General features: G+C 71.7%; 62 protein-coding genes (1 of these 62 running past the window's edge). 18 read left to right on the forward strand and 44 right to left on the reverse strand.

Translation table 11 applies throughout. From position 1 onward, the window contains the following. Positions 1-796, forward strand: a 796-nt coding sequence (locus ABZ193_RS24290; protein WP_354711561.1) for an MFS transporter, incomplete at its 5' end; no start/stop codon positions are given. A gap of 73 nt (positions 797-869) precedes the next feature. On the opposite strand, the gene ABZ193_RS24295 is transcribed toward ABZ193_RS24290, so the two are convergent. Then, positions 870-1,472 (reverse strand): HD domain-containing protein, encoded by a 603-nt coding sequence (locus ABZ193_RS24295; protein ID WP_354711563.1) that lies wholly within the window; start codon positions 1,470-1,472, stop codon positions 870-872. Positions 1,473-1,549: 77 nt separating this feature from the next. On the opposite strand from ABZ193_RS24295, the gene ABZ193_RS24300 reads away from it, so the two are divergent. Then, entirely contained in the window at positions 1,550-2,440 is an 891-nt protein-coding gene (locus ABZ193_RS24300; RefSeq protein ID WP_354711565.1) for an MBL fold metallo-hydrolase, read from the forward strand. Positions 2,441-2,922: 482 nt separating this feature from the next. On the opposite strand, the gene ABZ193_RS24305 is transcribed toward ABZ193_RS24300, so the two are convergent. Together ABZ193_RS24305 and ABZ193_RS24310 are read right to left on the reverse strand one after the other, a co-directional pair. Continuing rightward, positions 2,923-3,804 carry an NmrA family NAD(P)-binding protein gene (locus ABZ193_RS24305; protein WP_354711567.1) on the reverse strand — a complete coding sequence of 294 codons (882 nt, stop codon included), beginning with the start codon at positions 3,802-3,804 and terminating at the stop codon, positions 2,923-2,925. Between the two features lie 26 nt (positions 3,805-3,830). Further along, positions 3,831-4,700, reverse strand: coding sequence for a helix-turn-helix transcriptional regulator (locus ABZ193_RS24310; protein ID WP_354711569.1), 870 nt, complete (start codon positions 4,698-4,700; stop codon positions 3,831-3,833). Between the two features lie 117 nt (positions 4,701-4,817). On the opposite strand from ABZ193_RS24310, the gene ABZ193_RS24315 reads away from it, so the two are divergent. Further along, entirely contained in the window at positions 4,818-5,324 is a 507-nt protein-coding gene (locus ABZ193_RS24315; protein ID WP_354711571.1) for a hypothetical protein, read from the forward strand. Between the two features lie 17 nt (positions 5,325-5,341). Here the strand turns inward: ABZ193_RS24315 and ABZ193_RS24320 are convergent, their stop codons facing one another. The 3 genes from ABZ193_RS24320 to ABZ193_RS24330 all read right to left on the reverse strand — a co-directional run bounded on the left by ABZ193_RS24320 (position 5,342) and on the right by ABZ193_RS24330 (position 7,818). After that, positions 5,342-6,739, reverse strand: coding sequence for a hypothetical protein (locus ABZ193_RS24320; RefSeq protein ID WP_354711573.1), 1,398 nt, complete (start codon positions 6,737-6,739; stop codon positions 5,342-5,344). A gap of 107 nt (positions 6,740-6,846) precedes the next feature. Next, positions 6,847-7,173, reverse strand: coding sequence for a hypothetical protein (locus ABZ193_RS24325; protein WP_157358367.1), 327 nt, complete (start codon positions 7,171-7,173; stop codon positions 6,847-6,849). A gap of 18 nt (positions 7,174-7,191) precedes the next feature. Continuing rightward, on the reverse strand, positions 7,192-7,818 hold the full coding sequence (locus ABZ193_RS24330) for a LysE family translocator (protein WP_020416082.1): 627 nt from the start codon (positions 7,816-7,818) through the stop codon (positions 7,192-7,194). Between the two features lie 124 nt (positions 7,819-7,942). Here ABZ193_RS24330 and ABZ193_RS24335 point away from each other — a divergent pair, with 124 nt between their 5' ends. Together ABZ193_RS24335 and ABZ193_RS24340 are read left to right on the forward strand one after the other, a co-directional pair. Then, a complete protein-coding gene (locus tag ABZ193_RS24335; RefSeq protein WP_063710125.1) occupies positions 7,943-8,635 on the forward strand; it encodes a CAP domain-containing protein in 693 nt (230 codons plus the stop codon). Between the two features lie 92 nt (positions 8,636-8,727). Beyond that, positions 8,728-9,573: a helix-turn-helix transcriptional regulator gene (locus ABZ193_RS24340; protein WP_354711576.1), complete on the forward strand. Its 846-nt coding sequence runs from the start codon at positions 8,728-8,730 to the stop codon at positions 9,571-9,573. A 76-nt stretch (positions 9,574-9,649) separates the two neighbouring features. On the opposite strand, the gene ABZ193_RS24345 is transcribed toward ABZ193_RS24340, so the two are convergent. From ABZ193_RS24345 to ABZ193_RS24355, 3 genes are all read right to left on the reverse strand, one after another. Beyond that, the gene (locus ABZ193_RS24345; protein WP_354711578.1) at positions 9,650-10,486 is read right to left on the reverse strand and encodes an oxidoreductase; all 837 of its coding nucleotides are present in this window, start codon (positions 10,484-10,486) and stop codon (positions 9,650-9,652) included. Between the two features lie 132 nt (positions 10,487-10,618). Then, positions 10,619-11,239 carry a TetR/AcrR family transcriptional regulator gene (locus ABZ193_RS24350; protein WP_237337979.1) on the reverse strand — a complete coding sequence of 207 codons (621 nt, stop codon included), beginning with the start codon at positions 11,237-11,239 and terminating at the stop codon, positions 10,619-10,621. Between the two features lie 82 nt (positions 11,240-11,321). Beyond that, positions 11,322-12,179: an oxidoreductase gene (locus ABZ193_RS24355; RefSeq protein ID WP_354711580.1), complete on the reverse strand. Its 858-nt coding sequence runs from the start codon at positions 12,177-12,179 to the stop codon at positions 11,322-11,324. Between the two features lie 120 nt (positions 12,180-12,299). Between ABZ193_RS24355 and ABZ193_RS24360 the strand changes: the two genes are divergently transcribed. Further along, entirely contained in the window at positions 12,300-12,815 is a 516-nt protein-coding gene (locus tag ABZ193_RS24360) for a DUF305 domain-containing protein (protein WP_354711582.1), read from the forward strand. Here ABZ193_RS24360 and ABZ193_RS24365 read toward each other — a convergent pair. From ABZ193_RS24365 to ABZ193_RS24385, 5 genes are all read right to left on the reverse strand, one after another. Further along, a complete protein-coding gene (locus ABZ193_RS24365) occupies positions 12,793-13,758 on the reverse strand; it encodes a nucleoside hydrolase (protein WP_354711584.1) in 966 nt (321 codons plus the stop codon). The genes ABZ193_RS24360 and ABZ193_RS24365 overlap by 23 nt on opposite strands. A gap of 31 nt (positions 13,759-13,789) precedes the next feature. After that, positions 13,790-14,212, reverse strand: a complete 423-nt coding sequence (locus ABZ193_RS24370; RefSeq protein WP_354711586.1) for an SRPBCC family protein — start codon at positions 14,210-14,212, stop codon at positions 13,790-13,792. A 92-nt stretch (positions 14,213-14,304) separates the two neighbouring features. Beyond that, on the reverse strand, positions 14,305-15,330 hold the full coding sequence (locus ABZ193_RS24375; protein WP_237337984.1) for an ester cyclase: 1,026 nt from the start codon (positions 15,328-15,330) through the stop codon (positions 14,305-14,307). 89 nt (positions 15,331-15,419) lie between these two features. Further along, on the reverse strand, positions 15,420-16,046 hold the full coding sequence (locus ABZ193_RS24380) for a TIGR03085 family metal-binding protein (protein WP_354711588.1): 627 nt from the start codon (positions 16,044-16,046) through the stop codon (positions 15,420-15,422). 26 nt (positions 16,047-16,072) lie between these two features. Continuing rightward, the gene (locus ABZ193_RS24385; protein WP_354711590.1) at positions 16,073-17,020 is read right to left on the reverse strand and encodes a nitroreductase; all 948 of its coding nucleotides are present in this window, start codon (positions 17,018-17,020) and stop codon (positions 16,073-16,075) included. 175 nt (positions 17,021-17,195) lie between these two features. Between ABZ193_RS24385 and ABZ193_RS24390 the strand changes: the two genes are divergently transcribed. After that, positions 17,196-17,936 carry an SDR family oxidoreductase gene (locus tag ABZ193_RS24390; RefSeq protein ID WP_354711592.1) on the forward strand — a complete coding sequence of 247 codons (741 nt, stop codon included), beginning with the start codon at positions 17,196-17,198 and terminating at the stop codon, positions 17,934-17,936. A 390-nt stretch (positions 17,937-18,326) separates the two neighbouring features. Here ABZ193_RS24390 and ABZ193_RS24395 read toward each other — a convergent pair whose 3' ends face one another. From ABZ193_RS24395 to ABZ193_RS24445, 11 genes are all read right to left on the reverse strand, one after another. Next, the gene (locus tag ABZ193_RS24395) at positions 18,327-18,923 is read right to left on the reverse strand and encodes an ATP-dependent Clp protease proteolytic subunit (RefSeq protein ID WP_354711593.1); all 597 of its coding nucleotides are present in this window, start codon (positions 18,921-18,923) and stop codon (positions 18,327-18,329) included. A 70-nt stretch (positions 18,924-18,993) separates the two neighbouring features. Beyond that, the gene (locus ABZ193_RS24400; RefSeq protein WP_020416097.1) at positions 18,994-19,659 is read right to left on the reverse strand and encodes a response regulator transcription factor; all 666 of its coding nucleotides are present in this window, start codon (positions 19,657-19,659) and stop codon (positions 18,994-18,996) included. Next, the gene (locus ABZ193_RS24405) at positions 19,647-20,822 is read right to left on the reverse strand and encodes a GAF domain-containing sensor histidine kinase (RefSeq protein WP_020416098.1); all 1,176 of its coding nucleotides are present in this window, start codon (positions 20,820-20,822) and stop codon (positions 19,647-19,649) included. Before ABZ193_RS24405 ends, ABZ193_RS24400 begins: the two co-directional genes overlap by 13 nt. Positions 20,823-20,837: 15 nt before the next feature. After that, the gene (locus ABZ193_RS24410; RefSeq protein ID WP_354711596.1) at positions 20,838-21,908 is read right to left on the reverse strand and encodes an amidohydrolase family protein; all 1,071 of its coding nucleotides are present in this window, start codon (positions 21,906-21,908) and stop codon (positions 20,838-20,840) included. Positions 21,909-21,916: 8 nt separating this feature from the next. Continuing rightward, positions 21,917-23,017: an alcohol dehydrogenase catalytic domain-containing protein gene (locus ABZ193_RS24415; protein ID WP_354711598.1), complete on the reverse strand. Its 1,101-nt coding sequence runs from the start codon at positions 23,015-23,017 to the stop codon at positions 21,917-21,919. An 18-nt stretch (positions 23,018-23,035) separates the two neighbouring features. Further along, on the reverse strand, positions 23,036-24,325 hold the full coding sequence (locus tag ABZ193_RS24420; protein WP_354711600.1) for an AMP-binding protein: 1,290 nt from the start codon (positions 24,323-24,325) through the stop codon (positions 23,036-23,038). A 254-nt stretch (positions 24,326-24,579) separates the two neighbouring features. Further along, positions 24,580-25,566, reverse strand: coding sequence for an LLM class F420-dependent oxidoreductase (locus tag ABZ193_RS24425; RefSeq protein WP_354711602.1), 987 nt, complete (start codon positions 25,564-25,566; stop codon positions 24,580-24,582). Beyond that, complete coding sequence (locus ABZ193_RS24430; protein ID WP_354711604.1) at positions 25,553-27,010, reverse strand: aldehyde dehydrogenase family protein; 1,458 nt, start codon at positions 27,008-27,010, stop codon at positions 25,553-25,555. The genes ABZ193_RS24425 and ABZ193_RS24430 overlap by 14 nt, the downstream gene beginning before the upstream one ends. A gap of 131 nt (positions 27,011-27,141) precedes the next feature. Beyond that, on the reverse strand, positions 27,142-27,486 hold the full coding sequence (locus ABZ193_RS24435; protein WP_354711606.1) for a DUF1801 domain-containing protein: 345 nt from the start codon (positions 27,484-27,486) through the stop codon (positions 27,142-27,144). 26 nt (positions 27,487-27,512) lie between these two features. Then, positions 27,513-28,067, reverse strand: coding sequence for a dihydrofolate reductase family protein (locus ABZ193_RS24440; protein ID WP_237337995.1), 555 nt, complete (start codon positions 28,065-28,067; stop codon positions 27,513-27,515). Between the two features lie 12 nt (positions 28,068-28,079). Next, on the reverse strand, positions 28,080-28,589 hold the full coding sequence (locus ABZ193_RS24445) for a cupin domain-containing protein (protein ID WP_354711608.1): 510 nt from the start codon (positions 28,587-28,589) through the stop codon (positions 28,080-28,082). Positions 28,590-28,653: 64 nt separating this feature from the next. On the opposite strand from ABZ193_RS24445, the gene ABZ193_RS24450 reads away from it, so the two are divergent. From ABZ193_RS24450 to ABZ193_RS24460, 3 genes are all read left to right on the forward strand, one after another. Next, positions 28,654-29,163 carry a MarR family transcriptional regulator gene (locus ABZ193_RS24450; protein ID WP_237337997.1) on the forward strand — a complete coding sequence of 170 codons (510 nt, stop codon included), beginning with the start codon at positions 28,654-28,656 and terminating at the stop codon, positions 29,161-29,163. A gap of 331 nt (positions 29,164-29,494) precedes the next feature. Then, positions 29,495-30,790 carry an MFS transporter gene (locus ABZ193_RS24455; RefSeq protein WP_237337998.1) on the forward strand — a complete coding sequence of 432 codons (1,296 nt, stop codon included), beginning with the start codon at positions 29,495-29,497 and terminating at the stop codon, positions 30,788-30,790. Beyond that, positions 30,787-31,560: an IclR family transcriptional regulator gene (locus ABZ193_RS24460; protein WP_354711611.1), complete on the forward strand. Its 774-nt coding sequence runs from the start codon at positions 30,787-30,789 to the stop codon at positions 31,558-31,560. The genes ABZ193_RS24455 and ABZ193_RS24460 overlap by 4 nt, the downstream gene beginning before the upstream one ends. Positions 31,561-31,660: 100 nt before the next feature. On the opposite strand, the gene ABZ193_RS24465 is transcribed toward ABZ193_RS24460, so the two are convergent. The 8 genes from ABZ193_RS24465 to ABZ193_RS24500 form a co-directional block, all read right to left on the reverse strand. Then, a complete protein-coding gene (locus ABZ193_RS24465; protein ID WP_354711613.1) occupies positions 31,661-31,909 on the reverse strand; it encodes a lipopolysaccharide assembly protein LapA domain-containing protein in 249 nt (82 codons plus the stop codon). A 292-nt stretch (positions 31,910-32,201) separates the two neighbouring features. Then, on the reverse strand, positions 32,202-33,653 hold the full coding sequence (locus ABZ193_RS24470) for a radical SAM protein (RefSeq protein WP_202961385.1): 1,452 nt from the start codon (positions 33,651-33,653) through the stop codon (positions 32,202-32,204). 114 nt (positions 33,654-33,767) lie between these two features. After that, positions 33,768-34,340 carry an alkaline shock response membrane anchor protein AmaP gene (locus ABZ193_RS24475; protein ID WP_020416112.1) on the reverse strand — a complete coding sequence of 191 codons (573 nt, stop codon included), beginning with the start codon at positions 34,338-34,340 and terminating at the stop codon, positions 33,768-33,770. Continuing rightward, positions 34,337-34,873 (reverse strand): DUF6286 domain-containing protein, encoded by a 537-nt coding sequence (locus ABZ193_RS24480; protein ID WP_027935556.1) that lies wholly within the window; start codon positions 34,871-34,873, stop codon positions 34,337-34,339. Before ABZ193_RS24480 ends, ABZ193_RS24475 begins: the two co-directional genes overlap by 4 nt. After that, entirely contained in the window at positions 34,870-35,223 is a 354-nt protein-coding gene (locus tag ABZ193_RS24485; RefSeq protein WP_039791145.1) for an Asp23/Gls24 family envelope stress response protein, read from the reverse strand. Before ABZ193_RS24485 ends, ABZ193_RS24480 begins: the two co-directional genes overlap by 4 nt. 50 nt (positions 35,224-35,273) lie before the next feature. Beyond that, on the reverse strand, positions 35,274-35,450 hold the full coding sequence (locus tag ABZ193_RS24490) for a hypothetical protein (RefSeq protein WP_020416115.1): 177 nt from the start codon (positions 35,448-35,450) through the stop codon (positions 35,274-35,276). Next, complete coding sequence (locus ABZ193_RS24495) at positions 35,447-35,770, reverse strand: hypothetical protein (protein WP_020416116.1); 324 nt, start codon at positions 35,768-35,770, stop codon at positions 35,447-35,449. Before ABZ193_RS24495 ends, ABZ193_RS24490 begins: the two co-directional genes overlap by 4 nt. Then, a complete protein-coding gene (locus ABZ193_RS24500) occupies positions 35,767-36,225 on the reverse strand; it encodes an Asp23/Gls24 family envelope stress response protein (RefSeq protein ID WP_020416117.1) in 459 nt (152 codons plus the stop codon). Before ABZ193_RS24500 ends, ABZ193_RS24495 begins: the two co-directional genes overlap by 4 nt. 79 nt (positions 36,226-36,304) lie before the next feature. Here ABZ193_RS24500 and ABZ193_RS24505 point away from each other — a divergent pair, with 79 nt between their 5' ends. The 4 genes from ABZ193_RS24505 to ABZ193_RS24520 all read left to right on the forward strand — a co-directional run bounded on the left by ABZ193_RS24505 (position 36,305) and on the right by ABZ193_RS24520 (position 40,006). After that, a complete protein-coding gene (locus tag ABZ193_RS24505; RefSeq protein ID WP_235716035.1) occupies positions 36,305-36,967 on the forward strand; it encodes a DUF5994 family protein in 663 nt (220 codons plus the stop codon). Beyond that, positions 36,964-37,566 carry a GNAT family N-acetyltransferase gene (locus ABZ193_RS24510; protein ID WP_020416119.1) on the forward strand — a complete coding sequence of 201 codons (603 nt, stop codon included), beginning with the start codon at positions 36,964-36,966 and terminating at the stop codon, positions 37,564-37,566. The genes ABZ193_RS24505 and ABZ193_RS24510 overlap by 4 nt, the downstream gene beginning before the upstream one ends. A gap of 303 nt (positions 37,567-37,869) precedes the next feature. Continuing rightward, entirely contained in the window at positions 37,870-39,372 is a 1,503-nt protein-coding gene (locus ABZ193_RS24515) for a NucA/NucB deoxyribonuclease domain-containing protein (RefSeq protein ID WP_354711618.1), read from the forward strand. Position 39,373: 1 nt separating this feature from the next. Further along, entirely contained in the window at positions 39,374-40,006 is a 633-nt protein-coding gene (locus ABZ193_RS24520) for an SMI1/KNR4 family protein (protein WP_354711620.1), read from the forward strand. A gap of 41 nt (positions 40,007-40,047) precedes the next feature. Here the strand turns inward: ABZ193_RS24520 and ABZ193_RS24525 are convergent, their stop codons facing one another. From ABZ193_RS24525 to ABZ193_RS24535, 3 genes are read right to left on the reverse strand one after another with little or no spacing between them, the layout of a single operon-like run. Next, complete coding sequence (locus ABZ193_RS24525) at positions 40,048-40,803, reverse strand: glucose 1-dehydrogenase (RefSeq protein WP_020416122.1); 756 nt, start codon at positions 40,801-40,803, stop codon at positions 40,048-40,050. A gap of 52 nt (positions 40,804-40,855) precedes the next feature. After that, positions 40,856-41,848, reverse strand: coding sequence for an LLM class flavin-dependent oxidoreductase (locus tag ABZ193_RS24530; RefSeq protein WP_020416123.1), 993 nt, complete (start codon positions 41,846-41,848; stop codon positions 40,856-40,858). Between the two features lie 38 nt (positions 41,849-41,886). Continuing rightward, positions 41,887-43,419 (reverse strand): long-chain fatty acid--CoA ligase, encoded by a 1,533-nt coding sequence (locus ABZ193_RS24535; RefSeq protein WP_354711622.1) that lies wholly within the window; start codon positions 43,417-43,419, stop codon positions 41,887-41,889. 157 nt (positions 43,420-43,576) lie between these two features. On the opposite strand from ABZ193_RS24535, the gene ABZ193_RS24540 reads away from it, so the two are divergent. The 3 genes from ABZ193_RS24540 (at position 43,577) to ABZ193_RS24550 (ending at position 45,645) form a co-directional block, all read left to right on the forward strand. After that, positions 43,577-44,194, forward strand: a complete 618-nt coding sequence (locus ABZ193_RS24540) for a TetR/AcrR family transcriptional regulator (protein ID WP_354711624.1) — start codon at positions 43,577-43,579, stop codon at positions 44,192-44,194. A gap of 801 nt (positions 44,195-44,995) precedes the next feature. Continuing rightward, positions 44,996-45,205 (forward strand): type II toxin-antitoxin system HicA family toxin, encoded by a 210-nt coding sequence (locus ABZ193_RS24545; RefSeq protein WP_237338006.1) that lies wholly within the window; start codon positions 44,996-44,998, stop codon positions 45,203-45,205. Next, a complete protein-coding gene (locus ABZ193_RS24550) occupies positions 45,202-45,645 on the forward strand; it encodes a hypothetical protein (RefSeq protein WP_020416127.1) in 444 nt (147 codons plus the stop codon). The genes ABZ193_RS24545 and ABZ193_RS24550 overlap by 4 nt, the downstream gene beginning before the upstream one ends. Before the next feature lie 6 nt (positions 45,646-45,651). Here the strand turns inward: ABZ193_RS24550 and ABZ193_RS24555 are convergent, their stop codons facing one another. The 8 genes from ABZ193_RS24555 to ABZ193_RS24590 form a co-directional block, all read right to left on the reverse strand. Continuing rightward, positions 45,652-45,885: a hypothetical protein gene (locus ABZ193_RS24555; RefSeq protein WP_237338008.1), complete on the reverse strand. Its 234-nt coding sequence runs from the start codon at positions 45,883-45,885 to the stop codon at positions 45,652-45,654. A gap of 515 nt (positions 45,886-46,400) precedes the next feature. Continuing rightward, a complete protein-coding gene (locus tag ABZ193_RS24560) occupies positions 46,401-47,648 on the reverse strand; it encodes an alpha/beta hydrolase (protein WP_354711626.1) in 1,248 nt (415 codons plus the stop codon). Then, positions 47,645-47,893, reverse strand: coding sequence for a hypothetical protein (locus ABZ193_RS24565; RefSeq protein ID WP_020416130.1), 249 nt, complete (start codon positions 47,891-47,893; stop codon positions 47,645-47,647). The genes ABZ193_RS24560 and ABZ193_RS24565 overlap by 4 nt, the downstream gene beginning before the upstream one ends. Beyond that, positions 47,890-48,531, reverse strand: a complete 642-nt coding sequence (locus ABZ193_RS24570; protein ID WP_020416131.1) for a VOC family protein — start codon at positions 48,529-48,531, stop codon at positions 47,890-47,892. The genes ABZ193_RS24565 and ABZ193_RS24570 overlap by 4 nt, the downstream gene beginning before the upstream one ends. Before the next feature lie 200 nt (positions 48,532-48,731). After that, complete coding sequence (locus ABZ193_RS24575; protein ID WP_157358369.1) at positions 48,732-49,511, reverse strand: TetR/AcrR family transcriptional regulator; 780 nt, start codon at positions 49,509-49,511, stop codon at positions 48,732-48,734. 37 nt (positions 49,512-49,548) lie between these two features. Further along, a complete protein-coding gene (locus ABZ193_RS24580; RefSeq protein ID WP_237338012.1) occupies positions 49,549-50,301 on the reverse strand; it encodes a maleate cis-trans isomerase in 753 nt (250 codons plus the stop codon). After that, positions 50,298-52,016, reverse strand: coding sequence for an AMP-binding protein (locus ABZ193_RS24585; RefSeq protein WP_237338013.1), 1,719 nt, complete (start codon positions 52,014-52,016; stop codon positions 50,298-50,300). The genes ABZ193_RS24580 and ABZ193_RS24585 overlap by 4 nt, the downstream gene beginning before the upstream one ends. Beyond that, positions 52,013-53,551 carry an FAD-dependent monooxygenase gene (locus ABZ193_RS24590; RefSeq protein WP_237338014.1) on the reverse strand — a complete coding sequence of 513 codons (1,539 nt, stop codon included), beginning with the start codon at positions 53,549-53,551 and terminating at the stop codon, positions 52,013-52,015. The genes ABZ193_RS24585 and ABZ193_RS24590 overlap by 4 nt, the downstream gene beginning before the upstream one ends. A gap of 206 nt (positions 53,552-53,757) precedes the next feature. Between ABZ193_RS24590 and ABZ193_RS24595 the strand changes: the two genes are divergently transcribed. Further along, positions 53,758-54,404, forward strand: partial view of a hydantoinase/oxoprolinase family protein gene (locus tag ABZ193_RS24595; RefSeq protein ID WP_020416136.1) — the 5' end (the start) only. The gene runs 1,474 nt beyond the window's last position; only the first 647 of its 2,121 coding nucleotides appear in the window; the start codon lies at positions 53,758-53,760; its stop codon lies off the right edge, out of view.

A 54,404-nucleotide genomic window follows, 5' to 3' on the forward strand; every position in this document is an offset into this window, starting at 1 on the left:
CGCGCTCACCGTGTTCGCCATCGTGCGCGCTCCCGAGCAGGGCTGGGGATCGGCGGCGACGCTCGGCGCGCTGGCCGGCGGGGTCGTGCTGCTGGGAATCTTCCTGGTGATCCAGCGGTCCCGCCGGGTTCCGCTGGTGCGCCTGGGCATCTTCCGCACGCCGAACCTGGGCGCGGCGAACCTGGCGCAGCTCCTGCTGGGCGCCGCGTGGATCCCGATGTGGTACTTCCTCAACCTGTACCTGCAGCAGGTCCTGGGTTACGGCGCGTTCGCCGGCGGCGCGGCGCTGCTCCCGATGACCCTGCTGATCGTGATCCTGATGGTCGGCGTGGCGCCGCGCCTGATCGCCCGCTTCGGGTCGAAGGCCCTGATCGTGGCGGGACTGTGGGCGCTGGCGGCGGGCCTGGTGTGGTTGTCGTTCGTCCGGCCGACCGGCTCGTTCGTGGTCGACGTGCTGCCGGCGTCGCTCGTCGCCGCGCTCGGTCAGGCGCTGGCGTTCATCCCGTCGCTGGGCATGGCGATCTCCAGCGCGAAACCGGAGGAGGGCGGGCTCGCGTCCGGGATCGTCAACACCGCCTACCAGATCGGCTCGGCGCTCGGCCTGGCCGCGATGACCGCCGTCGGTCTCTCGTTCGGGGCCGGTGAACTCGGCGACGCGGCCGCCCTCACCGACGGCTTCTCCGCCGCCTTCCTGGGCGCGGCCGCGATCGCCGTGGCCGGCGGGTTCCTCGGGCTGGCCACGATCCGCACCGCCCGGGCCGAGTCCGCGCCGAAGCAGGAGGTGACGAGCCTCTGAACCCCGGCGACTGTTCCTCGGGAAGCGGCCGATGAGCGGCGAAAACGCTCGTCGGCCGTTCTCGCGTCGTGGGCTACCGGGCTTGTTCCAGGGGGTTCCGGACGATGCGGGTGGCGAGGTCGTTGCCGATCGCGGCCGCCGCGGAGCTGTCCGGCTTGCGCTTGGCCTGGTCCTGGAAGCACCGCACGAACTCCTCGGCCAGGGTCAACCGGGGATACCGGTCCATCACCTCGGCCTGGAACCCGGCGGGGAAATCGTCGAGGTGGCGGCCCGTGATGTCGACCCCGGTGGAGCGGGCCAGGAGGAAGCCCTCCGGGTCCTCGTCCTGGTCCACCTCGCGCCACATGTGCCGGACGATCACCTCCGACAGGCGCTCCCGCCGCTGCCGCGGCCACCCGGCTCCCGCGGCGAACACCCACGCGACGTGACCGCCGGCGACCTCGAAGGGCACCGTGTGGCTGTCGAACTCCGCGACCAGCCCGACGTCGTGCAGCAACGCCGCGACGAACAGCAACTCGGCGTCGAAGGCCACGTCGTGCGCGTCCCCGTAGGCCGCGGCCCACACGTACGCGCGGAACGAGTGGTTCAGCAGCGCGGGCGAGGTGTAGGTCTTCGCCACGTCGATCGCATTGAGACAGACGGGACTGTCCGGAAGGGAGACATCGGTGAGCCGCATGCGCTCATTGTCGCGGAAAAACGGGTACCCATGACAGGGACAGGCACGCGGACGCCGGGGCGACGGACACTGCGACCATGAGTTCATCGGGATCAGCCACCACCCAGGCGCCGGGCTTCGCGCGCACCCGCGTCGGAGCTCTCACCGTGACCACCGTGTACGACGGGGCGCTGCCGATCCACGCGGCCGACATGCACGGCGAGTCCCCGCAGCGGATCACCGAGCTGCTGGCCGACGGTTTCCTCCCACCGGAGGGCGACCCGCTGACGGCCGTGAACACCTTCCTGTTCACGTTTGCCGGGCGCACCGTGCTGGTCGACGCGGGGGCCGGCACGTCCCTCGGCCCGGGCACCGGTCATCTGACGGCGAACCTGCGCGCCGCGGGAACCCCGCCCGAGCAGGTCGACGACATCCTCATCACGCACCTGCACCCCGATCACGTCTTCGGCCTGCTCACGCCGGACGGGGACGCCGCGTTCCCCGGCGCGACCGTGCACGTGGCGGCCGCGGACGCCGAGCACTGGCTGGACGAGGAGGCCGCCACGCGGGCCGAGGGCGTGCAGGCGCAGATCCACCAGTGGGCCGGGCAGGCGCTGGCGCCCTACCGCGCGCGAGGCCGGTTGTCCACTTTCGACTACGGCGACTCCCCCGTGCCCGGCGTGACGGCCATCGACCTGCACGGCCACACGCCTGGCCACAGCGGCTACCTCGTCGGCGACGCGGAGCTGCTGTTGTGGGGCGACACGATGCACTGCCACACGGTGCAGCTGCCCGCCCCGCACGTGGTGATGGCGATCGACAGCGATCACGAGGCCGCCCGCGCCGCGCGCCTGCGGTTGCTGGACGAGATCCGCACGCATGGCTGGACAATCGGCGGCGCACACCTGCCCTTCCCCGGCATCGGACACATCCACTTCCGCGACGGCGAGGCACGGTGGGTGCCTGTGCCGTTCCGCCCGCTGGCCTGAACACGCCCGCCGCCCGTCGGGTGCTGGACCAGATCCGCACCCGCGGGCGGGCGGTCGCGGCCCCTCCCCAAGCAACGAGCAAACCCGCTTCCGCCACGGCCAAACCCACTGGACGCCGGTGCCGTTCCGCCCGCTGGCCCGAACACCCCCGCCGTCCGCCTGCGGGTGCTGGACCAAATCCGCACCCGCAACCCGGCGATCGCAGCCCTTCCCACGCAACGGACCAAACCCGCTGCCGCGACAGCCAACCCCACTGGACGCCTGTGCCCTGCCGCCCCGCTGGCCCGAACACCCCCGCCGCCTGCGGGTGCTGGACCAATTCCGCACCGCAGCCGGGCGATCGCGGCCCGCGCCCGGCGTTGGACGCGCCCCGGTTCCGTGACGGCGAGCCCCACTGGCTCCCCACGCCGTTCGACCTCTCGCCCTCGACCGGAAACACGCCGGTGGCCGCCCCGTCATGAGGCGGCCACCGGCTCGGCTTCTCAGCCCAGTACGCGGGCGAGGAACTCCTCGAAGGTCGTGGGCGTGGCGGTTTCGGCGGTCCGCGGCTGGGTCATCGCGATGCGGCGTTCGGCGACGTCACTGGTCATGGCCGTGGTGCCGTCGGCCATGTGGGCGGAGAAACCACCGGCGAGGAGGGAATCGCGCAGGGTGGCGGCGTCGATCTGTTCGTAGCGGGCGCCGGGGCGTCCGAGTGCCTTGCCGATGGCCGCGGTGATCTCGGCGAGGGTGATGTCGCGCGGCCCCTGCAGCTCGACGGTTCGGGTGCCCGCGGCGCGCCGTCCGGTGAGGAGGTCGGCGGCGACCTGCCCGATGTCGGCCGTGTCGATGGCCGGGAGGGGAAGATCGGCTGGGATGAGCCCGCGGGCGACGCCGGTGGCGCGGATCTCCTCGATCATCGGCAGGGTGTTCTCCATGAACCACCCCGGCCGCAGGTGGGTCGGTTCCACGCCGGGCAGGGTGTCGAGCGCCTCCTCCAGCGGGCGCAGACCCCACACCGGTCCGCGGGCGCCGTCGTAGTTGGCGGCCCAGCCGCTGAGGCTCACGATCCGGGTGAGACCGGGCACGGCGGCGAGCGCCTCGCGGTGGGCGCTGATCACGCGTCGCTGGTAGGCGGGGTAGTCGGTGCTGCCGGGGATGAGGCCGGGCGCGATCATGACGAACGCCGCCTCGGCGCCGTCGAACGCGCCGCGGAGGCTGCCGGGGTCGTCGTTGCGGGCTTCGACGGCTTCGGCTCCGCGGTCGGCGAACCGCTGGAGGCGGGCCCGGTCGCGGCCGAGCACGCGGACCTTCTCGCCGGCGGCCAGGAGCGCCTCGGCGACGGCGGAACCGGTGTTGCTGGTGGCGGACGAGACGACGATCATCTGTGTTCCTCTGGTTCGGACGGTGATCAACTGGCGGTGAGTGAGCCGAGCAGGGCGAGTCGCTCCGCCGACGGGGTGCCGGCCTCGGCCGCGCTGATGATCAGCCGCTGCCCCGGGTCGTCGGGCAGGCGGAGGATCTCCTCGTTCAGCTCGAGCTCGCCGACCACGGGGTGCCGGTAGCGGCGGACAGTGTGCAGGCAATCCCGCACCGGGTGGTCCCGCCACAGGCGGGCGAAGTCGTCGCTGCCAGTGGCGAGGTCGGACACGAGCTGGTGGAGCGCGAGGTCGTCGGGCCGTTCGGCCGTGGCCATCCGCAGGTAGGCGACGAGGTCTTCGGCCTGGCGTTCCCAGTCGGCGAACAACGCGCGGGCCGCCGGGTCGAGGAAGACCCGGCGGGCCTGGTTGGGCGCCTGGGCCGTGCCGATGGTGGCGATCTCCTCGGGGGTGAGCCCCCACAGGGCGTATCCGAGCGGGTTGCCGGCGAGGATGTCGGTGCGCCGGCCGACGAGCACGGCGGCACCGCGGCTGCCCGCGACGAGGTCGCGCACGGGGGCGCGGACCTGGTCCTCGTGGCCGGCGCCGCGCACCGGCGGGAGGGCGCGCGCCAGCCGGTGCAGGTGGGCGCGCTCGTCGGGCGACAGCTTCAGCACCCGGGCGATGGCGTCGAGGACGGCGTCGGAAACCTGGTGGTTCTCGCCCTGTTCGAGGCGGGTGTAGTAGGTCGTGCTGACCCCCGCCAGCTCGGCGAGTTCCTCGCGCCGCAGCCCCGGCACGCGCCGCCGGTCGCCGTAGGAGGGGGCGATCCCGAGCTGCTCGGGGGTGACCGCCGCGCGGCGGGACCGCAGGAACTCGCCCAGCTCGCCGGCGGAGGACTTGCCGGCCCTCGACTGACTCATGAAGCCAGTTTCCCTCGCGATCGCCTCCCGTTGCCTGTCCACGCGGTGGGTAGGAACGCATCGGTAACATCGGGCTCGCGACCAGGTTTCGCAGTGCCGGCAGGGGGAGCACCGGGGATGCACACCGTCACCGACGCCTTTTACGGTGACCTGAAAGCCGACGTCGACCAGGACGCGGGCGTTGTCGAACTGTCCGGACCCGGCGTGCCCGCGGTCGAGATCCGCCGTCTCGTGCCCGCGCGGGCCGACGCGCACGTACCCATCGGAACCCGGCAGGCTCAGCAGCTCGGCGTCCGCATCGATGGCCGTCGTGCCGTCATCACGCCGGGGCCCGGCGAACTGCGCCGCCGCACCTACCGGGTCGATCTCGCCTGGGATCAGCATCACTACCAGTTGAAGCCCAACAGCAGCGCGACGAGCCGGCTCGTCCGGAACGGTCGTCAGGTCGCCGACTTCTCCGTGGACGGCGATGGCGATTTCATCGTGTACTGGCTGGCCACCCGCGACGAGACGATCGCCGCGGACGCCGCCGTCGGCTACGCCCTGTCACTGGCGTTCGGCACTGGCGCCCACACCGTGATCGGGATGATCCTCAGCGGGATCGGAGCTCTGTTGCCCGGCTGAGGGCTGCGCCCGGAAGGCTAAGCGGGGAGCAGCGCGTAGTAGCCGTCGGGTGGCGCGCCGGGCCCGTGCCACGGCGACGTGGCGGGCCACGCTGGCGCACCGGAGGGTGGGGTCGCGACGTCCCGCAGGACGTAGCGCGGCGTGAGCGGCGCGGGGGTCCGGTCGAGGAAGTGGTAGTTCAGGCGGAGCAGCCACCGCTTGACCGGCCCCGCCTGCGCGGTCACGGTGTCGATCGCGGAGATCAGCTGGGTGCGGTCGGAGAACTGGTCGAGGACGGTGCACTCGCAGAAGTAGGCGATGGCCCCGATCTCGCCTTCGAGGCGGACGGGCTGGTCGCCGACGAGGGCCTTCAGCTCCCGGCCTGCGGTCGCGTACTGCGCGGGGCTGGCCCAGTTCGTGGTCACCGCCGCCCGCTGCCAGGGCACACCGTGCTGCAGGACGAACCCCAGCTGGCACACGACGAGGAGACCCACGGGGAGAGCGAGCCCGCGGGCGACCGCGCTGACGGCGAGGGCGGCGAACAGGGAGAGGCAGATCAGCGACGGCGCGTAGTACCAGTGGTAGGGCGGCACGCCGAGGACGGTGTAGGCGAGGTAGTGCAGGATTCCCGCGAGCCCCAGCGCGGCCGGGAGGGTCAGCTGTGCCCGCCGCCGCGCCCAGACGGCGAGGGCGAGCACGCCGAGCACCGCCGGGAGGAAGGCCAGCACGATCGCCGCCGGGTAGAAGCGCAGCAGGAGGAGCGGTCCTTCGCCGAACTGGTAGCCGCCCCAGGATCGCTGCTGGGTCTTGATGAGCAGCGTGTCCGGCACGAAGGACCCCAGGGCGAGCCAGCTGAACAGGAACCAGGGCCCGGCGACCACCCCCGCCGCCGCGGCCGCCTTCCACCAGGAACGCCACAACGCCCGGGAGGCGACGAACAGGACGACGACGATGATCGCCAGATCGAGCCGGGTCAGCACCGCCAGCCCCGCGCACACGCCGAAGGCTGCGGCCCGAGCCTCCACGGCGGCCATCAGCATGAGCGCCAGCACCGCGGCGGTGAGGGTGACCTCCAGCCCCACCGCGGACAGCAACAGGGGGTTGAGCAGAACGACCAGCCAGGCGGCGACCGCACCCCAGGCGGGCAGGGACAGCGCCCGCGTGACGCGCCGGAGAGCGGTCCCGAGCACGACGTTGGCGAGCACGAACAGGACCCCGAGGGCCCACACCAGGTGCCTGAGCACCGCGGTGAGCGCGCCCAGGATGAGCACGTTCAGCGGGGAGGTCGCGGTGTTCGAGGTCTGCTCGGCGATCAGCCCCCAGTGCCCGTGCAGGCCGAGGTTCCGCGCGTAGCTGAGCGTGATGTAGGAGTCGTCGATGATGCTCGAGTGGACGAGCCAGAAGACGGCGCCCCCCGCGACCGCGAACAGCGCCACATAGCGCGAGGCACCACGCCGCGGCAGCGAAGGACGCGGTGGCGCCGCTTGTGCGGTGAGCATGCAGTTGACCCCCGGAGAAGACCGAACCGGCAGAGTCTAGGCGACTACCGGCCCCCAGCTTGACGAGGATCGCCGATGAGCTCGGTGGAGCAGGATTCCCGGGGATCATTCGTCCGGCAATCGCGTTCAAATGTGCATTTGCCTGAGCTCGGCATTCGCCCCGTAGAGGAGTTCCAAGGCGCGATCGAGAAAACCTTCGACAAGTCGCTCGCACCGAAGTCAATGGCAGGAATCCCCTTCTTCGCGAGGCCGAAGTCGACCTGTCCGATCTCGAGCGCGATGTCCACCTGAAAGCACTCGAACGTGAAGGCTGATTCCGGCAACTCCGGAAAACCGACAGGCTGCCTCGTCACCGGATCGAGCGGCTGCACCCCGGATCCCAAGCGGGGTCAGCGGTCCACCGCGAGCCGTACGCCGAGGCCGATGAAGAGGCCTCCGGTGGCCACGTCGATGCGGCGGCGGGCGGCCCGGCGGTGTCGCAGCCACTCGCCGATGCGGCCGGCCAGCACGCCGACCGTGCCGTCGACCAGGAACTCCATCGCGATGAGGATCGCGCCCAGGATGGCGAACTGCAGCCACACCCGGCCGAGCGACGGGTCCACGAACTGCGGCAGAAGCGCGATCGTGTAGGTGACCATCTTCGGGTTGAGCAGGTTGGTCAGCAGGCCCGTCGCGAAGGCTCGGCGGCCCGTCACGCCGCCCGCGGGCACCTCGCCGGGCACGCCCTTTCGGTGCCGAATCATCTGGACGCCCAGGTACACCAGGTAGATCGCCCCGGCGATGCGCACCACCGTGAACGCCACCGGCACCGCGAGGAACAGCGCCGCCAGCCCGGCCGCCGCGACCGCCACGTGCACCGCCTCGCTGACGGCCACCCCGGCGGTCGCCAGGAGGCCGGCCCGCGGGCCGCCGCGCATGCCGCAGCCGAGGACGAACAGCATGTCCGGTCCGGGGGTGATCATCGCGACGGCTGTGGTCAGCACGAACAGCGCCAGCAGGTTCGGGTCGATCGGCATGGCGGAATCTTCACACGACCCGCCAGGAAGATCACAGCGAGTTTCCGGCTACTCCGGACGGGTGAGCCAGGTGACGCCATTGGGAGGACGGCACCGTTACCGTTCCGTGATACTTTCTCCGCTCGTGTCCCCCCGAATCCCCCGGCGCCGGAACGTGCTCGTGGCCGTCGCGGTGCTGCTCGGCGTCGCGATCGCGGCGGGCGGGCTGCTGACCGTCCGCGGCTTGCGGGACGAGCCGGTGCGCGTCGCAGCCGTGCAGTCCGTCCCGACCACGCCGCCGGTCACCACACCGTCCACCCCGGCGACCACCCCGCCGGCCACGACGACCACCACTCCTCCCCCAGCACCCCCGAGCAGCACCACGACCACCCCGCCCCCGCCGCTGAAGCCGACCACCACGACGACCAAACGCACCACGACCACCGCGAAGAGCACCCCGCGCGCCGACACGTCCCTCACCGGCCAGGTCCTGGCGCTGGTCAACGCCGAACGCGCCACTGCGGGGTGCGGCCCCCTCGGCGCCGACTCCCGCCTCGCCACCGCCGCCCAGAAGCACAGCGACGACATGTCCGCGCGCGGCTACTTCTCCCACACCACACCGGAAGGCCTCACCTTCGCCGACCGCATCAAAGCCGCCGGCTACCCCAGCCCCGGCGCGGAGAACATCGCGAAGGGCTCGACGACCGCCGAGCAGACCGTGAAGATGTGGATGAACTCCGACGGCCACCGCCGCAACATCCTCAACTGCTCCTACACCAAACTCGGCGTGGGCGTGGCGAAGTCCGGCTGGTACTGGACCCAGAACTTCGGCTTCTGAGCGTCCAGGCGCCGCGACGGCAAGCCTCCGTGCACATGGAGGGTGCGTCACCCCCACCCGCCGCTCCCCCGGCGGGGCTTACGGTGAATGTCGTGCAACGCGACAACGAGCTGGGTGACTACCTGCGGGCCCGCCGTCACCTGACGACACCGCGCCAGGCCGGTGTTCCCGACGACCGGGATCGGCGGGTGCCGGGCCTGCGCCGGGAAGAGGTCGCCTTGCTGGCCGGCGTCAGCACCGACTACTACACCCGGCTCGAGCAGGGCCGGGAACGGCACCCGTCCGGCCAGGTGCTGCAGGCCATCGCCCGGGCGCTCCGGCTGGACGACGCTGCTTCTGGTCACCTGTTCCGCCTCGGCCTGCCCGCGGCCGCGTCGCGAGCAGCCACCACCAGGGTCAGCGACGACCTCCTGCGCCTGCTCGGGGGCCTGCACGAATCCCCGGCGTTCATCGTCGGCGCCGCCCAGGACATCCTCGCCGCCAACGCGCTGGCAGCCGCCCTCTACGCCGGGTTCACGCGCTTCGACAACCTGTTGCGGATGATCTTCCTCTACCCGTTCGCCCGCGAGTTCTACCTCGACTGGGACACTGCCGCGGAGACCGCGGCGGCCAATCTGCGCGCGGCATCGGCCGAGTTCCCCGACGACGAGCGCATCGAACGCGTCGTGGGCGAACTGTCCGGGCACAGCCCCGCGTTCACCGCGTTGTGGGAACGCTACGAGATCCGCCCGCGCACGCGCGAGGACAAACACTTCCGCCACCCGCGGGTGGGAGAACTGCACCTGCACTTCGAATCGCTGGCCGTCACCAGCGCACCCGGCCAGCACCTGTCGGTCTACAGCGCGAAACCCGGCAGCGCCACCGCGGACGCGCTCGTCCTGCTGCGCGAGCTGGCCGCGCGACAGGACGAGCAGCGCACACCGACGAGCTCTCGGTGAGCCTGACGGGCAGTGTGGTGCATCCGGCCAGGAGGCGACGATCCGCAATCGGTTGGCATCGAACGCCGGATGCCGCTCAGGCGTCGCCGAACGCGGTCTTCAGCGCGAGGGGCTCCCACTCGTCCATCGACTCGAGGAACGCAGCGAACTTCGTCCGCGCCAGCGCGTAGGCCCTCTCGCCGAGAGGGAGGTGCAGCGGGGGACGTTCGGCGTCGACCGCGCGGAGGATGACGTCGACCGCTTTGCGCGGGTCCCCGGCTTGCAGTCCGTCGTTGTCGGCGCGGTACCTGCGGCGGGCCCCGGCGGTCTCGGCGTACTCCGGCATCTCCGCGGCGGCCACCCGCATCGAGCGGCCGAGGAACTCGGTGCGGAACGGGCCGGGCTCCACGATGATCGTCGCGATCCCGAACGGCGCGACCTCCTGGGCAAGCGCCTCGGACAGGCCCTCCAGGGCGAACTTCGTGGCGTTGTAGTAGCCATCGCCCGCGATGCCCGCGATCCCGGCTCCGGAGGACATCATCACGATCCGCCCGCCACCGGCCTTCCGCAGGAGTGGCAGGACGGCCCGGGTCGTCTCGATCACGCCGAAGACGTTCGTCTCGAACAGTGGCCGGTACTCGTCCGGGGTCCCCTCCTCGATCGCGCCGAGCATGCCGTACCCGGCGTTGTTCACCAGGACGTCGACACCACCGAACTCCCGCTCGGCCAGGGCGGCCGCCGCGGCGGCGTCCCCCGCCTTGGTGACGTCGAGCGCCGTCACCCGGCAGGTCTCCGGGTGACGCGCGAGGAGATCCTCCAGCGACCGTGGATCGCGAGCCGTGGCGACAACCTGGTCACCGCGGCTCAGGGCCGCCTCGGCGAGGACCCGCCCGAGCCCGCCCGAACATCCGGTGATGAGCCACCTGTACGACATGACGCTTCCAATCCCTCGACCGTCTCCGGCGGGCGGAGGAGCCCGCACGTCCTGACCGGATCGACGCTAATGACGTCCCCCGTCCCGCCCCAGGGTGTGTCACACCCACCCGCGCCGGACGCGGCGGATCGGTCAGGGCTCGATCCCCGCGGCCCGCAGCCACACCACCTGACAGGTCTCGGCTGCCTGGTCGAGCGCCTCGCGGGACACCGCTGACGCGTGGTAGAAACTCCGCTCGATCATCCAGCACAACGCGCGCGCGACGGCCCGTGCGCCGTCCGGCCCGTCGTGGTCCGCGGCACCGGCGCGGATCAGGATCGCGGTGATGGCGTCGATGAAGATCTCCGCGGTCTCCGTCCACAAAGCCCCGATCTCGGGGATGGTCGAGGCCTGGTCGATCGCGACGCGCATGATCAGGCCGTGCTCACGCCAGCGGTCGCGGGTGCGCCTCATGGCCGTCTCGATCGCCTCCCGCGGAGGTGCGGGATCGTCGGCCGCGGCGCGGGACTTCTCCCGGAGCGCCTCGACGTTCCTGGCGAAGAGGGCGACCAGCGCCTCCTGCTTGGAGCTGAAGTAGAAGTACATCGACGCACGGGAAAGGCCCGCGCGTTCGGCGATGTCGTTGATCGTCAGCGCATCGAAGCTCTTCACCGCCAGCAGGTCCTCGAGGACTTCGAGGATCTTCAGCTCACGCAGGTCTCCTTTGGACGGCGCGCCGGCCCGCCGCCGCCCCGCTTTGACCGGATCAGGCATGGCCCGCCCCTCCTCTTTCCGTCGGCACCGCTTACGGTGGCACAGCCCGGCCGTCGGGTCTCCGGCGGCCGGGCCGTCACGATCAGTTCGCCGCGATCTGGTGGCCGTCGGGGAAGTCCGTGGACCGCGACAGCTCTTCCCACGCTTCGATGTCCGCGGCCACCGCGGCCCGCCCGCTCGCCACCAGACGCAACGCGTCCGAACCGAGCAGCAGGTGCACCGGCGGCTTCTCCGCCTCGACCACCTTGAGCACGGCCTCGGCGGCCTTGGCGGGATCGCCGAGCTGGTTGCCGCTGGCCGCCTGCCGGGCCGCGCGGATCGGATCGAACAGCTCGTCGTAGTCCGCGATCGACCGCTCGCTCCGCACCATCGAGCGGCCCGCCCAGTCGGTGCGGAACGAACCGGGCTCGAGGATGGTCACCCGCACCCCGAGTCCCGCGACCTCCTTGGCCAGGGTCTCCAGCATGCCCACCACCGCGTACTTGCTGCTGCAGTAGTACGCCAGCCCGGGGACGGTCATCAGCCCGCCCATCGAGCTGACGGCGAGGATGTGCCCGGAGCGCCGCTTGCGCATGCCCGGCAGGACCGCGTGGACAGTGGCCGCCAGACCGAAGACGTTGGTGTCGAACTGCGCGCGCAGTTCGGCCATCGAGGACTCCTCGAACACGCCCTCGTGGCCGTAGCCGGCGTTCGCGATCAGCACGTCGATCGGTCCGACACTGCGCTCGACCTCGCCGACCACGTCGAACACCGCTTGGTCGTCGGTCACGTCGAGCTGGCGCGCGTGGGCGAGTCCGGGCGCGAGGGCCTCGAACTTCTCCAGGTCTTCGGCTTTGCGCACGGTGCCGACCACGGTGTGACCGGCCGCGAGCGCGCCCTGCGCGAAGGCGCGGCCCAGGCCACTGCTCGCGCCGGTGATCAGGAAGGTTCGCTTCGTCATACCCGAAACTCTACACGACGTTGAAAGAAACCGACACGGTGTTGACGAACCGCGCGTTGAACCGCCCGGACGCGCCGGACGTATCCCCCGTCACCGGACGAACCCGACGACGGAGGACAGATGCGTCTACTGATCGTGCTGCTCGGACTCGTGCTCGCCGCGTGCGGGACCGCTCCCGCGAGCCCCGGCGGCAACGACGCGGACATCCGGTTCGCGCAGGAGATGGTGCCCCACCACGAGCAGTCGGTGCGGCTGGCGGGGCTCGCCGAGCAGCGGGCGGAGTCGGAGTTCGTGCGCGCCACCGCGCACGAGATCGCCGAGGAGGAGACCGCGGAGATCGCGCGCATGAACGGCTGGCTGCGCGACTGGAACGCAGGCCACGGCGGCGGCCACGCCGGGCACACGATGCCGGGCATGCTGCCGGAAACCACGTTCACCGCGCTGGAGGACAGCTACGGCGCCGAGTTCGACCGCGCCTGGCTCACCACGATGGCGCAGCACCTCGGCGCCGGCGTGGCGATGGCGCAGGCCGTGCTCTCCACCGGCCAGCACGCGGAAACCCATGCGCTGGCCGAGGAAATCGTGCGTGAACAGCAGGCCCTGATCGGCGAGATCAACGCGCGGCTGGCCCGCTGAACGTCTCCAGCAGCAACTCGGTCAGCACCTCCGCCCGCGCCCCGAACGCCACCTGCGCGTTCGGCTCGCCGGTCGCGTTAGGACGGACGTCCATCACGGTGCGGCCGACGGTCAGGGCGCCGGTCGTCTCGACCTCCACGCGCACCGGGCGGGTCGTGATCACCTCGGGCCGCACCAGGTAGGCCACGCACACCGCGTCGTGCACGGGCGCGGAATCGGGGGCGTTGACACCGTGGCCCGCGGAGTAGGCGTCGATGCGGCGGGTGATCAGGTCGGCGGCCGCGCGGCCGGCCGCGGTGCCCAGCCCGGCGAGCTTCGCGCAGTCGGCGCGGGTGACGAGCGCCTGGTGCGTGGCGTCGAGCGGGACGAGCGTCAGGCGCGGGAACCCGGCCGAGAGGACCATCGCGGCGGCCTCCGGGTCGGCCCAGATGTTGAACTCGGCCGACGGGGTCACGTTGCCGTAGGCGTGCGCGCCACCCATGATCACGATCTCGTCGACGGCGTCCCGGACGCCCGGGTCGGCGGCGAGCACCGTGGCGATGTTGCTCAGCGGCCCGACCGGCACCAGCGTGACCGGCTCGGTCGCGTCGCGCAGGGTGTGCAGCAGGAACTCCACGGCGGACTCGTCCCGCGCGGCGGTCACCGGCGCGGGCAACGGGAGCGCGGAGCCGTGCATGTCCCGGTCCGAGTCGCGTTCGAAGTGCGTCTGCCCCGGGAAGCCGCGCCGCGCGATCGGGTGCGCGAGGCCCGGGTGCACGGGGATGTCCGGCCGCCCGATGGCGTCCAGCACGCGCAGCGTGTTGCCGGTGGTGGCGGACAGCGGCACGTTGCCGTTGACCGTGGTCACCGCGGCCAGGTCGAGTTCGGGGTGCAGGGCGGCCAGCATGATCGCGACCGCGTCGTCGGTGCCGGTGTCGACGTCGAGGATCACCTTGCGTGTCACACGGGCAGCGTCCCACAACGGGAGGCCGTGATCATCCCGATTCCGCGGCGCGCCGGAGCCCGTCGGCCTCCATGGTCACGAACCGGCGGATCCGCGCGCCGAACAGGAGCCCGGCGAGCGGGGCGAGCGGACCGCGCTGCTCGACGCCGAGGACCGCCGTCACCGCGCCGTCACCGCCGGCGGTCAGCCGGTGCCGGCCGACCGACGTGACGCCGCGGGCCTGGGCCTGCCAGGTGAAGCTCCGCCGGTCGGTCAGCTCGGTGACCCGCCACACGAGCGGCGCCAGCCCCGGCTGCTTCACCACCGCTTCGCTGCCCACTCGCAGCGGGCCTGTGGTCCGCAGCCGGACCGAGGACATCGACGCCGTCCAGGTCGGCCACTTCGCCACGTCGGTCAACACGGCCCAGACGGTGTCCAGCCCGGCGTCGATCCGCCTGGTGACCTCGAACTGCATGGCCGGACCGTAGCGGACGCGGCGACGACCGGGTACCGCCGGACGCGGTTTTTCCCGCAGTGGCGGGAAACCCCGCGTCCGGCGGCCGGTGATCAGGTGTCGATCTTCCCGAGTTGCGTCAGCAGTTCCAGCTGGTCGAAGTAGAGGTGGCTGTCGGTCATCTTGCCCGCCCCCACCCGGTGCACCTCGCAGAACGGGATGTCCACCGTCCGCTCGGTCGGGGCGATCTCGCCGGCCGGGGTGACCAGCGGGCCGGTGTGGGTGCCCTGGAAGCGGCCTTCGAGCACGCCTCCGTTGTCGTCGCCGTAGATGGCCACCACGGTGACCCGGTTGTCCGGGAACGCGTCGTGCCACGTCGACCACTCCGCGTCCAGCGCCTCCCGGCCGGCGAGCCGGAAGCCGCCGGGGGCGCGCATTTCGAAGGCGGACTGGTCGGTCATCGCCTGCCAGCCCTCGCGGTCGCCGGCGTTCCACAGGTCGGTCCAGCGCTGGGTGAGGCTGTTGGTGCCGCCCTCGCGGACGGTGGTGAACAGCAGCCGGTACTCGCCGACCGACCGCACCTGCGCGTGGATCCGCGCGAGCGTGTCGGCACGCAGCCGGGCCACGCCGGCGCGGCTGGCGGCCAGGTGCTCGGCCGTCTCGTAGGCCGCGATCACCTGGCAGCGGCCCTGTTCGCGGTCGACCAGCATCTGCGCGCTGCACAGCCCGTCCATCTTCATCAGGCCGGGCAGCGCGGTCTCGCGGAACGCCTGGACCGCCGCGCCGATCTCGCCGGGCGGGCAGTCGATGGTGGTCATCCGGATCCCCGCGCCGGGACCCGGCCTGCTGCGGCGCGCGAACACCGCGACCTCGAAGTGGTCCACGGTGATCATGCCGTCGGCCAGTTCGGCGGCCTCCTTGCGGGAAGCCTCCACGGCGTGCTCGGACAGCGTCATCGATTCCGCGGAGTCCCAGTAGGACCCGACGACGGTGATGCCGAGCGTGCTGTCGGTCAGGACGGCCAGCCCGCGGTTGCCGGCCTGCGCCTCCACGAAGGGGCGCACGGTGGTTTCCAGGTAGTGCGTGACCTCGTCGATCCGGGCGGGGTCGCCGATGAGCGTGTTCATTCGTGCGTACACGGAACCCTCCCTGGGAAGTGCTGGTGGTGCCCGGAACCCTCCAGCGTCGTCCCCGGCGGTGGCGGTGGCTAGGGCCGAAAGACCGGGGCTCAGATCCCCCGCCCGCTCGACTTGAGCTTGTCGACGGCGGTGGAGTCGCCCTCGAACTCGACGCGCACGGCGTCCCTGCCGAAGACGAACAGCAGGAGTTCCACCGGGTCGCCGGTGACGGTGACCTGCTCGGCGCCGCCGCGGACGGTGGCTTCGCGGCCGTCCGTGGTGCGCAGGGTGACGCCGACGGGCACGCGTCGCAGGTTGAGCTTCGCCGCGCCGCGGGCGGCCCGCCAGCCGGCGGCGTCACGGGCGGGGTCGGCGGGGCGCGGTTCCCAGCCCGGCCGTCCGCGGCGCACGTCCTCGTGGTGGACGAGGAACTCGGCGGTGTTGGTGAGCTCGTCGAGCTTGCCGATCGAGGTGGGCCAGTACCAGGCGGGACCGCGCCGCACCCGTTCGACCAGGCGGGACCACGGCTGCGCGGCGATGCCGTCCTGCACGCGCCGGGTGTGCCCGGCCAGCGGCGGCAGGAGGATGCCCAGCGCGGCGTCGGGACGGCTCTCCCGCACGACGAGGTGCGCGGCGAGGTCGCGGGTCAGCCACCCGTCGCACAGGGTGGGCGCGTCCGGCCCGGTCTCGTCCAGCAGGCGGCTCAACTGACGACGTTCCTCGGCGGCGACACCCATGACGCCACCCTACCGGGCGGTAGGGCTCAGGACGGGGCCTCCGCGAGGTGGTGCGTCACCTGGTCCACCGAGCGGCGGCGGGTGGCCGGCGCGCTGAAGCCGTAGCCGAAGCGCAGCACCGCCTGCGGGTGGGTGGGCCGTCCGAGCAGGCGGCGCAGGCTGGACCGCATCGCCGGGACCTCGACCGCCTGCGACAGGAACGACACGCTCACCCCGGCGGTGGTGGCGGTGAGCAGGACGCGTTGCAGCGCCTGGCCGGTGCGGACCTGCGCCAGCGGCACGTCGGTGTAGGAGGACAGCACGGCGAGCAGCGGGGTGCGCTCGTAGGGCCGCTCGCCGCCGCCTCCGCCGAAGCGGCGCAGCGCGAGCTGGGTGCCGGGTTCGGCGCGGGGACCGCCGGCCACCAGCGGCACGCCGTCGTCGCGGGCGCCCTCGGTGACGGTCCAGCGGGCCAGTTCGTCCTGGAACCGCGGGTCGGCGCGCTGGGTCCGCTCCGCGCGGCGCAACAGCATGGCGAGCTCACCGGTGAGGCCCGGCTCCCGCACCAGGGTGAGCTCGGCGCCCTCGGCGAGCGCGGCCCGCACCAGCGCCTCCCGCACGTGCGGGGGCACGGTGCGTTCGGTGAAGGGGCGGCGGTTGCTGCGGCGGTAGGCGATCGCCCTGGCGAGCGCGTGGTCTTCGGGACTCGCGGCTCGCGGGCCGCCGGCGCGGACCGTGGCCAGCCGCACCGGATCGGTGTGGAGTTCCACGACGGGCGTGCGCCCCGCGGCCCGGATCGCGACACGCAGGTTGAGGATCGCGGCGCCACAGGACAACCGTGCCTCGCGCCCGTCTGGGTCGGCTGCCTGCAGGACGCGGTCGCCGTCGAGGAGGACGTCGATCCGGTCGCCGGCGACCTCGAACCGCCAGGGCTGGGAGTTGTGCGGCGACGGCGCGCGCACCGCCGCTTCGAGGGCGGAGCGGATCACGGACATGTGGTTCTCCCGGGGCGGGCTGGAGTGCTTGCCCGGTCCACTGTTCCCGCGCGCGGCCGCGCCGCGGCAGAGCACAAGGTGCCCGACAGCAGGGACTTCGGTCCCTTCGGTGTGCCCGAACGACAGGTCCGAATCCCGCCGGATCAGCCGCCGGAAGGCGGACATCGTGGAGGACATGAACGTTTTCGACAACAAGGTCGCCCTGGTGACCGGCGGTAGCCGTGGCATCGGCGCGGCTGTCGCGCTGCGGCTGGCCGAGGACGGCGCCGATGTGGCGCTGACCTACCAGCGCGGGGCGGAAGCCGCCGCGACGGTGGTCGCGAAGATCGAGGCCACGGGACGGCACGCGCTGGCCATCCAAGCCGACAGCGCGGACCCGGACGCGGTCACCGCCGCCGTGGACCGGGTGGCCGCCCGGCTCGGGCGGCTCGACATCCTGGTCAACAACGCGGGCGTCTACCACACCGGGCCGGTCGCGGAACTCGAGCCGGCGGCGTTCGAGGAGACGGTCGCGGTCAACGTGCGGGCGCCGTTCGTCGCGGCGAAGACGGCCGCCGGGCACATGACCGGGGGCGGCCGCATCATCAACATCGGCAGCAACGTGGCCGAGCGGGTGGTCTTCCCCGGGTTCTCGCTGTACGCCATGAGCAAGTCCGCACTGGCCGGCCTGACCAGGGGGCTCGCCAGGGAACTCGGGCCCCGTGGCATCACCGTCAACCAGATCAACCCGGGACCGATCGGAACCGACATGAACCCGGCGGACAGTCCGTTCGCGGCGACGGCCGCCGGTTTCACCGCCCTCGGGCGGTACGGAACCCCGGCCGAGGTCGCGGCGACCGTGGCGCACCTCGCCGGGGACGGCGGCGCGTATCTGACCGGCGCGATGATCGCCGTGGACGGCGGGTTCAACATCTGAGCCGCACCGCGGGCACCGGCCGGCGGCCGCCGCGGGTTCCCGGCCAGTTCCGGCGCGTTCGGGCGGGTTCCGCGCGGCCCGACCGGGACCGTCCGCGCCTTCCGGCTCAGGCCGCGCATTCCCGGCCGGTCCCGGTGCGTTCCCGGCCAGATCCGCGCTGTCCCGGCCGGGGCCGGTGCGTTCCCGATCAGGCTCGCGCATTCCCGGGCCGCCCTGGTGCGTTCCCCATCAGGTCCGCGCGTACGCGGTCAGGCTCGCGCGGTCCCGGCCACCGCCCACCCGCGCATCCCGCGCCGTCGTCCGCGCGGTCCCGGTCGAGCACACATGTTCCCGGTTACGCCCGGGCGCCACCCGCGCGGCGCCGGGCGCTGCCGCAGCGGCTCGCGATCCCTACGCGCTGACCGCCTCCTCGTCGGCGCCCACGATGTGGTCCACGAAGCCGTAGGCGAGCGCCTCTTTGGCGTCGAACCAGCGGTCGCGGTCGGCGTCGGCCACGATGCGGTCCAGCGGCTGGCCCGTTTGGCGCGCCGTGATCTCCGCGAGGCGGCGCTTCATGCGGCCGAACACCTCCGCCTGGATCGCGATGTCGGTGGCCTCCCCGCCGATGCCCGCCGACGGCTGGTGCATCACCACCCGCGTGTTCGGCAGCAGATAGCGCTTTCCGGGCGTGCCGGAGGACAGCAGGAACTGGCCCATCGACGCCACGAAACCCAGGCCCCACGTGGAGACGTCGGGCTGGATCAAGCGCATCGTGTCGTAGATCGCCATGCCAGCGGTCACCGAACCGCCCGGCGAGTTGATGTAGAAGGTGATGTCCTTGCGCGGATCCTCGGCCGCCAGCAGCAACAGCTGCGCGGTGATGCGGTTGGCGACCGCGTCGGTCACCTCCGAGCCGAGGAACACGATGCGGTCGCGCAACAGCTGCTCGAAGACCGAATCGTCCAAAGAGGCCGACGCGCTCGCCGACGGAAGAATTCGCAGAGTCATGCCCCGAACCTAGGCGGCGCAACCATTTCCGGACAGGCGTGTTCGCCCTGAGCGTGTTCGCCACAAGCGATCAACCCGCGTCGATCAGCCCCTCGCGAATCGCGAACAACGCCGCTTGCGTCCGCGACGGCAGCTGCAGCTTCGTCAGCACGTGGCTCACATGAGTGCGCGCCGTCCGCTCACTGATCGACAGCTTCGTCGCGATCTGCCGGTTGGACAGCCCCTTCGCGACCAGCGCCAGGATCGTCCGCTCGCGCGCGGTGAGCGCCGCGAGCCCCATCGGCGGCGACACCAGCTGCCGCGTCAGCCGGGCCGCCACCGCCGGGTCCAGGTGCACCTCGCCCCGCGCGGCGGACCGGATCGCGGCCGCGACCTCGTCCGGATCGGCATCCTTGAGCAGGTACCCGGCCGCCCCGGCCTGCAGCGCCACGTGCACGCGCTCGGTCTCGCCGAAGCTGGTCAGCACCACCACCCGCACGCCCGGGTACTTCGCGGTGATCGCCTTGAGGGCGGTGATGCCGTCCACCTTGGGCATCAGCACGTCCATCAGCACGACCTGCGGCAGCTCGCCCTGCGCGGCCAGCCGCGCCAGCTCCGCCAGGGCCCGCTCGCCGTCGGCGGCCTCGGCGACCACCTCGATGCCCTCGGCGCTTTCCAGGTAGGCCGCGATGCCGCGCCGCACCACGGCGTGGTCGTCGACCACCAGCACCCCGATCACGCCGGTCACCGCGGGCACGGCATCCGCACCCTGACCCGGCACCCGGCGGCGGTGTTGCCGATCTCCATCGTTCCCCTCCAGCGCTGGGCTCGTTCCCGCATGGACACCACGCCGAGCCCGCCCGCGGGCGGCCCGGTCAGCCCGATCCCGTCGTCGCAGATCTCGACCACCAGTTCCCCGCCCGCCCTGGACACGCTGACCACCGCGGTGGTCGCCTGGGCGTGCTTGACGACGTTGTGCAGGCCCTCCTGCACGATCCGGAACACGTCCTCGGCCTGCTCGGCGGGCAGTTCCGGCTGCTCGCCCGACCAGAACCGGATCTTCACCCCGGAGGACGCCTGCACCGACTCAGCCAGCGTCCGCACCGCCTCGCCGAGCCCGCGCCCCGCCAGCTCCAGCGGGTGCAGCTGCAGCACCAGGCCGCGCAGGTCGGCCAGCGCCTGCTGGGCCAGGTCGAGCAGTTCGTCGGCGATGTCGCGCACCTTGCCGTCGCCGGCGTGCGCGCGCAGCGCCTTGGCCTGCATCCGCATCGAAAACACCTGCTGCACCACCGAGTCGTGCAGCTCGCGCGCCAGCCGGGCCCGCTCCTCCAGCCGCGCCTCCTGCCGGGAGCGGGCCAGCAGGTCGGCCGAGTCGACGGCCATCGCGGCCTGGTCGGCCATCGCCTCCAGGAACTCCAGCATCTCCCCCGCCGGGTCCTCGCCCGGCGAGTAGAACGCGTTGAGCACGCCGACCGCGCGGCCGCGCACCACGAGCGGGACCGCGGCGAAGGTGTCCCAGTCGGGGGCGCCCATGATCGCGTGCAGCGGGCCCCACGCGGGATCGGCCAGCACCGCGGCCTTGCGGTGCGGCACGACGATCCGCTTCTGGGCCTGGAACGCTTCGACGAACATCAGCCGGGCGCCCAGCCGGCGGCACTCCTCCAGGCGTTCGGTGAAGTCGTCGGCGTCGGTGAACCCGGCCTTGCCGACGACCCGCATGGTGCCGCCCTCGACACGCAGGATCTGCACGGCCGCGATGTGCGTGGCCTGCACGACCTCCCGCGCCACGACGTCGAGCGTCACGCTCAGCGAGGCCGCGTCGGCGACGCTGGACGCGGCGCGCGCGATCGCGGCGAGCCGGCGTTGCCCGTCACCGGCCGTCCGCGCACCGCGGTGGCAGGCGCTCGTCAGTTCGGTCAAGCTGGACCCCTTCGTTCAGCGGCCCCCAGTCTCACCAGCGCGAGCGCCCGCACGCAAGGGATCCGCGACAGATGTCCTACTCCGGACGGGCGGGTCGATACCGAGCCAGCGGAACGCGTTGTGCCACAACAGGTCCGCCTCCTGCTCCGGCGGCAGCCCCAGCAGGCGTGCGGTGCGGCCGGCCGGTTCCTCGCGCGGCATGGCCGGGAAATCCGAGCCGATCAGCAGCCGGTCGGCGCCGAGCAGGTCCACCAGGTAGCGCAGGGCGCGGACGTCGAACACCATCGAGTCGTAGAAGAACCGGCGGGCGTACTCCAGCGGCGACGGGCCGTCGTCGGGAATGATCGCCCTCTCCCGCACCGGGGGCTCCTCGTTCCAGGTGCCGCTCCAGAAGTACTGGGCGCGGGTCACCATCAGCGGGAAGCCGCCCGCGGCGTGGCTGAAGGAGATCCGCAGGCCGGGGCACTTGGCCGCGGTCCCGCCGCTGATCAGCGAGGCCGCCGCGAGCGCGCCCTCGATGCCGACCACGTAGGTGCCCATGGCCGACGCCGGCAGGCGGTCCATCGGGGCGGGCATGGCGTGCACGAACACCGGCAGGTCCAGCCGCTCGGCCTCGGCGAAGAACGGCAGGAAGCGTTCGTCGCCGATCGAGGCGCCGAGCACGTTGGACGCGATCTCCACGCCCCGCAGCCCGGCCTCGGCGATCGCGGTCAGTTCGGCGGCCGCGGTGTCCGGGTCCTGCATCGGCACCATGCCGAACCCGGCGAACCGCGTGGGGTCGGTGGCACACAGCTGCGCGGTGAACTCGTTGACGTGCCGGGCGAGCGCCAGCCCGTCCGCCAGCGGCAGGTCGTAGCGCAGCAGCGGCGGCATCGGGCTGAGGACCTCGAAGTCCACCCCGGACGCGGCCATCTCCTCGATCCGCCGCTCGGCGTCGAAGAAGGCGTCCCGGGCGCGGAACCGCAGCGACCCGAACAGCAGCTCACGGGCGGTGTCGCCGTCGACCGGCGTCATGCGCGGGAAGCACTCGGGGGCGTCGGCCGGGTAGTCGCGGGGCAGCAGGTGGGCGTGGGCGTCGGCGAGCATCGGGCTCCTCACGGGTGGACGGAGACGTGGACGGCGGACTCGCCGGGCACCTCGCCGGCGAGGGTCTCCATGGCCAGTGCCGCCTGTTCGAGGCCGAAGGTGTGGGTGTGCAGCTTCGCCAGCGGGTAGCGGCCGGATTCGATGATCGCGATGGCCTGCTTGTTGGCGGTCGCGTCCACCCCGAACGCGCCGACGACGGTGAGCGCGCGGTTGATGATCAGATCGGTGGGCACCGGGATCTCGCGGCCGCCCTTGAGCCCGGCCAGCACGACCCGCCCGCCCTGCCGCGCGGCTTTGAACGCGTCGGTCACGGGCGCCGCGGCCATCGGGGTCAGTTCCAGGACGACGTCGGCCATCGCGCCGCCGGTGACGTCGCCGACGAACTCGACGGTGTCCACGGCGTCGTCGCCGTCCACCACGATGGCGTGGTCGGCGCCCAGGTCGAGGGCGAGGTCGAGCTTGTGCCGGTCGGACTCCAGCCCGGTGACGATGATCGTGCCGGCCCCGGCGTGCCGCGCGGCGATCACGCAGGACAGGCCGCGCTGCCCGGCGCCGAGCACCAGCACGGTGTCGCCGAGACCGACCTGGCCGAGCCCGCAGGCCCACCGCACCCCGGCGCCCAGCGGGTTGAACATGGCCGCGACCTCGGCCGGCACCGACTTGTCGATTTTGTGCAGCACCGCGCCGGGCGAGAGGTAGAGGTGCTCGGCGAGCCCGCCCCACAGCGACGGCGCGACGTCGATGCCGGTGACGCCGTGGCCGCGGGTGCGGTTGGGGCAGAACTGGTAGCGGCCGGTCAGGCAGTGGTGGCAGGACCGGCACGGGATGATGACCTCCAGCGCGACCCGGTCTCCCGGCTGCACGCCCCACCGCTTCGCGGCTTCGTCGCCGATCTCCTCGACGATGCCGAGCGGTTCGTGGCCGGGGATCACCGGGCCGCCGGAACCCATGCGCAGGTGTCCCTTGTAGGCCTCGACGTCGCTGCCGCAGATGCCGTTGGCCTCCACGCGCAGCAGTCCGGTGTCCGGTCCGATCTCCGGGCGCGGGAACTCCCGCAGCTCGATGGCGCGCGGGCCGGTCTGCACGGCGGCGCGGACGGTTTCTCCCATGGCGAGGCGCCTTTCTGGTCAGCCGGCGAGCCGGGTCAGGCGGGACTTCATCTCGGAGCGCTCCAGCGATCCGGGCGGGACGAGGGTGACCGCGGCCCGCACCGACAGCCGGGAGCGGATCAGGTGCTCCAGTTCGCCGCGCAGCTGGTCGCGGTCGCCGGGGTGCTCGCCCCATTCGGCCTCGACGCACAGCGGCGGTTCGACGCGCGGGCCCGGTCCGGGCAGCACGATCTGCACCGCGCCGGTGGTGCGCGGGTGCAGGGTCTGCACGAGGTCGCGCACGGCGGAGGGGAACACATTGACGCCGAGCACGATCAGCATGTCGTCGGTGCGCCCGACGCAGCGGATCAGCGGGGCGCCGTCGGCGGCGAGGCCGGTGACGACGACCCGGTCGCGGGTGCGGAACCGGACCAGCGGGCAGCATTCGCGGTCGACGGAGGTGTAGACCAGCTCGCCGGTCGCGCCGGGCTCGGGGACGACGGGCTGGCCAGTGTCCGGTTCGATCAGCTCGACGACGACGTGCCGCCCGCCGGTGAACCGCATCCCGCCGGTGCCGGGTTCCTCGCCGAACAGGACCGGCGCCATGTCGGCGTTGCCCAGGCCTTCGGTGACGGTCGCGCCCCATTCGGCTTCCACGTGCGCGCGGAACGCGGGCTCTCCCCCGCCGGGCTCGCCGCCGACGAACACCTTCCGCACCCCGAACTCGCGCGGGTCGCGGCCGTGCGAGCGCAGGTACTCGGCGAGGTAGCGGGCGTAGGACGGGGTCGAGTGCAGTGCGGTGACGCCGAGGGTTTCCAGTGCCAGCAACGCTTTTTCCGACGCGCCGGTGCCGATGGGGATGACGGTGGAGCCGATGGATTCGAGCGCGTCGCGGATGGGCAGGCCGCCGACGAACAGGGTGAGCCCGGCGCCGTGCAGGACGACGTCGTCGGGGCGGGCGCCCATGGTGAGGAAGGCGCGGGCGACCATTTCGGTCCAGGACTGGGCGTCGCGGCGGGTGACGCCGACCCAGCTGGGTTTGCCGGTGGTGCCGGTGGAGGCGTGCACGCGGATCACGTCGGCCAAGCCGGTGCCGGCGTGGCGGCCCAGCGGCGGCGCGGCGGCCTGCGACTCGCGCAGCATGGCCTTGGTGGTGAAGGGCAGTTTCGGCAGGTCGGCGAGCGTGTCGACGGCGGCGGGCTCGACGCCGTGCCCGGTCCAGAGGTCCGCGTAGAACGGCGACCGCGCGGGCAGCTCCCGCAGCTGTTCGCGCAGCGCGGCGGTGACGGCCTCGCGGTCCGCGGGCGCGACGAAATCGGGTGTGACCACAGGAGGACCTTTCTTGTGAAGCGGCGGAGCCGCTTGCGGTGGGCCGTCAGCCGGCACCGCCGCGGGTTCTGAGCGGCCCAGCCGCGCGGAGCGCGTCCGTTGAGGGTGGTGGTGGGCTGGCGGGCGGGCGGTTCCTCGCGAGGACAGCGCCGACGTGGTGATGGCGCTGTCGCGCGGAGCGCGTCCATCAGGGGTGGTGGCCGGGCCGGCGGGTGGGAATTCATGAGGAGGCGATCCCACAGCGAGGGGCCGTCTCAGGTTCCGCGACCCGCACCGCCACGCAGGCCGCGTCCTACTGGCATCGCCGTGAGCGCGGGCGCGACGTGGGGAAGGACCTCGGCGCCGAGCAGGGCGATGTGCTCGAGGTCGTGGATGTCGTAGATGTGCAGGTACACGGTGTCCGCGCCGGCGTCGGCCAGTTCGCCGATCCGGTCGACGACCTGGGCGGGGGTGCCGACGGCGGCGTGCTCGCGGATGAAGTCGGAGCCGATGATCTCGCCGCGGCGGGCGGCTTCGGCGGGGGTGGCGCCGCAGGCGACGGGCAGCACCGCGGACAGCCGCGGTTCGGCGGGGTCGCGGCCGATCGCCTCGCAGGCCCGGTGGAAGGTCGCGTAGCGTTCGCGCAGGTCGCCGCCGAGGGCGCCGTTGAACTCACTGGCATAGCGCGCCGCGATCGCCGGTGTGCGCCTCGGGCCGCTGCCGCCGACGATGATCGGCGGGTGCGGGTCCTGGACGGTGCGGGGCGGGGTCCGGTTGTCGTCGATGCGGTAGTGCTTGCCGTCGAAGGAAAACGGGCTCGTGCGCCACAGGCCGGTGATGATCGCCAGCTGTTCCTCCAGCCGGTCGAACCGCTCGCCGGTGCCGGGGAACGGGATGCCGAACGCGGCGTGCTCGCGTTCGTACCAGCCGGTGCCCAGTCCGAGTTCGGCGCGGCCGCCGCTCATCTCGTCGAGGCTGGCGACGATGGTGGCGAGGATGCCGGGCTGGCGGAAGGTGGCGGCCCCGACCAGCGCGCCGAGCCGCACCCGGCTGGTGTCGCGCGCGAGGCCGCCGAGGGTGGTCCAGCAGTCGGTGGGCCGGTAGGTGGTGTCGGCGGGGTCGACGCCGAGCAGGTGGTCGGAGCGGAAGAACGCGTCGAAGCCGGCGTCCTCGGTGGCGCGGGCCAGGGCGAGGATGTCGTCGTAGCGGGCACCGTGGCGGGGCTCCATGAGCACCCGCAGCCGCAGGTCAGAGCGTGCCACGCAGCGACACCGCCTTCACCTGGGTGTAGTCGAGCACGGCGTCGGCGCCCATGGTGCGGCCGAAGCCGCTGCGCTTGTAGCCGCCGAACGGCGCGCCGGTGACCCCGGCGCCGAGCGCGGCGTTGACCGCGACCTGCCCGGCCTGCAGTCCCTTCGACATCCGCACCGCGCGGCCGAGGTCCCGCGTCCACACCGAGGCGACGAGGCCGTATTCGGTGCCGTTGGCCACTTCCAGAGCGTCCTCTTCGGACTCCACCGGGATGACCGACAGCACCGGGCCGAAGATCTCCTCCTGCGCGATGCGCATGTCCGGGGCGACGTGGTCGAACAGCGTCGGCTGGACGAAGAACCCGCGGTCGAACCCGTCCGGCACGCCGCCGCCGAGGACCAGTTCGGCGCCCTCCTCGCGGCCGAGGCGCACGTAGTCCAGCACACGGGCGCGTTGCTTGGCGTTGATGAGCGGGCCCATCTGGACCGGCTCGTGCCACGGCCCGACCCGCACTTTCGCCAGGTGCTCGGCCAGCCGCCGCACCACTTCGGCGTGCACGGACCGCTCGACGACGACGCGGGACCCGGCGGCGCAGATCTGCCCGGTGTTGAGCGTGATGCCCATGGCGATCGCGGGGATCGCGGCGTCCAGGTCGGCGTCGGCGAAGATCACCTGCGGGGACTTGCCGCCCAGTTCCAGGTGCAGCGGCACGAGGTTGCGCGCGCAGGCGGCCATCACGAGCGAGCCGGTTTCCGGGGAGCCGGTGAAGCTCATCCGCCGGATGCCCGGGTGCAGCGGCAGTGCCGCGCCCGCTTCGCCGCCGTAGCCGGTGACGACGTTGACGACGCCGGGCGGGATGCCGGCGTCGAGCGCGAGCCGGGCCAGTGCGAGCGGGGTGAGCGGCGCGTCCTCGGCGGGTTTGACGACGATCGTGTTGCCCGCGGCGATGGCGGCGCCGACGTCGTTGACGAACATCGGGCCGGGCGCGTTCCACGGGATGATGCTGCCGACCACGCCGTAGGGCTCGCGCAGGGTCAGCCCGAGCACGCCGGGGCCGGCGGGCAGCGACACGCCCTGCACCTTGTCGGCCTGCCCGGCGATGAAGGTGAGGATCCGCGCCAGCGGCGGCGGTCCCCAGTGCGGGCGGCCGACCTCGCGCGATTCGAGCTGGTCGATCTCGGTTTCGTGCTGCTCGATCAGCTGCACCCACCGCAGGATCAGCTTGGCGCGCTCGGTGGCGGGGGTGTCGCGCCAGGCCGGGAAGGCGGCCTGCGCGGCGGTGACCGCGGCGTCGACGTCGGCGGCGCCGCCGCGGGGAACCCGGGCGAGGACTTCGCCGGTGGCCGGGTCGAGCACGTCGATGCTGTCCCCGCCGGCCGCGGGGACCCAGTCGCCGCCGACGAGGTGGGTGTTCTCCGTGACCAGGGCCCCTGGGCCCGGCAGAACAGTCGTCATAACCGCTCTCCTCGCTGTTGGTGAACCCGACTCTGCCGGGCCCGCGGCGAGCGGAGCGAGGCGTCTTTCGCGACGCGGAAAGGGTTCGCCGGGTGCTCCCGCCGACGCGGACGGGAGCACCCGGCGGAGGGTCAGAGCTTGCTGCTGGTCTTGGCGAGGACATCGGCGAGCAGGTCGTAGTCGACGTCCTGCCCCTCGGCGATGTCGGCGGCCTTGCGGTCGCCGTTGCCCAGGGCTCTCAGGACTCCCTTGACGGGCTCGATGTCCCCCGCCTCGAACACCATGAACGACACCTTGTCGCGGGCCACGTGGATCACCGCGGCGTGCTTGCCGTTCTTCAGGAAGTGCGGTTTGCCGTACTGCAGCGCCTCTTCGGCGTCCGGGATGGTGGCGTGGACCATCGAGCGCAGCTTGGTGCAGACCTCCGCCTGCCAGGGCAGCGTCTTGGCGATGTAGTCGGTGACTTCGTTGTGCACGACGTTCTCCTCCGTGGTGGTCGTTGTCAGGACTTTGCCGTGGCCGGCCGGTAGGTGTGGACGACGGCGCCGGTGCCGAACACCGTCGTGTCGAGCAGGTCGAGGGTCATGGCGCTCTCCTCGCGGAACAGCGGCTCGCCTTTGCCCTTGACGACCGGGCACACCCAGATCCGGTACTCGTCGAGCAGGCCTGCCGCCGCGAGGGTATCGGTCAGGCGGCCGGTGCCCCAGATCAGAATGTCGGCGCCGTCCTGCTCCTTCAGCTCCGCGACCCGGGCGACGAGATCGGCCCCGGGGATGACGACGGTGGGGTTCCAGGCGGACGTGTCGACCGGCTGGGACGCCACCACGTACTTGGTGATGCTGTTGACGTGGTCGGCGTAAGGGTTGCCGCCCATCTGGGGCCACGCCTGCGCCATGCCTTCGTAGGTGACGCGTCCGAGCAGCAGCGCGTCGGCGGCCGTGGTCATCGCGAACGCGTAGGCCTGCGCTTCCTCGTTCGAGTACTGCAGCGACCACTCGTGCGGGTTGTCGATGAAGCCGTCGAGGGTGGCGTAGGTGGAGGTGATGATCTTGCGCATGGGTTTGTCTCCTTATCGGCCGGGCTGGCGGGCGTTCCGCCAGGTGGTGCTGTCGACGAAGTGGTTGTCGTAGCGCTCTTGCGCGCCGAGGACGGTTTCCGGTCCGGCGGCGCCGGTGCGGATCTGATCGAGGAGCCGGAAGTACCCGAACCGCTCCACGCCGGGGGTGAACACGATCAGCAGGTCCGCGCCGGACCCCGGCGCCGCGCCGAAGGCGTGGACGGTGCCCGGCGGCACGAACAACAGGTCGCCTTCGCGCGCCGTGACGATCTCGTCGCCGACCAGCACCTGCAGGACCCCGCCGAGGACGAAGAACGTCTCCGCGGAGGTGCGGTGGTAGTGCGGCGGGGCGCCGTCCTGGCCCTCCCCCAGCGTCGTGCGGGTGGCGCTCAGGAAGCCACCGGTCGACGACACGTCGGCGAGCAGGGCGACCGTGTCCGGCCCCGTTCCCAGGACCTCCGCCTCGTTGCGCGGCACCAGGAGGGGCGGGACCTCTCCGGTGGCGAGTGGTGGTGTGCTCATGTCCGTATAGTCACACAGCTGATAGTAAGCCGTCAAACTATCTTTCGTCGAATAGACTGGAGGCGTGAGTGACACGAAGGCACAGCAACCCGACGCAGTCGACGCCGTGATCGAGGCGTGGCAGCGGGAACGACCGGACCTGGACCTCGACGCGATCGCCGTCGCGGGCCGGCTGGGGCGGGTGGGGCTCCTCCTCGCGCCGGCGCAGGAGAAGGTGTTCACGACGTTCGGGCTGCAGCGGGGCGAGTTCGACGTCCTCGCGACGCTGCGCCGGTCGGGCGATCCGTACACGCTCACGCCGTCCCAGCTCTCCGCGACGCTGATGCTGACCCGGGCCGGCATGACCAGCCGGCTGGACCGGCTGGAGGCGGCGGGGCTCGTCGAGCGCACGCTCGATCCCGCGGACCGGCGCAGCTTCCGCGTCCGGCTGACCGACAAGGGCTTCGCCACGGTGGACGAGGCGATGACAGCGCACACCGCCAACGTGACCCGGCTGCTGTCCGCGCTCGACGGGACGCAACTCGGCGCGCTCGACGACCTGCTGCGGATCCTGCTGCGCGCTCTGGACGGTTAGAGCATGTGCCGGCGGTGCCTGCGGGCCGGTGCAGGCCACGGAACCTGAGGCGGCCCACCACCACACCACGGTCGCGCCGCGTCCGGCGGCGCCCTCGGCACGGCGGCGCGGTCCTGGCCAAGAGCCGCCCGCGCTGTCGGATCGGACGCACGTCTGCGGCGGCGCACGCTGACGGCCCGCCGCGCGGCTGCGCCGCTCTGGACGCCTAGAGCCGGGTCGATGCGACATCCGTCGCGGGCGGCGCACGGCAAGGGGCCGACGACGTGCGGCTGCCGCGCTCCTTTACTGGAGGCACCCGTTTCCTCCAGAGTCGAAGGTGGGTGGCTGCCGCATGGCCGGTTCGACACCCAGCAGGGCCTCGATCCTGCTGGCCAGCTGCGTCGGGACGTCGATCGAGTGGTACGACTACTACGTCTTCGGCAGCGCGTCGGCGCTGGTGTTCGGATCGCTGTTCTTCCCGTCGTTCTCCCCGGTGGCCGGCACGCTCGCGGCGTTCGGCACGTTCGCGGTCGGCTTCATCGCCCGCCCGCTCGGCGGCGCGGTGATCGGGCACTTCGGCGACCGCATCGGCCGCAAGTCGATGCTCGTGCTGACGCTGATGCTCGCCGGGCTGGCCACGTTCCTGATCGGCCTGCTGCCGACCTACGCCGCGATCGGGGTGGCCGCGCCGATCCTGCTGGTGTTCCTGCGGCTGGTGCAGGGGTTCGGCGTCGGCGGCGAGTGGGGCGGCGCGGTGCTGGTCGCCACCGAGCACGCCACGCCGCGGCAGCGCGCGGTGTACGGCAGCTTCGCGCAGTTCGGCGTGCCGATCGGGGTGCTGACCTCGAACCTGGTGTTCCTGCTGGTCGTGGAGACCACCGGCGACGGGTTCGCCACCTGGGGCTGGCGGATCCCGTTCCTGGTGAGCGTCGCGCTGCTGGTGGTCGGGATGCTGGTGCGGCGCACGCTGACCGAGAGCCCGGAGTTCCAGCGGGTGCGCGAGAAGCGGCAGGTCAGCCGGGTGCCCGCGGCGACGCTGCTGCGGGAACGTCCCGGCACGCTGCTGCTGGCGAGCCTGGCCGCGATCGCGCCGCCCGCGGTGGGCTACACGGTGATGGTCTACATGCTCAGCTACGGCACGCAGGCCGCCGGGTTCGGGCGCAGCACGCTGCTCACGTTGATCCTGGCGTCGACGGTGCTGTGGATCGCGGGGATCTACGTGGCGGCGCGGTGCGCGGACCGCTGGGGCAGCAAGCCGGTGTACGCGGTCGGCGCCGCTTTCGCGGTGGTGTGGGCGTGGCCGCTGTTCCTGCTCGTGGACACCGGAAGTGTCGGCGCGGCGCTGCTGGCGTTCATGGTCGCCGGGATCGTGCAGGCGATCATGGCCGGGGCGCAGGGCGCGTTGTTCACCGAGATCTTCCCGGTGCGGATGCGGTTCAGCGGGGCCTCGATCGCCTACCAGATGGGCGGCCTGGTGGGTGGCGCGGTGACGCCGCTGGCCGCGACGGGGCTGTACGGCGCCTACCACTCGTCGACGCCGATCGCCGTCTACTTGGGACTGTTGTGCGCGGTGAGCCTGGTGGCGGTGCTGGTGCTGCCCGCGCCGTCGCGCGCGACGGCGCCCGAGGCCGTCGGGAGCGTGCGATGACCACCGCGGCGGGCCGGGTGCTGGCCGTGCTGTCGGCGTTCGGGCCGCGGCACCGGTCGCTGTCGCTGAGCGACATCGCGCGCCGGGCCGGGCTGACGTTGCCGACGGCGCACCGGCTGGCGGGCGAGCTGGTGTCGTGGGGTGGCCTGGAGCGGGACCCGGCGGGCCGGTACTCGGTGGGGTTGCGGTTGCTGGAGCTGGCCGCGCTGGCGCCACGCGGGCTGCAGTTGCGGGAGGCGGCGTTCCCGTTCCTGGACGATCTGCACTCGCTGACGCGCGGGAACGTGCACCTGGCGGTGCGGGACGGCCGCGAGGTCGTGTACGTGGAAACGCTGCGCGCCAGGGCCGCCGCGACGAACAGCCGGGTGGGCGACCGCTGGCCGATGCACGCGACGGGCACCGGGCTGGTGCTGCTGGCGCACGCGGAGCCGGCGTTCCAGGCCGAGGTGCTGCGCTCACCGCTGGAGCGGTTCACCCGCTACACGATCACGGACCCCGCCGAGCTGCGGCGGCAGCTGGCGTTCATCCGCCAGTCCGGAGTGGCGGTCGCGCGGGGCACGATCACACCGGACGACCTCGTGGTGGCCGCCCCCGTGCGAGACCCATCAGGCCGGGTCGCCGCGGCGATCAGCGTGGTGGTGCAGGTGGCGGGCGCCCGGCCGAGGGAGCTGGCGCGCCTGCTGACGGCCACGTCGAGGTCGCTGTCGCAGCGACTGGCCGGCGCACCCGCCCGGGTGGTGGAACCCTCGGGTGCGCGGCAGGCCGGGTGAGCTACAACGGCATCCGATTCCTGACCGGGTCGGCGGCCGCGGGCGCTGCACCGAGGCGCGACGGCTGCTGACTCACGCCCCGCCTTCCCGGCGGTTGCGGTCAGTGGTGGCGTCGGCGTGCCGTGTGCCGGAGCTGGAGGATGCGCGCGGAGCCGATCAGGGCGATCAGCAGGGCTCCGCCGACGGCGGCGAGAAGCATGGCCACGCCGGCCGGCAGGGTCCCGGTAGCACCGAGGAACGTCAGCTCGGTCCGGGTGGGGTTCTGCAGGATGAAGATCAGCAGGAAGACCAGGACGAGCACGGCGATGATCACCGCGACCCAGGTGCCGCTGATCCTGGTCCGCGCCACGCGGGTCTTCCGGGGCCGGGACGCGGGCGTCGGTGCGGGTTCACCGGCGGCGGCCTGCGGTGCCGCCGGGCCGGCGACAACCGGGGCGGGTGGTGCCGCGTCGTGCTGCTTCTCCGGCTGAGAAACCGATGTGTCGTCGGTACCGTAGCGAGCGCGGGCGCGCCGAGCGCGGTCCAAGAGGTTCGACATGACGTGCCTCATCTGTAGTCCCGGTGCGGGCTGGCACTACAGAATGCGGTGTCGTCGTGGCCGGATGTGTTCATCCTACGCGCCCAGTGGCGGCCTGGCTGTGTCACCCGTTGCCGGGCACGAGCGTCTGCGTGAGGTCGGGTACCCGATCGGCGGGCGACAGCAGTTCGGCGTACCGGCCGAGCATGCGGTCGCCCAAGTGACGGTAGTAGTCCGGCAGTCTCGTGGTGCGTCCTTCGTGGAAGGCCAGGAACCGCGGATCGTCGCGCAGCATGCCCAGGATCCGGCGGAAGCTGGCGATGTCGCCGCGGAAGGCCGCGGTACGCGCACGGTGGACGTAGCGGATGAGGCGGTGGGACGTCGAGCGCAGTCGGCGGCGCAGCATGGCGGGCGATGCGGCGTGGGCGTACAGCTCGGTGAGCTTGGTGTAGTAGGTGATCGGATCGTAGTGACGCAGGGTGGTGACCAGGTACGGCGCGTAGTAGAAGCTGAACGGCATCGTGGTGAGGATGCGTCCATCGGCGGTGAGCTGGTCGTGCAACGGGGTGCCGCCGAAAGGCATCGGGATGTTGATCGTGGGCCAGACGAACGGGGTGCGGTCCATGAATCGTTCGGTCAGCTCGACCGGTTCGTCGCCCTGGTCGGTGTCGAGCCCGAACATGAAGTTCGCCTGCAGGTAGGGCACGTTCTCCGCGAGCCGGGTGAAGTGGTCCGCCACGTGGTCGACCTTGGCCACGCCACCCTCGCGGCCCACACCGGCTTTGTTCGAATAGTCGGTCCAGGACTCCACGCCCGGCGCGACCATGACGCAGTTGGTGTCCTTGAGCCGCCTGGGCCGGTTCCCGCGCAGCACGGTCAGCGAGCTCTCGATGATGTAGGGCGGCCGCTCGCCCGGCGGCTGAGCCTGCAGCACGTCCAGGACCCTGTCGAAGGTCACCGCGAAGTTCGGGTCGTGGAACACGATCAGGGTGCCAGGCAGGTGCCGGGCCAGATACCGCAGGTCTTCGGCCATCCGCTCGGGCGGCAGCAGCCGGTAGCGGGTGTTCCAGTCGATGCAGAAATCGCAGTGATAGGGACAGCCCATGCTGGCCAGCATGGGCACGGCGGACAGCAGCAACGGTTTGCGGCCCCAGAAGAACGCCGACGCACGGATCTCCGGCATCCGCTCGGCCACGGTCGGCACGTCGTCGAACGGGCGGGCCGCCGAGATCACACTGCCCGGATCGTACTGGCCGGCGAGGATGCCGGAGATCAGTTCGGCGTCGCATTCACCGACGACCAGGTCGAAGAAGCGCAGGCAGTCGACCGGGAACGCCTTGGCGTGCGGGCCGCCGATCACCGTGCGCACACCGGCCCGCCGATACAGCTTGGCCAGCGCGTAGGCGAGGTGGCTGACCTGCGTGTAGCAGGCGATGAACACCACGTCCAGGTCCCTGGGCAGCAGCCGGTGCGGGTCGCCCAGACCGTAGTAGGTGGCGTAGAACGTCTCGTGCCCCTGCCGACGGCACCACACCGAGATCGCCTGCGGGGTGATGCCGGCGAACTGCTTGGTCATCAACAGCCGATAGCCCACCTCCGCCGGCCCCCGAGCCGGCGGAGCCAGGATGTCCAGGATTCCCACTCTCATCACTCGGTTCTCCTCGCGCACATCGCCCGCTCCCCTGGCTGATCACTGGACCGTCGACGTCGGTTTGCCGGTGAAGCGGAATTCGACCGCGGTGGGCAGGGCCTGCAGGTCCAGCGCCTGACGCAGCCTGGGCAGCGCCTCGGTGCGCACCCGGTGCCGGATGGCGGTGAGGGACGCCTGTTGTTCGGTGTGGATCACCACCGTGAGGGTGGCGTTGTGCTGCGCCCCGGTGAGGGAGGCGTCGGCGGCCCGCACCCCGGGGTACGTTTCGATCTCGTCGGCGAAGGGCTCGACCGCGGTGGTCGTGGCCAGTTCGGTGCGGCCCCGGTCCGGGTCGCTTTCCAGGCGCCAGATGTCGCGGCGTGGCTTGCGGACCAGTTGCGCCGCGAGCCACCGGAGGCACAGGAGCCCGAGGATGACGGCGACCGCGGCGACGAGGTAGAGCGCCCAGGTAGGGGGCCGCCCCGTGCCGGGGACCAGCGTACTCGCCGGGTCGAACAAGCCCGGCCATCCGAAATGGGTGGCCAGGGTGAGTCCGCCGGCCGCGAACAAGACCAGCCCGAGCAGTGCGAGCACGCCACGGTTGAGCCGCCCCGGCGGGTTGTGGGCGCTCATTTCTGGCTCCGCGTGCTGCGTACCCGCACCCGCAGTGCCGGCGGCGCCGCCAGTGAGATCTCCGCGATCCGTCGTTCGAGCGCCGTGTACACCGCGTCGGCAAGGCCCTCGGCGCTCGCGCGGTCGGTGCGCACGTTCGCCGTCACGCGGCGGCGGCGAACGGCGAGCCTGGCCCGGCTCACGCCGTCGACCCCGGCGGCCGCCGCACTCAGTGTGGTGCGCAACCCCCGGCGCGAGGCGCCGGCGTCGAGCCCGTTGCCGTCGTCGTCGAGCGGAATGACGGTCGCCGAGCCCGGCAGGACCGCCGCCAACAGCAACACCAGCCCGAGGGCCGCGGCCACCGCGCCGGCGAGCAGGGCCCCCCAGCTGTCCCACCGCGTCGTGTGCAACGTTTCCGCTACCGCGTCGTAGCTGATGAGCGGCTGCCGCCCGGCGAGCATCTGAATCGCCGACGTCGCGACCAGCGCCGATGCCGCGAGAAGTGCCACGGCGCTCAGACTTGCCGGCAGGCTGCGGCGGGGACGGCGGATCACCGGATCCTCCCTGTGGCGGACGGTCCGTGCAGGGCGGTCACGGTGATGTCGACCCGCGACACGGCCAGCCCGGTCAGCTCGCCGACCCGCCGCACCAGATGGGCCCGGACCCGCTCGCAGGTCGCCGCGACCGGCTTCGGGTAGGCGATCGACAGACGGACGTCCAGTTCGGCGGTAGCGCCGTCCACCCGGGCCTGCACGCCGGCGGCACGGTCCTGGTCCTCGGCGCCGACGGTCACCCCGAGCACCTGGCGAGCCGAACCGCCGACGCTTTCGACCTCGGTCACCGCGTACGCGGCCAACCGCTCGACCACGCGATCGGCGATGACGGTGCGGCCACGTTCGCTCATCTCCTGCTCGTCGCGGTCGGTCGCCCCCCGCGAATCCAGCGCCGACATGGTCAACGACGGCCGCGGCCGGTGAGCTGGGACAGATCGAGCTTGCCGTCGGCGACCCGGCCGACCAGCAGGCCCAGCGCGCCGAGGACGAGCACGATGAGGAACGCGCTGAGACCGCCGAACGCGCCCGCGAGGCCCAGCACGATGCCGGACAACAGCCCGAGAACCGTGAAGTTCATGAGAGTTCTTCCTTCACTGCCAATCGGCCGAACGCTGCCGGTGCGGTCACCGGCAGCACGATGTCCATGACCGCCACCCGCACCGGGCGGTCGACCTTTCCGACCGCCGCACGAACAGCGGCGGCGACCTCGCCGACGATGGCCGGATACCGGATGACCACGCCGATGGTGATCTCCTCCGGACGGACTCGCACCCCCGTTACCCGGCGTCCGGGCAGGTAGGTCGCGATGTCACCGAAGCGTCCACTGTCCAGGTCGGCCACGGCCGGCACCGCCCGGACCGCCGCAGCGATCAGGTCGGCGTCGAGCTCGGAGGTCATTGCAACCTGGTGGACTGTCCGCCCTCGGTCTCGGTCTCCTCATCGGGGAGATGCACATCGTTCACGGCGATGTTGACCTCGACGACCTCGAGCCCGGTCATGCGCTCGATCGCGACGATCACGTTGCGCCGGGCCGCGCGGGCGAGATCGACGATCGAGACGCCGTACTCCACCACCAGCTCGAGATCCACGGCCGTCTGCCGCTCCCCGACCTCGACCGAAACGCCTTGCGCGGCACTGGCCGAAGCTCCGGGAATTCGCTCGCGGAGGGCGCCGAAAGCCCGCGCGGCGCCACCCCCGAGGGCGTACACACCCGAAATCTCACTCGCCGCCAGCCCCGCGATCTTCTGCACGACCGTGTCGGCGATGGTGGTCGTCCCTTGCTCGGTGACCAGCTGGCTCGCGCCGGCCTGGCCTCCGCTCGGGGACGCGTTCTGAGTAGCTGGAGTTGTCATCTCAGGAGCTCCTTCAAGTCACCGGCGAATTCCGGCCCGCCCGGCGAGCTCGGCTTCTGCGGATGCATAGCCTGTGGCGGTGGGCGCAAACGTGTTCGCCTGCGGTATTCCGAATCGGTGTAAAATAGAAATTGCCGAGAGCATCTCGTACACGGGTGGCCAAGCCCGCGTCGTCCTCGGCGGAATTCCCGGTCGTGTCACGATCGGAGACGGGAGCATCGGCGTCATGTCGAGCTCGACCACACTCGTCCCACCCCCGGCGGCCGCCGAGCCGTCGCACCACACGCTGCGTCTGCGCCTGAAGCCGAAGGGGTCCGTCGCCGGCTACGTCGACGGCGCCTGGTGGCCACGGTCCCGCGACCTCGCCGCCGAACTGCCGGCGCTACTGGCGGTCCTCGCGATCCGGCCGGGAACCATTGAGCGCGTCACCTACAACCTGACCACGTGGACGTCCGTTCCCCGTCGTCTCCTGATCGAGGGCAGTGCCGTCCGGATGGAGGGGTTCCGTTCGCAACCTCCCTGCACCGTCACGGTGGCCGGTCAGGGCCGGCAGCGCCTGACCCTGCTCATCCTGCCGCCCGACGCGCCTGAGGCAACCGCACACGAGACTCTCATGCGGGCCGCGCGGCGAGACAACGCCGACAGCCCCGACACGCTTCTCGCTCCACGTCGTGCCGCCGGCGGGGAATTCTCCGATGGCGCCACCGAACGGTGGGAAGTCGACGGCGGCCGGGTCCGATGACCACCCGCGACAAGCTCCAGCCTCCTCAGGTCGAACTCCGGCCGCCGCTCATCACCCCGCGGCTGATCCTGCGGGGCTGGCACGTCTCGGACGCACCCGCGGCAGTGGCCGTGTTCGGCAGCCCAGCGGTTGCGCGCTGGCTCAGCCCGGCGATGGACCAGGTGCCCGATCTGGCGGCCATGCGCCTGCTGCTGCAGCAGTGGATCGCCGAGAGCACCCGGGCGGCCCTGCCGGCCGGGCGCTGGGCCATCCAGCGTCGCAGCGACAACCAGATCATCGGCGGGGCGATCCTGCTGCCTCTGCCTCCCGGCAACGAGGACCTCGAGATCGGCTGGCAGCTCCACCCCGACGCGTGGGGGCACGGGTACGCCACCGAAGCCACCCACGCACTGGCCGGCTGGGCCTTCCGCCACGACGTCGACGAACTGTTCGCCGTGGTCCGCCCTGGCAACACCCGGGCCGCCGCCACCGTCCGCCGCAACGGCATGCACTGGGTCGGCGAAACCGGCAAGTACTTCGGGCTGACCCTGCAAGTCTTCCGCCTCCGTTCCGCCGACCTCGACCAGGCCGCCCCCCACGCGCAACTACCACCTGCCTGACGAGCACAGCGCGCCGACGGTCGCGCGCGCCGCGGTACGACAGGACAGGACGGGGGCGCTCACCGGCCAAGGACCGTTGCGCCTCGGTCCGGCCGGTTCAGCGCGCCGCCCCAGGGCCAGAGCCTCCGTGACGTGGGTTCGTGATCACGGTGCGCTCTCAAGGCGCTTACCTCACCCGGCCGAACTGAGGGGCGGCAGGGCCGGGCGTGTCGGAGTGGCCGGAACAGGTCAGCGACCACCCCGGAATCACGATTCCCGCCGAGACTGCTTGCCACGAACAGGCGGCAGCGAGGGGGGTCGGGGATGGCCGAAGCACCAGGGAGCACCAGCACTCCCCCGGCGAGCTCCGGCGGCGCCGCCCCGCAACCGTCGTCGGAGCCGGCGCCGTCCACACAAGACACGCCGGGCGGTGAGAAACCCGCCGAAGGGAAGTCCGGCGGGGAACAGCCTTCCGGTCAGGCGCAACCGGAAGCGCCGGCCACCAGCGACACCTCGAACGAGTCCCGCGAGGACAACCGGCAGCCCGCGGATCGGGAAGGCACCCAGCGCGACACGAACACAGAGTCAGCGCAGAGCGACTTCACCCGCGAAGTCGAGTCACAAGCGCCGACCCCGGCCCCGCCGGACGGGGTCTACGAGGCCGGCGAGGCGTGGGACCGCGCAGGCAAGGACACGCAGGCGGCGCGGGACGAAGCGCACCGGTTCGCCCGCCAGACCGAACAGGCCTGGCGTGACGAGCCGGCCGGGGCGGCGCGCGAACGGGCCGAGGCATCGGCCGCGGACGCGCAGGCCGCTGGCGAGGAAGCGCAGTCTCTCGCCCGCTTCGCCGCGGCCAGCGGCGACGAGATCGCCGGCGCCCGGCGGGACACGGCGGCCAACACCGCCCGCGCCGACCTCGACGACCAGCTCGGCAAAACCCTGCTGTCGCCGGAGGAAAGCGAACTCGTCACCCGCAACCTCGTCGCCACGACCGCCGAGCAGAACCGGGACCGGTACGCCGCGGCGGCGGCGAACATCACGGCGATGGGCGACGAACTCACGGTCACCGGCGCCGCGAATCCGGGCAAGACACCGAAGACGCCCGGCGGGTCAGGTCCGACCGGCAACAAGGGCGAGGTGCCGGAGGCAGAAACGTATCGCGCGATCGGCAACGCCGTCAGCCTGGCCGGGCGGACGCTGGACGATGTCGCCGAAGACGGTGTCGAGACCGCGGCCCGCGCGGTCGACGCCGCCACCGAGTGGCTCGCCGACCTGACCGGCAACGACCAACTGGAAGCAGCCGGCAAGGCGCTCACCCCGGAAGCGGTGGACTTCCTGGGCAACCACGCGGGCGACGCCGTGCTGAACGCGAGCTCGCAAGTGCGCAACGAGCTGCACCACACCGCCTCCGCACTGGACGGCAAGAACCCGCCGGTCGAGGTGTACCTGGACCGGGACCGGCACAAGGAAAGCCTGCAGCACATCCGGGAATCCCAGCGAGGCCAGATCTGGTCCGGCAACACCTACGAGATGGGCCGCCCCACCCCGGAAGTGCTCACGGTCGACAAGAACGCCGCCGAAAAGGAGGCGCGCCGGAACGAGGCGATGCGCGGTATCCCCTACGGCCGCGACGTCGGGCTCCCCGGCTACGACCGGGACGAGTTCCCGCCCGCGATGAGCGTCGAGGGCGGCAGGCGGCACGAGGACTGGGACCCGAGCGTCAAACTCATCCCGGGCGGCGACAACCGGTCCGCCGGCTCGACCATGGGCGGCCAGACGAGGAACCTGGACCCCGGCGACACCTTCGTGATCAGGGAGACCGACTGACATGCGCACCGATCCCGCCTTCGCCGGCCTGCTCCGGGCAGGCCGCCACCCCCTCGGCGCCCCGGTACGCGCCGACCTCGGCGCCGCCCACGGACCGGTTGGCGAACTCGCCGACCTGCTCAGCCAGGTCAACGGGTGCACACTCGCCAACGCCGGTGTCCAGGTCTTCCGCGTCGGCCCGGAGGGTCTCGGCCCCGAGCTGCTCCGCTGGAACGCACCGGGCACCTGGAAGGACACCTACGCCGGCCTCGCCGACGGCCTGCTGTGCTTCGGCCAGGACCTGTTCGGGGTGCAGTTCGCGATCGAGGACAACACCCGGGTCGTCACCTTCGACCCGGAAACCGGGCAGCGCGAGTTCGTCAGCGACACCCTGCTCGGCTGGACCGAGTGGCTCGCCGCCGACGCCGACGCGCACGCCGCGCGCGCCTTCGCCACCCGCTGGCAGCGCGTCCACGGCCCCCTCGGCTACGACGAACGGCTGATCCCGCTGAGGTTCTTCGTCCTCGGCGGCGGGTACGACGACGACAACCTGGTCGTCAAGGACGCGGTCACCTGCATGCGCATCCGGGGACCGATCGCCCGCCGGCTCCACGACGTGCCCGACGGCACCCCGGTCCGGCTGAGCTTCGAATAGCCGGCCGGCGAACCCCCCGAGGGCCCGCCGGCCGGTTCGCCTCAGACGAGCGAAGCGGTGAGCCCGCCGTCGAGGACGTAGTGGCTGCCGGTGATCCACGTCGCCCGGTCGGAGGCGAGGAACGCGGCCACCTCGGCGATGTCCTCGGGCGTGCCGAGCCTGCCCTGCTTCATCGCCACGAGGTCGCCGAAGGGGATCTGCGTCGCCGCCTCGAAGTCCGGCACCAGCCGTTCCACCATCGCGGTGTCGGCGAAGCCCGGGCAGACCGCGTTGACCCGCACGCCCGTCGGCCGCATCTCCACCGCCGCGACCCGGGTGAGCTGGATCAGCGCCGCTTTCGTGGCGCAGTAGGAGCCGAGCAGCGGGCTGCCGCCGATGCCGGCGATGGAGGCGATGTTGACGACGTTCCCCTTCGACGCCACCAGGTGCGGGGTCGCCGCCTTCATCGCGACGAACGGCCCGCGCACGTTGACCGCGTAGATCTTGTCGAAGCTCTCCGTCGACTGCTGCAGCAGCGGCGAGGAGATCTCGATCCCGGCGTTGTTCACCAGGACGTCGAGACCGCCGAGGAGGTCGACCGCCTGCTGGACCGCGGCCTGGACCTGGGCTTCGTCGGTGACGTCGCAGTTCGCGACGCCCGCCGCGCCGATCTCGTCGGCGGCCCGCTTGGCCGCGTCGGCGTCGATGTCGCTGACCACGACGCGCGCGCCGCGATCGGTGAACAGCTTCGCGATCGCCTTGCCGATCCCGGCACCGGATCCGGTGACGAAGACCCGCTTACCGTCCAGTTCGGACATGTGTGTTCCTCTCACTTCGTTGTGGGATGGGTTTCTCGGACGTTCGCGGTCGCTACATGGCCTCGACCTTCGGCATGATCTCCTCCTTGAGGCGCTTGAGGTCGTCCAGCGTCTTGGCGACCGGCACGTCCGCGAACGGCGGCCACAGCATCGGCATCGTCAGGCCGGCTTCCCGGTAGCGCTTGAGCATGTCGGTGATCTGCGCGGCGGAGCCTGCCAGGAGGTTGGTGCCCTTGCCCATCGGGGTCTGGTCCATGTCCTGGTCGGTGATGACGAACCAGATCATGCTGCTGATCTCGAGGTCGTCGATCGAGCGGGCGGTGTCGAGCTCGTCCAGTTCGCGCTGAATCTCGCCGCGCCACCGCTGGATGTCCTCGGGCGAGTCCTGGATGCCGATCCAGCCGTCGAGGCCGTACTTGGCGACCCGGCTCGCCGCGCGCTTGGGGTCCTTCAGTCCGCTGAAGTAGATCGGCGGGTGCGGCTGCTGCAGCGGCTTCGCCCCGAACCCGCACGGTTCGAAGTCGGCGAACTCGCCGTGGTACTCGAAGACCTCGTTGTTCCAGATGCCCTGGATCACCTCGATCGTTTCGCGCACGTGCTTGTTGCGCTTGGGGAAGATGTGCGAGGCACTGGAGGCGGCGAACTCCTCGGGCATCCAGCCCGCGCCGAGCGCGACGTTGAGCCTGCCGCCCGACAGGTGGTCGATGGTGCCCAGCTCGGCGGCGAGCACACCCGGCGCGCGGTAGGGCGTGTCGATGACGCTCATGCCGATGCGGACCTTGGACGTTTTCGCGGCGAGCCACGGGATCAGCGGCATGCCCTGGAACCACTGCCCCCGCGAGGACACCGGCAGCCCCTTGGGAAAGCCCTCGATCATGCCGAAGGCGTACTGCATCTCCTGCCGGTCCGACGACTCGGGCACCACGATCCGGTCCAGCGTCCAGACGGAGTCGAAGTCGAGGTCCTCGGCGAGGGCGGTGAGGTCCTCGAGTTCCTGAACGGTCACCTTTTCGCGGAAGTTGGGCAGGTACAGGGCGAGCTTCACGATGCGGCCTCCTTGCAGCGGCGTGAACGGGTGGCGCCTCAGCGGCTGCTGAGCCGGGAACGGATCTCGGTCTTGAGGACCTTGCCGACGGTCGAGCGGGGCAGATCGGGCCAGATCTCGATCTGCTTGGGCGCCTTGACACCGCCGATGCGGGCTTTGACGAACGCGGTCAGCTCGTCGAGGTCGATCTCGGCGCCGGGCTGGAGCTGGACCACCGCGGTGACCCGTTCGCCCCACTTCTCGTCGGGCAGGCCGACCACGGCGCAGTCGCGCACGGCGTCGTGGGCCATCAGCGCCTGCTCGACCTCGGCGGAGTAGACGTTGAAGCCGCCGGTGATGACCATGTCCTTCGCGCGGTCGACGATGTGCAGGTAGCCGTCCGCGTCGAGGTAGCCGATGTCGCCGGTGTGGTGCCAGCCGTGGGCGGAGACCTCCGCGGTCGCGTCCGGGTTGCGGTAGTAGCCGGCCATCACCAGTGACCCGCGGACGCAGATCTCGCCCCGCTCGCCGCGTGGCACGGGCGCGCCGTGCTGGTCGAGGATCGCGACGGTGACCAGCGGCGACGGCTTGCCCGCCGACGACAGCCGGGCCGTGTTGATGGTGCCGTCGGGGTTGCGGTGCTCGGCGGGCGACATCGTCGAGATCATCATCGGGGCCTCGGACTGGCCGAACAGCTGCGCCATCGGCCCGATGCGGTCGAGGGCTTCGGCGAGCCGGGCCGCGGACATCGGCGCGGCGCCGTACCAGAAGCACTGCAGCGACGACAGGTCCGTCCCGTCGAGCGCCGGGTGGCCGAGGACCATGTAGATCAGCGTGGGCGGCAGGAAGGTGTGGGTGACGCGGTGGCGCTCGATGAGGTCGAGGAACCGGCCGACGTCGGGTTTGGCCATGATCACGACTTCGCCGCCGAGGGCGAGCACCGGGAAGCACAGGACGCCGGCCGCGTGGGTCAGCGGCGCCAGTGCCAGGTACACCGGGCGGCCGTCGAACGGGTAGCTCATCAGCGTGATCGCCGACATCGCCTCCAGGTTGCGGTCGGTGAGCATCACACCTTTGGGGCGGCCGGTGGTGCCGCCGGTGCCGACCAGCGCCACGACGTCCCCGGGCGGCGCCGCTTCGGCTGACGGGTCGTCGCGAGCGGCGTCGAGCCAGGTGTCGAAGCCCGCGGCGAGGTCGTCGCCGTCGCCCAGCCGGACGAGCGTGGTCAGCTTCGGCAGGCTGGGCGCGATCGCGGCGACCAGGTCGTCGAAGGCCGGCTGGTAGATCAGCGCCGAGCAGTCGAACAGGTCGAGCAGCTCCGCGTTCTCCGCCGCCGCGTTGCGCGGGTTGATCGGGCACCACACCGCGCCGGCCCGGGCGATGCCGAACACGCAGCCGAAGGCGGTCGGATCGTTGGCCGAGAGGATGCCGACCTTGTCCCCCGGCGCGACGCCCGAGCGGCGCAGTGCCCTGGCGACGGCGTGCGACAGGCCGGCGACCTCGCCGTAGGTCAGGGACTTCCCGTCGAGCGTCAGGCAGGGCGCGTGCGGGTCGAGGGAAGCGCCTTTGTCCAGGTAGAAGGTCAGGGACACCGTTGTCTCCGTCGGTCGCGGGGCGCGGGGAAGGGCCGGATCGGGAGTGACGGCCACCACGTCGGCGACCTGCCAGGACTGTTTCTCATCTTTGGACGGTTGTCAAGATTTCTTTGGACGGTTGGTTAAGAAAACGCTCGATGGGTATCGTCGTGGCGTGAGCAGCTCAGCAGCCGCGCGGCGGCGACCCCGCGTCGACAAGTTCGAGGACCGTCGGCGAGAACTGGCGGACGCGGCGCTGGCGACCCTGGCGGACTTCGGGTACGCGCGGACGAGCCTGCGCACGATCGCCGACAACACCGAGTTCTCGCACGGGCTGCTGCACTACTACTTCGCGGACAAGATCGAGCTGATCACCTACTGCGTGCGGCGCTACAAGACGTCGTGCGTGCAGCGCTACGAGAACCTGCTGGCCGAGGCGTCCACCCTCGACGGCCTGGCCGCCGCCTGCGGGGACGGGCTGGCCGCGACGCTCGCCGAGGCGCCGCTGATGCACCGGCTCTGGTACGACCTGCGCACGCAATCGATGTTCGAGGAGGCGTTCCGGGACGACGTCGCGGAGATCGACGGCAGCCTGCAGAACATGATCTGGCGGGTCGTGTGCGCGTACGCCGACCTGGGCGGGATGGAGCCGGCCTGCTCCCCCTCGCAGGCCTACGCCCTGTTCGACGGGCTGTTCCAGCAGGCGCTGCTGCGGCACCTGGCCGGTTCGGAGACCGCGCTGGACGACCTCCGCGCGGGAGCCCGCGACCTGCTGCCACGCCTGTTCGCCTGAGCCGTCCGACAGGGGGCTGATGGAGGGGTCACCCCCACCCCTATGGTTGGTTGGCGACCAATGAGATGCCCATTTGGTTACCCGGCAGCGTGCCACCCGCCGGGCTGGTGCTGCGCGGTTTCGATCGAGTGGCATCGAGCGCACAGGCCTCGACCGTGCTTCGGGGCGTTCGGATCGAGTCCGCGGAGCACCAGCTCGTGACGGCCCAAGGGCCGGTGGTCTGCGTGCTTGGACCAGTCGCGCCGCACAGCGGGCAGATCGGATGCTCGGCGAGTACCGCTTTGTGTACACAGGATGGGTGTTCGCGCAGGTGGTGCGCAATCAGGCGTGGACCATGGGCGTGTCACTCCGGTGGAGCGCTCATCGCGGCCCGCGCCTTCGCGACAAATTCCTGGTCGACTGTGGCCGGCGCGAGCTGGGGGGTGCTCGCCGTCCGCGTAGTCGTTGACAGGTATGGCAGTGGCGCACGTGGCACGGCCGAAGTTGACGACCATTGCCACCTTGTCGTTGCCGACGTTCAGGATGTAGCCAGTCTTGCCTCAGTACGTGATCACGGCTGCTGCATCGCCGGGCGTCGCTCCATCGAAAGCGGATAACAACGACTTGCCCGGGAGTAGTTCGAGGCCTGCGAGCGGACATACGTGCTCGGTTCGGTTACGCTCACTCCTTCTTTCCCGTGGCGGTCGCCGGACTTGGCGGTCGGTCGTTGTCGACCGTTACCGTGGAACGCTGCGTCGATACTGATTACCATACATCTAGCCCCCCTTGATGTTGCAAATCAAGGGGGGCTAGACTATCGTCATGGTCAAGGAGATGCGATACCGGGACGTCAAGCGGGCACTGCTTGACCAGGACTGCATCCACAAGACCACGAAGGGCAGCCACGAGAAGTGGGTGTGCCCGTGCGGCCAGCACCAGGTCATCATCCCAAACCACCGGGTCGTCTCCCCAGGCGTCATCCGAGACGCCGTCGCCAAACTCACCTGCCTGCCGAAGGGATGGTTGCAGTGACGAAGACCTACAACGTCACCGCCAAGCGCTGGGCGCGAGGCTGGGAACTCCACATCGACGGTGTCGGAGTCACCCAGACCAGCACCTTGTCGGCGGCTGATGCCACAGCCCGCGAGTACATCGCTCTCGCCCTCGACATCGACGACGAGAGCTCCTTCGACGTGCACGTCGTCCCCCAGCTGGATGCGGCACTGGCCGAACAGGTGAAGAAGGCCCGCGAGCAGGTCAGGGAAGCGGAACGGCTTCAGCGTGAAGCTGCAACCCGCCAGCGCGACGTCGCCCGCAAGCTCCGCAGCGGTGGACTGTCAGGACGCGAGATCGCGAAACTGCTCGATGTGTCCGCACAACGGGTCAGCCAACTCATCGGTCGGCAGGCACCCAAGGGCGCAGTCGCCGGCTCGACCACTCGGGTCAAGAAGGCGGCTGCGCGCACCCGCTGATCTTCGTCAGTCACCGCGCTCATCCTGTCGGATGAAGGGGGCGTGGCGGACGATGTCGCTGGTGGCCTGCAGGAGGCCCAGCTTAGTGAAGTGGTCGGTGTCCTCGGTCGAGGCGATGTGGATGCTGGAATCGCCGGTGTCCATGTTCTTGGAGCGGACGATGAGAACGGCGCCAGTGACGAACGCGCCGTCCTTCACGCTCGCCGCGGCGATCAACTCCTTGACCTGCTCGGGTGTCACATGGGCGCCACTCCTCGCGGGTAGCCCGGGTGATCGGCGTGGATCGCCATGAGTGCGTTGACTGCGAACGTGAGCCCTTCGGCGTAGCCGCCTCTCTGCGTGCTCGTGCTCGTCGAGGATGCGCCGCTTGGCGTCCACCTCGGCCAGCGCACGCGCTGGGTCGAAGCGGGCGCGCTGCCCGGGGCTGCCGGGCCGGGCGGGTTCACGAGCCCGGTCACGGTGTGGGCCGCGGGTCTGACCGGATCGGCACTCTCGCCCGCCGGGCGTCCCGCCGACCCGCGCCCTGCTCCCGCGCCTGTTCGCCTGAGCGCGCTGCCTGGAGCCGACCGAAGCCAGGCGGGTTCACCCAGCTCGGCCACGGTGCGGACGCTACGGGTCCAGCCGGATCGGCACTCTCGCTCGCCGGCGTCTCGCCGACCACGCCGCGAGCAGCGGTCCGGCCGCGGTCGATCAGCAATAGAAGGCAGCCCCGCGGCGGTCTCGCCGCGAGGCTGCCGCGCGTCGCCGTACCGGGGTCAGCGCCGGGCGAGCTCGAAACGCTTGCCCAGCCAGCTCGCGATCTCCGCGGCGGCCAGCTCGTTGCCCGTGGGTTCGCCCTCGGCGATCGGGCCGCCGAAGTGCAGGCCACGCACCACAGCGGTGCTCAGGTCCGCCGCCCCGAGCGCTCCGATCATCCGGCGCGAATCGGCCGGGAACGCGGCCTGGTCGCCGGTGAGCTCGATGAACAGGGTCGGGACGGTCACGCCGGGCGCGCACCGGACGAAGTCGGCGTTGGAGCTGATCCCGGACCACGTCGACAGCCACGCTTCCGGAGTCGTGAGCCTGCCGAAGCCGGCCTGGCCGTAGTTGATGAGATCGGGCCGTTTGCCGAACAGCGAGCCGTACGGGCGCTCGCTCGGATCGAGGGAGAGGTCGACGGTGCGCGGGTCGGCGTCGGTGCGGTAGACGGTGATGATCCGGGGCGCCAGCGAGCGGCGGCGGTCCGCGGCGCGGCCACCGGCCTTGAACGCGGCACGCGCCTCGGCGGCACGGGCCAGGTGGTGGCGGGCGACCGCGTCGATGCGTGCGACGCGGTCGCGCTGGGCCGCCCGGTACCGCTGGAGGAACTCCTCCCCGTAGGCCGAACTGGCCGGCGGCTCGGCGAATCCGTTGGCGGGGTCGAAGGGGTCGAGCTCGGGCACGACGGACAGCGGGTCGGACTCGTCGGCGACCGACGGGTCGATGCAGGCCAGCAGGAGCCTGCCCTGCCCGGGGTGCGGGGCGAGGAAGACGACGCCGTCGGCGAGCGGCATGGTCGCGTCGGCGAGCCGGGTGGGGCGGCCACCGGGGGTGGTCGCGATGCGCGCGCCCGGTGCGAGTGCGGCCTGCTCGAGGTAGAACGCGTAGAGCGTGCCACCGCCGGAGTGTCCCAGTAGGACGATCGAGTCGAATTCCCGCTCCCGCAGGAAGACCAGCCCCGCGGCGACGTCCAGCAGCGCCTGCTCGTGCACCAGGGTCAGGTCGTTGTTGACCGAGCGGGTGTGCTGGGTCCACACCGCGGCCCCGGCGCCCAGCAGCAACGGGACGAGCGGGTGGTGGGTGACGTCCTGGCGTGGGTGCATGAGGCACACGACGGTGCGGGCGCCGGGCACCGTGGTCAGCACGCCGCGCACGGTGGCGCCGTCGCTGGTGGTCAGCTCGTGCACGGTGGTGACGGCCGAGGCCGGCCGCTCCCCCGCGGCCAGGTAGCGGCCGGCGCCGAGCCGCGAAGCGCTTTCCGTCACGCCGGCTCCACCCGCAGCGCGTCCTTGTCGTGCTGGGTGATGCGGCTGTCGCGGGCGACCCCGCCGACGGCGGAGTACCAGACCGCGTGGCGGCAGCCGGTGGCCCGGCGGTCGACCACGATCGCGCCCGCCGCGCTGATCTCGAAGTAGGGCCCGATCCGGCCGACGGTCACCGCCGGGTCCTCGGCGGCGACCTTCGCCACCGGCGTGTTCTCCGGGACGTCGAGGATGTAGAGCGTCGTCATCGGCCGCTCTCCTGCGCGAGTTCCCAGTCCGCGGCCCGCTCGACGATGAGTTCCGCCTTGCGCGCCAGCAGCTTGCCGAAGGTCGGCTCGGGCTCGCTCACCACGTCGATCAACGCGTCGATGGTGAGGTTCGCGTCCAGGTCCTCCTGCGGCGTCACCGGCCGCATGGCGCGGGTGATCTCGAACATGTAGCCGTTCGGGTCGTGGGTGTAGATCGACTCGATCGTCTCGTGCTGGATCTGCATCTCCACCGGCCAGTCGCTGGCGTCCAGGCGCCGCCGGTACTCCAGCAGGTCCTCCTCGTCGTCGACGTGGATCGCCAGGTGGCGGGACCGGACGAAGAACTCCGGCACGTCGGCGCCGAACCGGGCGTAGACGTCGCCCTTCGCGCCCGGCTCGCCGCCGATCTCGCGGCCGGTGCCGAAGTAGTAGAAGAACGCGATGCGGTCGTCGTTGCCGATGTCGAAGAAGAAGTGGATGAAGTCCGGGTGGTCCTCCGGGCCCCAGCCCGCCGCGCAGATGGAATGCACGACCGGGAAGCCCAGGACGTCCCGGTAGAACCGCACCGTCGCGGCCGGGTCGAACGTCGGGAACGCGACGTGGTCGACCCCCCGCACGCGGTGGTCCAGCTCCGTCATGGCCAGCCTCCTGCCTGAGTGGAATGCGCCTTACCGCACCGACGTTACGCCTCCGTTGACGGATGAGTCAACAGTTTGACTGATGCGAAGAACAGAGGTGGTCGCGGACATGACGAAGCCGGCCGGAGCAGCGTCCGGCCGGCCAACGGCATTGCAAGACGGAGCGCACCCGTCACAGCGGCGACGGCCGCGCGCGGGAGTCAGCCCTTGAGGAGGCGTTCCAGGTGGTCGAGGTCCTGACGGAGCATCTTCAGCGCGGCCTCGGGCCCCTCGCCGTCGAGGGTGTGGTGGTCGGGGCGCCGCAGCGCGGCGAGCGCCATCTCGGCGAGCTGCTCGGTCACGGTCTCGACGTCGTCGCGGCCGTCGGGGTGGAACCACCAGGCCACCCAGTTGCACATGCCCAGCACGCCCAGCGCGGCGACGCGGGCGTCGACCGGCCGGAACTGTCCCGCCCGGATCCCGTCCTCGACGACCTCGGCGATCGTCTTCAGCACGGCGCGGCGGCTGTCGTCGTAGGCCGCGGTCAGTTCGTCCGGGAGCTCGGCCTCCGAGCGGATGAGCAGCCGGAACCGCGCCGGCTGCGTCGCACGGCGGCGCACGATGATCTCGACCAGGGCGCGGAGCTGGCCTGCCGGGTCGAGGTCGGTGTGCGCGACCAGTTCCTTGAGCTCGTTCATCGGGCCGTCGGTGACTTCCGTGACCAGCTTGGCGAGCAGTTCGTCCTTGCTCTTGACGTAGTAGTAGAGGGCCGGACGGGTGATGCCGATCGCGTCCGCGATGTCCTGCAGGCTCGTTCCGGCGAACCCGCGCTCGGCGAAGAGCCGGGTGGCCTGTTCGTACATCTCGTTCTCGACGAGCTCGCGGCGGGCGGTGCTGGCGCGTGCCGGCTTGCCGCTGTCCGCCGCGCCGTCGCGCCGGGCCCGCGAGGATGACGACTCGGCCTTCCGCCGCGCGGGCGTTCGCCGCGAACCACTGGTCATGGCGGCCATTGTAGGGGAGCCGGGCCGGGCGCCGGGTTCATCGCGCCGCCGCCTGCTCCGCCGCCAGAAGGCGGCCCGCGCCGGGCAGCGCGGTCGGCAAACCGAGGTGGCGCAACAGGGTGAACGCACCGGCCGTGGCCGCGGAGAGGACGGGGATCCCGAACTCCGCCTCGGCGGGGCCGATCAGGTCCAGCGACGGCATCTGCACGCAGGCGGAGATGACGAGCGCGTCGGCGCCGGACAGGTCCAGGCCGCGCGCGGCCGCCATCACCCGCTCGCCCGGGATGCAGCCGACCTCGGCGTTGTCCCCCACTTCGAGCGCGGCCCAGTCGAGCACTTCGAGGCCCTCGGATTCCAGGTAGGACACGACCTGCTCGGCCAGCGGGCGCAGGTACGGGGTGACCAGGGCGATGCGGCGGGCGCCGAGGGCGGCGAGCCCTTCGACGAGCGCGCCGGCGCTGGACAGCACCACCGGCCGGTGGCCGGCGTTCGCGAACTGTTCGGTCACCGCGGCCTCGGTGCGCCGGTGCTCGCCGTGCCCTTGCGCCATGAGCGCGACGAGGCAGGCGTAGAGCACCGCGTCCACGCCCGCGTCGGACAGTTCGTCGACGCACCGTTCGCGTTGCGCGTTCATCGCCCGCAGCTCCTCCGGGGACACCTTGTGCATCCGCATCCGGCTGGAGTGGAAGGAGAACCGCGCGCCGGGGTGACGACCGAGCAGTGCGGGAACCTCCGTCTCCACGGTGACGTTGGAGCTGGGCACGACGAGCCCGATGCGGTGGGTGGTCACGGATTTCCTCCTGAGGTGGTTGCGGGGGCGGTGCTGCGCGGCCGCCCGGTCTCGGCGCGTTCGGCGGCGACCTTGCGGGCGATGTCGGCGTGCAGGCGTTTCTTGTCCATCTTCCCGACCAGGGTGCGGGGGATTTCGGCGATCAGCTCGATGCGTTCGGGCCACTTGAACTTCGCGACCTGCAGGGCGGCGAAGTGGTCCTGGACGTCGCGCAGGGTGAGCGGCTCGCCCGGCACGACGAGGTAGGCGCACGTGCGCTCGCCCAGGCGCGGGTCCGGCATGGCGACCACGGCCGCGGCGGTGATCCGGGGGTGGCGGAGCAGCAACGACTCCACCTCCTCGGCGTTGATCTTCTCGCCGCCCCGGTTGATCAGATCCTTGATCCGGCCTTCGATCGTGAGGTACCGCTCCCCGTCGATCTCCCGGATCACGGCGAGGTCCCCGGTGCGGTAGAAGCCATCGGAGGTGAACGCCGTCGCGTTGTGCCGGGGTGCGTCGAAGTAGCCGCGGAGGGTGTAGGGGCCGCGGCAGCAGAGTTCGCCGATCTCCCCGTCCGGGACTTCGGTCTCGGTGCCGGGTTCGAGGATCCGGACTTCGTCCATTGGGGACAGTGGGGTGCCGACGGTCTCCGCGCGGGCTTCGCGCGGAGCGCCCGGGCGCGTGGTGATGAAGAGTCCTTCGCCCATGCCGAACAGCTGCCCCGACCACAGGCCGCGGCGTTCCAGTCCGTCGAAGAGCGCGGGCGGCACCTTCGTGCCGGACAACACCACCTGGGTCACCGATTTCGTCGCCGCCGCGAAGCCGGGCAGGCCCGCCGCCTTGAAGTGCCCGTGCCCGAGCAGGACGTGCGTGACCCGCTCCTGCGCCATCAGCGGGAACGAGACCTCCGGGTCGGCGGTGCCGAGAACCAGGCACGCGCCGACGCTGTGCGGGCCGTGGACCGCGCACACGATGCCGGCGTTGTGGATGATGGGGATCAGGTGGGCCACCCGGGTGTCCGGGCTCCAGCCCCAGGAACGCGCGTAGGCCAGGGCGTTGTACCAGTATTCGGCGTGCAGCCGCGGGATCACCTTCGGCACCCCGGTGGTGCCGCCGGAGAGCTGGAAGACCGCGACGTCGTCGGGATCGATGCCGCGCTGAATCTGCTCCACCGTCGCGCGGGCGGCCCGCGGATCGACGCCGGCGCCGAGCGACTCGATCGCGACGCCCGCGGCGCCGGCGGAATCGCCCAGCACCAGCACGTGACGCAGTGTGGGGTGGTCGCGCTGCTGCTCGACGGCGAAGCCGACCAGGTCGAACCCGCGGTTGTCCGCCTCCACCAGGTGGGCGACGGCGCCGACCCGCCTGCTGATCTCGCCGATCTCGTGGCCGCGGTGCGCGGCCAGGGTGCACACCGGAACCAGCCCGGCCTTGAGCACCCCGTACCAGGCGAGGATCGCCCCGAGCCGGTTCGAGACCTGGAACAGCACCGGATCACCGGGCGCCAGGCCCAGCCCGGCCAGGCCCGCCGCGAGGAGGTCGGTGCGCTCGTCCAGTTCCCGGAAGGTCACCCGCCCGTCGAGCGCGACGACCGCGTCGCGCTCCGGATGGGCCACCGCGACCGCGTGCAGCTCGTCCGCGATCGTGGCCGTGCCCCACAGGCCCGCCTCCCGGTACCGGCGCACCACGTCCCCGGGGTAGGTGACGAGCCGCTCGCCCCACCGGCTTGTCCTCATGCCGCCTCCTCGGTGAACGAGATCAGGTCGCACCGCCCGCTGATCAGGCCGGCCGCGAGGTCGCCGCGCGAGCTCGGCGGACCGTCCACGACCACCAGCCCGCCCGCTTCAGTGCGGACCCGTTCGGCCAGATCGAGCCGGGTCAGCACGGCGAGCCGGTCGGCGGGGCCGGCGAACCGGAAACCGTCGGCCCCGTCCCGTCGAGCTTGACGCGCCCGCGCGACGACGGCATCTCCGGCGTCGTCCCAGGGATCGGCGACCGCGTCGGCGAACGTCGTGAGCGCCAGGCCCTCGGGAACGGCCGGGAGAACGCGTCGCGGGAACTCGGCCTCCCCGTGCCGCAGGGGCTGGTCCAGCACCCAGTCGACGAGGTCCCGGGCCGGGGGTGCCGAGTTCGCGTACTGCTCGGCCGCGGCGGCGACGACCTCCGGGCTGGTGGCGGCGAAGCGGTCGAGCGGGACGTTGCCCGCTCTGGTCATGTAGGCGACCATCAGCCGCTCGACCGGGATGTGCAGCCGCGACGGGAACGACTCCCACCACAGCTGGCTCCGCCGGGCCAGCTCCTGCATCCGCTCCACGTCCGGGCGGCGGGACGCCTCGTAGCGCGCGAACGCCGCCGCCGCATCGGGTTCGCCGGCCAGCGCTTCGACCAGTCCGATCGCGTCCTCCATCGCGAGCTTGGTGCCCGAGCCGATGGAGAAGTGGGCGGTGTGCGCGGCGTCCCCGAGCAACACGACCCGCCCCGACGACCATCGCTTGCACCGCACGGTGCGGAACCGCGTCCAGCGGGTCCGGTTGCCGATCAGCGAGTGCCCGCGCAGCTGCGTGGCGAACACCTGCTCCAGGTACCGCAACGAGGTGGTGTCCGACGCGTCGGGCGGTGTCGCGTCCGTGGACCGGTCGAACCCGGCGCGCCGCCACGTCTCCTCGTCGGTTTCGATCAGGAACGTGCTGTGGCCGCTCGAGTAGGGATAGGCGTGGGTCACGAACACGCCGTGCTCCGTGCCCACCGGGGCGAACATCGCGTCCGGCAGCGCGAACTCCGCGCCGCACCACAGGTAGAGCCCGCGGCCGACCTCGATGTCCTCGCCGAAACCGCCGGTGCTCCGGGTGGCGCTGCTGACCCCGTCGGCGGCGACGACGATGTCCGCGTCGAGCTCGTCGGCCGCGCGCCGGGCGCCGTATTCGATGCGCACCCCCGCCTTCTCGGCGTGCCGCCGGAGCACGGCGAGCAGTTCGGTGCGGGCGATACCGATCAGCCGGTCGTTGCGCACCCGCGCGCTCCGGTCCCGGACGGTCATCGTCATGTCGTGCCGGTGGCCGGCGGCCAGGATGTCGCGCAGGGTGTCCGCGTCGGCCGCCTCGAGCCTGCGTTGGGTGCCGGCCGCCAGTCCCACCCCGAAGCCGAACGTCTTGTCGGGCTCGCCCTGCTCGTGCACGACCACCTCGCACGAGGGCTGGGCCAGCTTCAGCAGACGCGCGGCGTAGAGACCGCCCGGGCCCCCGCCGAGCACCGCGGCGCGGCGTACTTGCATCCCGACCTCCAGGTTGTGACGGCACTTCCGCTCGTTGACTTAGGCGTAGAGTATTCGACGTACACGACGACAAGTCAAGCGACGGCGAGCTTGACTTCAAACACAGGCGTTTAATAGTCTACGTTGCCGTAACCACTCGTGGAGCCTGGGCGTGCCCACCTCGTCGGTGCCCCCGCGGTCTCAATCCACGCAAAGGAGCGTGAGTCATGGCGTATGTCATCGGCGTGGACGTGGGCGGTACGTTCACCGACGCCGTTCTCGACGACGACGCGGGCACAGTCCTCGCGGCCAAGTCGCCGTCCACCCCGCCGGACTACTCCCGGGGTGTTCTCGATGTGCTGGAGCTGCTCGCCGAGCAGCTGGGCAAGCCGCTGAAGGAGATGCTCGCCGACACCCACCACATCGCGCACGGCACCACGTCGTCGCTGAACGCGCTGGTCATGGGGAACGTGCCACCGGTCGGCTTCCTCACCACCAAGGGGCACCGGGACTCGATCTTCATCATGAACGTCGAGGGCCGCTACCTCGGCCGGTCCCCGCACGAACTGCAGAACGTGCTGGGACAGGCGAAGGACCACACGCTGCTGCCGAAACGCCTCGCGCTCGAGGTGACCGAGCGCATCGACCGCGACGGCAACGTCGTGGTCGGCCTCGACGAGGACGAGGCCCGCTCCGCGATCCGCGCGCTGCTCGCCGACGGCGTGCGGGCGATCGCCGTGTCGCTGTTGTGGTCGTTCCGCAACCCGGTCCACGAACGGCGGCTGCGGGAACTGGTCGCCGAGGAGGACCCCGGCGTCTTCGTCGCGTTGTCGAGCGAAGTCAGCCCCCGCATCCGGGAGTTCGCCCGCAACGC

The organism is Amycolatopsis sp. NPDC006125, assembly GCF_040614195.1.
Taxonomy (GTDB): domain Bacteria; phylum Actinomycetota; class Actinomycetes; order Mycobacteriales; family Pseudonocardiaceae; genus Amycolatopsis_E; species Amycolatopsis_E tucumanensis.

Excerpts from the sequence above, each read along its gene's own strand:
- ABZ193_RS24415 (WP_354711598.1), bottom strand. The coding sequence starts at position 23,017 with ATGGGAGAAACCGTCCGCGCCGCCGTGCAGACCGGCCCGCGCGCCATC.
- ABZ193_RS24360 (WP_354711582.1), top strand. The coding sequence starts at position 12,300 with ATGCGTCTACTGATCGTGCTGCTCGGACTCGTGCTCGCCGCGTGCGGG.
- ABZ193_RS24310 (WP_354711569.1), bottom strand. The coding sequence starts at position 4,700 with ATGAGTCAGTCGAGGGCCGGCAAGTCCTCCGCCGGCGAGCTGGGCGAG.
- ABZ193_RS24515 (WP_354711618.1), top strand. The coding sequence starts at position 37,870 with ATGGCCGAAGCACCAGGGAGCACCAGCACTCCCCCGGCGAGCTCCGGC.
- ABZ193_RS24430 (WP_354711604.1), bottom strand. The coding sequence starts at position 27,010 with ATGACGACTGTTCTGCCGGGCCCAGGGGCCCTGGTCACGGAGAACACC.
- ABZ193_RS24350 (WP_237337979.1), bottom strand. The coding sequence starts at position 11,239 with ATGCCTGATCCGGTCAAAGCGGGGCGGCGGCGGGCCGGCGCGCCGTCC.
- ABZ193_RS24485 (WP_039791145.1), bottom strand. The coding sequence starts at position 35,223 with ATGAGCGAACGTGGCCGCACCGTCATCGCCGATCGCGTGGTCGAGCGG.
- ABZ193_RS24330 (WP_020416082.1), bottom strand. The coding sequence starts at position 7,818 with ATGCCGATCGACCCGAACCTGCTGGCGCTGTTCGTGCTGACCACAGCC.
- ABZ193_RS24500 (WP_020416117.1), bottom strand. The coding sequence starts at position 36,225 with ATGACAACTCCAGCTACTCAGAACGCGTCCCCGAGCGGAGGCCAGGCC.
- ABZ193_RS24300 (WP_354711565.1), top strand. The coding sequence starts at position 1,550 with ATGAGTTCATCGGGATCAGCCACCACCCAGGCGCCGGGCTTCGCGCGC.
- ABZ193_RS24395 (WP_354711593.1), bottom strand. The coding sequence starts at position 18,923 with ATGACTCTGCGAATTCTTCCGTCGGCGAGCGCGTCGGCCTCTTTGGAC.
- ABZ193_RS24520 (WP_354711620.1), top strand. The coding sequence starts at position 39,374 with ATGCGCACCGATCCCGCCTTCGCCGGCCTGCTCCGGGCAGGCCGCCAC.
- ABZ193_RS24455 (WP_237337998.1), top strand. The coding sequence starts at position 29,495 with ATGGCCGGTTCGACACCCAGCAGGGCCTCGATCCTGCTGGCCAGCTGC.
- ABZ193_RS24370 (WP_354711586.1), bottom strand. The coding sequence starts at position 14,212 with ATGCAGTTCGAGGTCACCAGGCGGATCGACGCCGGGCTGGACACCGTC.
- ABZ193_RS24295 (WP_354711563.1), bottom strand. The coding sequence starts at position 1,472 with ATGCGGCTCACCGATGTCTCCCTTCCGGACAGTCCCGTCTGTCTCAAT.
- ABZ193_RS24305 (WP_354711567.1), bottom strand. The coding sequence starts at position 3,804 with ATGATCGTCGTCTCGTCCGCCACCAGCAACACCGGTTCCGCCGTCGCC.
- ABZ193_RS24380 (WP_354711588.1), bottom strand. The coding sequence starts at position 16,046 with ATGGGTGTCGCCGCCGAGGAACGTCGTCAGTTGAGCCGCCTGCTGGAC.
- ABZ193_RS24470 (WP_202961385.1), bottom strand. The coding sequence starts at position 33,653 with ATGACCAAGCAGTTCGCCGGCATCACCCCGCAGGCGATCTCGGTGTGG.
- ABZ193_RS24440 (WP_237337995.1), bottom strand. The coding sequence starts at position 28,067 with ATGCGCAAGATCATCACCTCCACCTACGCCACCCTCGACGGCTTCATC.
- ABZ193_RS24525 (WP_020416122.1), bottom strand. The coding sequence starts at position 40,803 with ATGTCCGAACTGGACGGTAAGCGGGTCTTCGTCACCGGATCCGGTGCC.
- ABZ193_RS24565 (WP_020416130.1), bottom strand. The coding sequence starts at position 47,893 with ATGACGACGCTCTACATCCTCGACGTCCCGGAGAACACGCCGGTGGCG.
- ABZ193_RS24570 (WP_020416131.1), bottom strand. The coding sequence starts at position 48,531 with ATGACGGAGCTGGACCACCGCGTGCGGGGGGTCGACCACGTCGCGTTC.
- ABZ193_RS24385 (WP_354711590.1), bottom strand. The coding sequence starts at position 17,020 with ATGTCCGTGATCCGCTCCGCCCTCGAAGCGGCGGTGCGCGCGCCGTCG.
- ABZ193_RS24545 (WP_237338006.1), top strand. The coding sequence starts at position 44,996 with ATGGTCAAGGAGATGCGATACCGGGACGTCAAGCGGGCACTGCTTGAC.
- ABZ193_RS24460 (WP_354711611.1), top strand. The coding sequence starts at position 30,787 with ATGACCACCGCGGCGGGCCGGGTGCTGGCCGTGCTGTCGGCGTTCGGG.
- ABZ193_RS24390 (WP_354711592.1), top strand. The coding sequence starts at position 17,196 with ATGAACGTTTTCGACAACAAGGTCGCCCTGGTGACCGGCGGTAGCCGT.
- ABZ193_RS24345 (WP_354711578.1), bottom strand. The coding sequence starts at position 10,486 with ATGTCGTACAGGTGGCTCATCACCGGATGTTCGGGCGGGCTCGGGCGG.
- ABZ193_RS24475 (WP_020416112.1), bottom strand. The coding sequence starts at position 34,340 with ATGAGCGCCCACAACCCGCCGGGGCGGCTCAACCGTGGCGTGCTCGCA.
- ABZ193_RS24315 (WP_354711571.1), top strand. The coding sequence starts at position 4,818 with ATGCACACCGTCACCGACGCCTTTTACGGTGACCTGAAAGCCGACGTC.
- ABZ193_RS24575 (WP_157358369.1), bottom strand. The coding sequence starts at position 49,511 with ATGACCAGTGGTTCGCGGCGAACGCCCGCGCGGCGGAAGGCCGAGTCG.
- ABZ193_RS24590 (WP_237338014.1), bottom strand. The coding sequence starts at position 53,551 with ATGCAAGTACGCCGCGCCGCGGTGCTCGGCGGGGGCCCGGGCGGTCTC.
- ABZ193_RS24585 (WP_237338013.1), bottom strand. The coding sequence starts at position 52,016 with ATGAGGACAAGCCGGTGGGGCGAGCGGCTCGTCACCTACCCCGGGGAC.
- ABZ193_RS24495 (WP_020416116.1), bottom strand. The coding sequence starts at position 35,770 with ATGACCTCCGAGCTCGACGCCGACCTGATCGCTGCGGCGGTCCGGGCG.
- ABZ193_RS24445 (WP_354711608.1), bottom strand. The coding sequence starts at position 28,589 with ATGAGCACACCACCACTCGCCACCGGAGAGGTCCCGCCCCTCCTGGTG.
- ABZ193_RS24355 (WP_354711580.1), bottom strand. The coding sequence starts at position 12,179 with ATGACGAAGCGAACCTTCCTGATCACCGGCGCGAGCAGTGGCCTGGGC.
- ABZ193_RS24410 (WP_354711596.1), bottom strand. The coding sequence starts at position 21,908 with ATGCTCGCCGACGCCCACGCCCACCTGCTGCCCCGCGACTACCCGGCC.
- ABZ193_RS24490 (WP_020416115.1), bottom strand. The coding sequence starts at position 35,450 with ATGAACTTCACGGTTCTCGGGCTGTTGTCCGGCATCGTGCTGGGCCTC.
- ABZ193_RS24510 (WP_020416119.1), top strand. The coding sequence starts at position 36,964 with ATGACCACCCGCGACAAGCTCCAGCCTCCTCAGGTCGAACTCCGGCCG.